Source organism: Desulfotomaculum sp. 1211_IL3151, from assembly GCF_036763075.1.
Lineage (GTDB): Bacteria > Bacillota > Desulfotomaculia > Desulfotomaculales > Desulfotomaculaceae > Desulfotomaculum.
The window spans coordinates 1-57,671 of record NZ_JBAIYV010000010.1 but is presented as its reverse complement, the minus strand read 5'-3'; the positions used below and the strand labels follow the sequence as shown (position 1 = coordinate 57,671).

Below are 57,671 nucleotides of genomic sequence, written 5' to 3'. Positions count from 1 at the left end.
GTACGCAGGGTGACGGAGTTGGCAGCAGCCAAGGGAATAGGCATTAAGATCGTGCCGGCCATGAGTTTTCTAGATGCTATGTGGTTGGCCCTTGGCCTAGATCCATCGAAGGGGATACATATTATTGACGCCTTGCGTTTGGAAGAACAAAAACCGGATCCCACAGTGGGTACCGTTGTGACACAAATTTACGACAGAATGATCGCCGGAGAAACCAAACTAAGCCTAATGGAATATTACCCAGATGAACATAGGATTGCCGTTGTGCGTGCGGCAGGAATACCCAAGGAGGAAAGAATACAACGGATCCCGCTGTATGAATTAGATCGTTTAGATTGGATTGATCATTTAACCAGTTTATATATTGAACCAACGAATGTGGCCGCGTCTGCTGCTGCTGCTGCTTGCCTATTTCCGTTGGACCCGCTGGTTGAAGTTATGCAAAACCTAAGGGGGGAACAAGGCTGCCCCTGGGATAGGGAGCAAAATCATGAAAGTCTGAAACCTTATCTAATTGAAGAAACCTATGAGGTATTAGAGGCCCTTGAGCAAGGGGAAATGTATAAAATTTGTGAAGAATTGGGAGACTTATTACTACAAATCGTTTTTCATGCACAAATTGCCAATGAAAAGGACCATTTTGATATCAATGATGTTATTCAATCGATAGTCGAAAAAATGGTGCGCAGACATCCCCATGTTTTTGGGTCAATCCATGTGAAAAACAGCGAAGAAGTATTGATCAATTGGGATAAAATTAAGTCCCAGGAGCAAGGGGGGACGGCCAAGGAACAGCCATATTTAGCTGGTATTCCCAGGGCATTACCAGCATTATTGCGAGCGAGCAAGGTGCAAGCAAAGGCTGCCCGCATCGGCTTTGACTGGCCGGATTATCATGGGGCGGTGGCGAAGGTAACGGAAGAATTACAGGAAGTGCTTCAGGCCAAAAAAGACTGCGAAACACAGGCTGTGGCCGAGGAACTAGGGGATCTGCTATTTGCTGTAGTAAACCTGGCAAGATTGCTTCAGGTTGATTCCGAAAACGCCCTTTCTTTAGCCACCAACAAATTTATAGATAGATTCCAGTTTATTGAGCAACAGGCAGCGCAAGCAGGGAAAAAATTATCAGAATTAACCCTAGAGCAAATGGATCTGTGGTGGGAAGAGGCAAAAATACATAAAAAACAAGAAAAAGAAGAGGAAAAATTTGCTTCCAGGGAGGAAAAGCTAATAAAATAGCGAAATAGCAAAGATAGTTTATTCTGAGTTCAAGGAGGGTCCTTATTTGAACAAGGCCGAACTAATTACTGCAGTTGCAGAGAAAACCGAATTAAGTAAAAAAGATGCCGAAAAAGCAGTTACCGCTGTTCTTGGTTGCATTGAAGAGTCTTTAGCGAAAGGGGATAAGATTCAGCTGGTGGGATTTGGTACCTTTGAGTCAAAGCCCCGCAAAGCCCGTGAAGGTCGTAATCCCCAAACGGGTGAAACCATTCAAATCCCCGCCACGAGAGTGCCAGTATTTAAAGCCGGCAAAACATTAAAGGATGCTGTGGCGGACCTCCCTGTAGAATAGTTTTGGAGGCTCAAAATTGAGATTAGACAAGTTCCTTAAGGTTTCTAGGGTTATTAAACGACGCACGCTGGCTAAAGAAGTATGTGATAGTGGTCATGTACAAGTAAACAACCGAGTGGTCAAGGCAAGCCTTGAGGTCAAGCCAGGAGATAAGGTAGAGATCAGTTTTGGTTCAAGAAAAACATGCTTTGAAATCTTAGAGATTAAAGAAACTGTTCCGGCAAAGGAAGCAGCCAGTCTTTATAAGATTATTGAGCAAGGATCATGTTAGGGAGTGTCGTAACCGACACTCCCTTTTTATATTGAATTGCAGGGACACAAGGGGACGGTTCTTCTGTGTTGTTTGTAAACAACACAGAAGAACCGTCCCCTTGTGTCCCTAGCATATTTTTGTTTCTGGCGGCAGAAAATATAGCAAACAGAAATGGAGGGATTCGTTTGCGAAAAAAAAGTTTGTTATTGCTGACCTTGCTTCTGCTGGTGAGTATAACTTTAGGCTGTCAGCAAGCCGCCAAAAAACCACAAGAAGAAACAGTACCACATCGTTTTAAGGAGGAGCCAACCATTAGTCTTTATAATAACGAGACCGGGCAAAAGCAACAAATCAAGCTGGAGGAGTATGTAACGGCGGTTGTGGCAGCAGAAATGGAGCCAGCCTGGCCCACCGATGCTTTGGCTGCTCAGGCTATCTTAGCCCGTACATTTACCATGGAGAATATTGAGTCCGGCCGAGTGAAGAAACTCCATGGCACGGATGTATCAACCAGTGTTGAGGAATCCCAGGCCTATGATCCTTCTAGGATTAATGAGAATGTTAAAAAGGCTGTGGCTAAAACCAGGGGACAAGTTATTACCCACCAAGGAAAATACATTAAGGCCTGGTTTTCTGCCAGCAATGGTGGCAAAACAGCCAGTGCAGCAGAGGGCTTGGCTTACTTTAAAACACCCACTCCCTACATTAAGGCCAATGTAGATGATCCCATGTCTATTCAGAACACTTTACCAGAAATTCAAAGCTGGACTGCCACCATCCCTGGATACAAGGTACAGCAAGCTGTCAAAAGTGCAGTTGGTTCAGACCCAGGGACGCTAACATCCGCCAGCATTGCAGAGAAGGGTCCCTCTGGCAGAACGGTTAAGCTGAAAATTAACCAGGCAGTTGTTGGGGGACCCGCTATGCGGTTAGGGATGGGCAGTACGGAGGTTCGATCGATGTTTCTAACCAATGTTGCAGTACAAAATGGAAATCTAGTTCTAACCGGAAAAGGCTACGGCCATGGCGTGGGCATGTCCCAATGGGGTGCTAAAAATATGGCGGAAAAAGGTACCTCACCCCAAGACATTATAAAGTTTTATTTTAAAGATATTAACATTGAAAAGTTATATAAATAATTCCTCTGTAAACAACCTACTGATGCCAGTGGGTTGTTTTAATTTGTAATAAGGGCCGTTGGCTGAGCATATATTTAATTAGTCATCAGCCTTTAGCCTTCAGCCAGACCCTATGAGGTTGACGAGGGGAACGACCCCTGTGTTGTTCCGTGACCCATGAACCAGCCCATCAAACACCCAAGGCTCAAGGCCCATGGCCGTATGGTAACGCACAGGCATGGTTATATCTAACACCAAAAGCTGAAGGTTGAAGGCTGATAGCTGAAAAGGTGAACGGGGGGGTACTATGGAGGAATATAAGAAACATGTTTTAACCATCGAGGGGCGTAAGACATTACAACTGGAAGGGGTACAGCATGTAGGCAGTTTTGATGAACAAGAGATAACGCTGGACACCAATATGGGCTTTTTGCAACTTAGGGGTGAAGGAATGCATATTACTCATCTCAATTTAGATGAGGGGAGTCTGGTGGTGGAAGGTTATATTAATGGTTTAGAATATATCGAGGGTAAATCCACCCGGGGGAATAAGTCCAGGGGTAAGGGTTTAATCAACCGAATACTTAAATAGTAAACGAATGAGACAGGTGGTGCAACGAGTGGTTCCCTTGCAGGATCAGTTTTTTTACTTTGTTTTGACAATAACCATTGGTATGGTGGCAGGGTTATGTTATGACCTGTACAAGGTAATCAGGGGCACGTTAGGGCTGCGCAAGATGGGAACTGCTCTGGGGGATATTTTATTCTGGCTTATCCTGACCGGTATTGTTTTTATATTGCTCTTACTGGGAAACTGGGGTGAAGTTCGTCTTTATGTTTTACTGGGGTTAGCCCTGGGGGCCATACTTTACATAAATATTTTTAGCCGTCGCACGACCAAGCTGATTCAATGGATATTTAAAGCAATTTATCAAATATGGCGAGGTCTTTTAAAAACGATCTCATTTATTTGGGGAATAATATGTTTACCCTTTAAAGGACTTTATTTAATTATAACCGTGCCTTTGGTTTTTCTTGTTAATATCATTGGCAAAGGATTATCAATGATTAAAAAAATCCTGGCAAGATTATTTAGAAAACCCTTAAGGTTAATAAAAGGCGGCATTTGGCATAGAATAACTTCGATATTCCCCATATTTGAGTACAAGAAGAAAGAATAGGGGTGACGGATCTCTCTAGCAAGAGAGAACTGTCACCTTTGTCGCATTCTTAATTAATTTGTTGCTATCTTTTTCCCAAATTGGTCTGGTAAAAATCTTTGTTTGTAGTAAAATTGTAATGAAACTGTAATAAGATTGTACACAACATGTGTATATCCTGTGGATAAATTGTGTATTTATGGTCGGGGGTCAGGCCGGGTGCAACTGGAAATACGAGGTGCAGAAAAACTAAGTTTCCGGGAACGTCAAGTAGTAACTCTAAAAGAAATGGGGCATTCTACTGATAAAATTGCAGCCAAGCTAAAGCTTAGCCCCAACACGGTTGCTACCTTATATAACCGGGCCAAATCAAAAGGGTATCAAGTAGTTATCGTTATTCCTGGGGATAGCTTGGGCTTATTTGGATCGGAGGAAGAGGAGGACATGAATGAATGATTTCCACTGGAAAAGGAAAGGTGACAGAACTTAAACTTCACAGTAACAATATCGAACAGGGGCAAAAGGGGCGTCGAGGAAAAAGAAGTGGTAAGGTAATGATGCTTCTTTCGGTGGCCTTTGTTAGTTATATGGCCTTTTCCCTATTTAATCAATTCACCCGTGTGGATAATATGCAAAGCAGTATGAAAACCTTACAAAGTCAGGTGGCAGAGTTACAGAGTCGTAATGAGGCCTTGCGGGATGAAATTAAACAAATTAAGTCAGACTCCTATATCGAACAGGCTGCCAGGGAACAGCTGGGGCTTGTTAAACCGGGAGAAACCTTAGTTATCCCGACTCAATCCGAACAGGGCAGTACCGCAGTTGAGCAGGGTAACGCTGCTGCAAATAACAATAATGCCGCTTTTGAAGTAAAGTATAAAAATATCTATGATTGATTTAAAGGTTTTCATGTATTGACACTTATAACACTCTTACAATATACTTTTACTAAGTAAAAGTTGGTTTGCCAATTAAGGAGGGCACTTGCAAGTAAATGGCTTTGGAACAAGGAAGTATTGTAGAGGGAGTCGTAACAGGGATTACTAATTTTGGTGCATTTGTTGAATTGCCCGGGGGCCAGACCGGGTTGGTGCACATTTCTGAAGTTGCTGAAGTCTATGTTAAGGACATTAATGAGTTCTTAAAGGTTAATGACAAGGTAAAGGTAAAGATCATATCTGTAGACCCAAAGGGGAAGATTGGTTTATCCATAAAACAAGTTACGGCTGCACCCAGAGGCAGCAGCCGTAAACCAAGATTCCAACCTTCCTTTGAAGATAAGCTGGCCAAATTTATGAAAGACAGTGACGAAAGGTTATCTGACCTTAAAAGGCAGACCGATTCTAAAAGAGGCGGACGAGGCTCAAAATTTTAAATGCATAGTGTATTTAATAAGCATTCCCTTTTTTAGGGAATGCTTATTTATTAAGGACGGGGGTAAAATTATGCGTCTTGCCAGTATCGACATCGGGACAAATTCCACCAGATTTTTGGTGGCGGAGGTAGAAAATGATGGCCTATCCTTGATTAAAAGTGGTCTCATGACCACTCGGCTGGGCCAGGGGATTAATCATGGAAAGTTGCTAATTGAGGCCATGGAAAGGACCGTGGAGGCCATTGAGGCTTTCTTGGGTGAAATAGCAACCCATAACCCGAGGGCTATTATTTTGGCTGCCACCAGTGCGGTGAGAGATGCCGGTAATAAAGATGAATTTTTGCAACTGGTTTTAGCCAGAACCGGTTTGCAAGTTAAGGTTTATTCCGGCGAAAAGGAGGCTGCAGCCAGCTATCATGGTGTCCTGAGCGGGTTGCCTCTGGTTGGGGAAAATACAGTGGTATTGGACGTAGGTGGCGGAAGTACGGAATTTATTTGGCAAAATGAGCAAGGGATTCGTTATGTCAGCTTGCCCCTGGGGGCAGTTCGCATGACAGAAGGAGCCTACTCAGAAGAAAACATGAGAGAAATTATGGCAACGACCCTCGGCAAGATAAAAGACCAGCTAAAGGGAAACGTCTCCCTGGTGGCTGTGGGAGGAACAGCAACGACTCTGGCTGCCATGTCTTTAGGTTCCGTCACATACCAACCGGAATTGGTACACGGTTATTTTCTAACAACAGAGGAGATTAAGCGCCTGCTAAAGCTGTTGCTAGAAACCAATTTAGAAGATAGGAAAAAGATTGTTGGCCTGCAACCCCAAAGAGCCGACATTATTCCGGCGGGAGTTACGATTGTTAAAAATGTTGTGGAAGGCCTGAGTTTAGCGGGTTTAACCGTTTCCGAAAGTGATATTTTGCAGGGGTTGATTTTAGAATTATATCAGGAATTGTCGCAATAAAAACTGGAATAACCTACCAATAATGACAGATATTTTCCACCTCCTATACTATAATGGAGCAAAAGTGACAAAGTAAGGGGTGGGCCTGTTGTTTGAACAAGTGGATATTTATACCTACCAGAGGAAGGGACAGGGTTCAAATAAAAGGAAAGAAGCCGATGTACAGCAAAGCATGGGCAAGGCTAAAAAAACAGAGAATAAGAGGAATCCTTTTTCTTTAGCATTTCTTGGACGAGCCTTAACCAAGGAAAGGTTCATCCTTTATATACTAGGATTCTTCTTAGGCCGGGCTGTTCTTTTGGGTGAACTTTCCCCCTTTGGTATTAGTTTTGTATGTGCTGCTGTGTGGGTGTTTGGCCCCCTGCCGCTGCTCCCCTTAGCTGTTATTGGCGGCTTAATGACAACTTCTCAGGGTATTGATTTTTGGCATAACTGTGCCATTATTGCCACGGGCTTTTTAGCGGTGTTATCTGTAAAGCCCCAGGTTAACCGTCCCTGGCTGGTGATACCGGGAGTTGTTGTGGTAACAATTGTTACCATAAAAAGTATTTTTATCAGTGTGCAGGCACCAGCCCTTTACCCTTACATTACCGCTGGTTTTGAGGCGGCCTTTGCGGGTGTTCTGACCTTTGTTTATCTGCAGGCCTTAACTCCCTTTGCCGGGGGAAATGTGCCACGAATAATGACGGGGGAAACCGTTTTTTGTTTTTTACTATTGTTAACAGGTGTAATCGCTGGTACGGGTGGTCTGGGATATGATTTTGTGTCCCTCAGGGGCATTCTCAGCCGGGTTGTTATTCTATTAGGAGCCTACTTGGGAGGCTTAGGAGTTGGGGCGGCCACAGGGGCGATTATGGGCGTTATTCCGGGCTTAGCCTTTATGGTAACCCCCATTATTATCGGTGCCTATTCCTTCGCCGGGGTATTGGCAGGAGCGGTCAGGGGTTTTGGTAAGTTTGCAGTGGCAATCGGTTTTTTGCTAGGCAATATTTTGTTGGCTGTTTATGTAGCTAATTATGGTGATCTCAGAGGGGTCTTAACTGAAACCGCAATTGCCAGCATGCTTTTCTTATTATTTCCTGCACGGTGGCAAGAAAAAATTATGCAGTACCTGCCCCAGAGCAAGAGGGAAACGATCACGGTGACACCGTCACAAGATATTCGATTAAGGGAACTTACGGTGGATCGTATCCGAAATTGGGCATCCATATTTACAGAGCTTTCAAGGAGCTTTGAACAGGTATCCAGTACCGTTCAGCAAAGCCAAGAGGAGCACGGCCTACAACAGTTATTTACAGAGGTAAGCAAAAAGGTGTGTGAGGGATGTGCCCTTTATCGAACCTGCTGGGAAAGGGACTTTTATCGGACCTATCAAAATATGTTGGATATGCTGTCTACCGTTGAGTTACAAGGTAAGATCGCCATTGAGGACCTTTCGGATGAACTAAAAAAGCGCTGTGCCAGGTTGAAGGAGATGTCCATAACAATTACCTGTCTCTATGAAACTTACAAGGTAAACAACTATTGGCATCAACGTCTACTGGAGAGCAGAGAACTGGTGTCAGAGCAGCTAAAGGGGATTTCCCATATTATGGAGAGCATGTCCAGTGAGTTGGAGTTTGACGTTGAATTGGATGGGGAAATCGATGAGGCATTGAAGAATCAATTTGCAAAAATGGGGATACCCGTACAGGAGGTTTATACACTCCACAAGGAAGATGGTTTGATGGAGGTTGGTATCGTAAAACAGGCCTGCCAAGGGGGCATGGAGTGCCGCTTTACCATCGCGCCGGTTGTTTCCAAAGTTGTGGGCAGGGGTTTTAATGTTGCCAGTACAACCTGCCAATTGAGGTCTGGTGAAGACTGCTGTGCTTTTAAACTTTACCCGGCCCTGAGGTATAGCTTGGATGTAGGCGTTGCCAAAACAGGCAAAGATGGTAATTCTGTGTGCGGTGATACGCATTCCATTCTTCAGCTCAAGGAAGGTCGCATGGCACTTGTTCTATCCGATGGCATGGGGACTGGGTTAAAAGCAGCCAAAGAAAGCGGCACCATTGTTTCTTTGCTTGAACATTTATTAGAATCTGGTTTTGGACAAGACTTAGCAGTGAAAACCGTAAATTCAATTATGATGCTGCGATCAACAGAAGAAACCTTTTCAACGGTGGATTTGGCTATCGTGGATTTATATAGTGGCAACGGAACCTTTTTGAAAATTGGTGCAGTCCCCAGTTACCTTGTCAGAGGGCAGCGGGTGGCGGTGATTAAAACCAGTGCCCTGCCGGTTGGGGTTGTGGAGAACTTACAATTTGTATCTGTCAGTAGGGTGCTGGAAGAGGGCGATCGGCTAGTCATGCTTAGCGATGGTGTGCTCGACTCTTATCGGGGGACGGACGAAGACCAAGATCAATGGATTGCCGGCATTCTTAAGAAGCTAGGCAAAATAGGGGCACAAGAAGCAGCAGACGTTATTCTGGAAGTGGCTCAAAATGCCGCCGGCGGACGAATAGCTGATGATATGACTGTCATTGTGGCCAGGGTATTGGCTTCGGGTGAATAATGGAGGGATTAGGTGAAGGCTGACCCAATCGGATAGGGGTCAGCCTTTTTAGTCGTTAGCCATTCATTATTCGCTGTTAGCCGGCGACAAGGGCGAACGGCTAATAAAAACTAAAGGCTAAAAGCTAAAAGCTAACAACCAAAAGGGAGGAGATTATTGGTAAATGTTGAACCTATACTATATAGCATAGAAAACTAAGGAGACAGGCAGTATGGAGGTGTTAGAAAGAGTATACACTGAAATTGCCCGGCATAAGATGGTAACAGAAGGGCAAAGGGTTATTGTGGGGGTTTCGGGTGGCCCGGATTCGGTAGTACTTTTACATATTTTATATTGTTTAGAAAAAAGACTTGGCATATCCCTTTATGCAGCTCATCTAAACCATATGTTTCGTGGGGAGGAAGCCAAAGGAGATGCTTTATTTGTTCAGGCAATATGCAGCCAATGGGGTATACCTTGTATTTCGGAAGAGAGAGATGTACCTGCCTATGCCAGGTGCAACGGACTTTCATCCCAGGTTGCAGCAAGGGAACTGAGGTATCAATTTTTTTGCGATGTATTACATAAAGCCCAAGGGCATAAAATAGCACTGGCACACCATGCCAACGATCAGGCTGAGTCGGTATTGATGAATATATTTCGTGGATCTGGCCTCAAGGGTTTAGGTGGCATTGCTCCGATGAGAGACAATCTTTATATTAGACCCCTTTTAAAAATACGTCGGGATGAAATTGAACAATATTGCCAACAGCATGGGTTATCTTACAGGATAGACAGCTCGAATCTAAAAACAAAGTACCGTAGAAATAAGCTAAGACATCACCTTATCCCTTTATTGGAAAAAGATTATGCACCCGGTATAGTGGCAATATTATCACGTATGGCTGACCAGATTCGTGAAGAGGACGAATTTCTGGAAGGCCTTGCTTATGAAATGTACCAAAAGGTATTGCTCGACATGAATGGTTCAGCACTGGTTTTGAATCGAAAAGAATTAATGAACCAGTCCACGGTTCTATTAAGAAGGATCATTCGAATTGCTTACCAGCAATTGCACGGAACGAAACAGGGGATAGCCTTTGAGCATGTGGATAATCTAATAAACCATTTGAAAAGAGGCGGTGCTGAAAGAATGATCGAAATGCCGGCGGGAATAAAAGTTAGGCTGGCTCTCGACAGAGTGGATTTCAGTAAAGACCTTATCGGATCACAGCCAACAAAGGCATCTTATCAATTGGAACTGCCGGGCAGCGTTACGATAGAGAACATGAAAGTCAGCACCCGGATTATGAACAAAGACGAAATGCCCTTGACACCTCAGAAACTTCCGCTAAATATGGCGGCTATCGACTACCATCGTGTTGCACAGCCATTGGAGGTAAGGTTTAGGCAAGCGGGAGATGTATTTATTCCCTTTGGTTTGGGTAGGAAAGTCAAGTTAAAAAAATTTATGATCGACCGTAAGATACCAAAACATTTACGTGACAAAATACCTCTAATAGTAGAGAAAGATTCGCAGCGGATAATTTGGGTGGCTGGTATTCGATTGGCGGATCACATTGGTTTAACAAGTTTAACGCAAAAGGTGATTCTACTTAGCTTAGAAAGTGGCAATAATAGTAACGGATAAAATTGATAACAAATAACTGGTGTGGTAAAATATTCATTATCTGCGGATTCTAGGGCCTTGCAGGGAGGAGTGACATTTTTGAATAAGGTTCTTAAAAACCTTAGCATTTACCTACTGATTGTACTGGTAATCATATTTTTAATTCAGTTTACTGGAGAAAAGAAAACGACCGTTGTTTCCTTGCGATATGACGAGTTTATTACACATTTGGAACAAAATAGGATTCAAAAGGTACAAATGACAACGGATAAGTCCACGAACATTATTGTTGGTAAATTGAAAGATGGGAGAGATTTTGAAACCAACGGCCCGATACTGGATCAAACCATCGTTCCGATGTTTAAGGACAAAAAGATTCAATATGAGCAAGCTTTACCCCCGGAACCTTCCTGGTGGGCAGGGCTGTTAACTACCATGTTGCCGATTCTTATATTTGTCCTGTTATTCTTCTTTATGATGCAGCAAAGCCAGGGTGGCGGCAACCGGGTGATGTCCTTTGGTAAGAGTAAGGCAAAATTACATACAGACGAAAAACAAAAAGTAACCTTTAAGGATGTTGCAGGGGCCGATGAGGTTAAAGAGGAATTGTCCGAGATTGTGGACTTCCTAAAAAGCCCCAAGAAGTTTAATGAAATTGGAGCTAAAATACCCAAGGGCGTTCTTTTGTTTGGCCCTCCCGGTACAGGAAAAACATTACTTGCCCGGGCTGTGGCCGGAGAGGCGGGAGTCCCCTTCTTCTCCATATCCGGCTCCGATTTTGTTGAAATGTTTGTGGGTGTCGGTGCTTCCCGTGTGCGGGATTTGTTTGAGCAGGCCAAGAAAAATGCCCCTTGTATTGTGTTTATTGACGAAATAGATGCTGTGGGTCGCCAGCGTGGTGCAGGTCTAGGCGGCGGCCATGATGAGCGCGAACAGACATTAAACCAATTGCTAGTAGAGATGGACGGCTTTAATCCCAATGAAGGCATTATCATTGTAGCGGCTACCAACCGCCCGGATATTCTTGACCCGGCACTATTACGTCCCGGTCGCTTTGACCGTCAGGTTGTGGTTGATTCACCGGATGTTAAAGGGCGGGAAGAAATATTAAAGGTTCACTCGAGAGGAAAGCCCCTTGAGGATGCCGTTGATTTAGAAGTATTAGCCCGTCGAACCCCTGGTTTTACCGGAGCAGATTTGGCAAACTTAATGAATGAAGCAGCGCTTTTAGCGGCTCGTTCAGGTAAAAAGAGCATTGGTATGCATGAATTAGAAGACTCCATTGAAAGAGTCATTGCGGGGCCGGAAAAGAAATCAAAGGTTATCTCCGAGAAGGAAAAACGGTTGGTTTCTTACCACGAAGCCGGACACGCCTTAGTAGGGTATCTGCTGCCTAACACGGACCCGGTGCATAAAGTATCGATTATACCCCGTGGCCGAGCCGGTGGATATACGCTTTTATTACCGAAAGAGGATCGCTACTATATGACCCGGTCAATGTTGCTGGATCAAGTAGTCATGTTGCTGGGGGGCCGGGTTGCCGAAGATGTAGTTCTTAGGGAAATTAGCACCGGTGCCCAAAACGATTTAGAACGGGCCACCAGCATTATTCGCCGCATGATTATGGAATATGGTATGAGTGATGAATTGGGCCCGCTTACCTTGGGACACAAACAAGATTCTCCCTTCTTAGGCAGAGATATTAATCGCGATCGGAACTATTCCGAAGAAGTGGCCTTTGCCATTGACCGTGAAGTTCGCAAAATGATCGATCGGTCCTATGGTAAAGCCAAGGCACTGCTGACAGAACATCAAGCTACTCTGGACAAAATCGCTATGGTTTTGATGGAGAAAGAAACGATCGGGGCGGAAGAATTTGCTGAACTAATGCAGGAAGCAGGTCTTAAGAAGCCGATTGTATTATAAGATTTGCACATAAAATTGACACTGGGACAGAGAAAGTGCTGCAAGTAAAGTACTTTAAAGGCAGAAAAGTAAAGTACTGTAAGTATGCAGGGTGCCTTTCTGGCACCCTGTCCCATTATTTGAGGAGGAGACAGCATGGAACGGACTTATTTAATGGTTAAGCCCGATGGCGTTCAAAGAGGTTTGGTAGGAAAAATCATTAGTAAATTCGAACAAAAGGGTTACAAAATTGTTGGTCTTAAAATGATGAAAATATCCCGTGCAGTTGCGGAAAAGCATTATGGGGAGCATCAAGGGAAACCCTTTTTCGCGGGATTAGTGGATTTTATTACATCCGGCCCAGTGGTGGCCATGGTGGTAGAGGGAAAAGAAGTGATTGCTACGGCTAGGGAAATGATGGGGGCCACAAATCCACTTAAGGCAGCCGATGGGAGCATTCGCGGCACCTACGGCGTGGATGTAGGCCGTAATATTATTCATGGCTCTGATTCTTTAGAGAGTGCTGCTAGGGAAATTGCAATTTTCTTTAAGCCTGAGGAACTGGTGGATTACGGACGCGCCATTGACACCTGGATCTATGAGTAAATGATTCTCCAGTTATAAAACTGGAGAATTTTATTTAATTTAAAGGGTTGGCCAAATTAGTAATAGAATGGAGAGAGTTGTTATGGAGTTGAAAACAGGTTTATTCCATGAAGTAAGTACGATGGTTGATGAGAATAATACAGCCATTGCTTACGGCAGTGGCGGGGTTAGGGTATTTGCTACTCCGGCCATGATTGGTTTGATGGAAAAAGCAGCTTTAGAATTGGCCGATCAACATTTGCCCGCTGGCGAAAGCACAGTGGGTACGCAGGTAAATGTGAAGCACACAGCGGCCACCCCCGTTGGTATGAAGGTGGTTGCCAGGGCTGAATTAATTGAAGTAGACGGCAAAAGGCTTGCCTTTATTGTTGAGGCCAAGGATGAAACCGGACCCATTGGCACAGGCACCCATGAAAGATTTATTATTAATCTGGACAAATTTATTAAGAGAGCGGAAAATAAGCTAGGGTAGGAGGTTCGCTAAATGAAAGTTGTTCCCAGTGATCTGGAGATTGCCCAAAATCATAAAATGACACCCATCAACGAAATAGCCAAAAACATTGGTTTAGATGAAGAGGATATCAACCTTTATGGCAAGTATAAGGCAAAAATCAACCTGGATGTTTTAAGAAAGCTAAGTGATCGCCCGCAAGGTAAGCTAATCGATATCACAGCCATTACGCCAACCCCCCTGGGAGAAGGAAAGACAGTTACCACCATTGGTTTATCACAGGGTTTGGGTAAGATTGGCAAAAAGGTGATCACAACCCTTAGGCAACCATCCATGGGCCCGGTGTTTGGCATCAAGGGAGGGGCTGCTGGCGGCGGCTATTCCCAAGTGGTACCCATGGAAGATATTAACATTCACTTCACCGGGGATATTCATGCCGTGGAAGCGGCCAACAACTTACTGGCTGCGATGATTGACACCTCCATTTTGTTAGGCAATCCCTTAAATATTGATCCGATGACAGTGATGTGGAATAGGGTGTTGGATACCAACGATCGTGCCCTAAGGGATATTGTAGTGGGACTGGGGGGCAAAGAGAACGGCTACCCCAGGCAAACCAGCTTTGATATGGCGGTAGCCTCCGAGGTAATGGCCATTTTAGCCCTGGCTGATAACCTGCATGACCTAAGAAGGCGTTTGGGTCGTATTGTTGTTGCTTATACCTACGAAGGGAAGCCTGTCACCGCTGAGGACCTTAAAGCAGCAGGCGCCATGACGGTCGTGATGAAGGAAGCTCTGCAGCCAAATCTAGTGCAAACGCTGGAAGGACAAGCTTGTATTATGCATGCGGGGCCCTTTGCTAATATTGCCCATGGCAATAACTCTGTTCTAGCAGACAAAATTGCCTTAAAATTGGCTGACTATGTTGTTACCGAGAGTGGTTTTGGCTCTGATTTGGGTATGGAAAAGTTTATGGATATCAAGTGCCGGCAATCTGGGTTACGCCCCAGTTGTGTGGTGATTACCTGCACCATCCGTGCTTTGAAGATGCATGGGGGGTTAGGTAATGTGGTGGCAGGTAAACCACTCCCTGCAGAAATGACCCGGGAAAACCTTGATGCACTGGCTAAGGGCTGCGCGAACCTAGCACACCATATTAAAGTAGCAAGTTATTTTGGTGTTCCGGTGGTTGTATCGGTTAATCGATTTACCACCGATACAGATGCAGAGGTGGAGTTGGTTCGTAAAAAGGCCCTGGAGGCAGGGGCCCTGGGTGCTTATCCCATCACCGTGTGGGCCGATGGCGGCGAAGGAGCCATTGCATTAGCGGAAGCTGTGGTGGCTGCCTGTGAAAAACCTGGTGATTTTCAATTGCTCTATCCGGATAACCTAAGTATTAAGGAAAAAATAGAAATACTGGCCACAAAAGTTTACAATGCGGATGGCGTGTTATATGAGCCCTTAGCCGAAAGAAAGATAAAACAATTTGAAGAACTAGGCCTGGGCCATTTACCCATTTGTATGGCTAAGACACACCTATCCATCAGTCACGACCCTGCCAGAAAAGGAGCCCCCGGCAATTATATCTTCCCCATCCGGGATATTCGAGCTTCGGTTGGTGCGGGCTTCCTCTACCCGCTGGCTGGTTCCATGCGGACAATGCCTGGGCTTGGCTCCAATCCGGCAGCCCATAAGGTGGATATTGATGAATACGGAAGAACAATCGGGTTATTCTAGATAATAAAACTCCCCTGTTAGGCTTGACCGCAGGGGGGTTTTTGTTTTTCACATAGCAGAATGCACAAGAAAGTTGTTTTTAATGAGTTAAAAAGGTATGATAAGGGTATGAGGTATGACTTTCTGGGTTTTACTAGAAATATGTTTTAGTGATAATTTTTTGTGGTAATGATTTTATGCGAAAATTAAGGCAATTTACTATCAGCTAGTTAGAGGTGGTCAAAGGGCACGAATATTCATAAAGGAGTCTAACATAATGTCTAAGCAACCTGATAAGGCGCACAAAATTGAGGATTTCTTTGACAGTGTACTAGATATCTTCTATGACGGAATATACATCACAGATGCCAATGGTCAAACGATAAAGGTTAATAGTATGTATGAGAAATTAACGGGTTTAAAAAAGGAAGATTTGCTTGGCCGGCTTGTTACGGACCTAGAGAATGAAGGGGTTTATACATCCCCGCTGAACCCTACTATTGTTAAAACTGGTAAACCCCAAACCTCTGTGCAGGTAAATAAGGAGGGGCGACGGGTTGTAGTAAATGGTTATCCGGTTTTTGATAAAGAGGGGAAGGTTGTTTATGTCGTTACCTATGTTCGGGATGTAACCGTACTTTCTCAATTAAAAGAACAAATCGCTAGCCAAGCTGATCTTATCGAGAAGTATCATCAAGAAGCCCGATACTTACGAAAAAGTAATTTTCAGGATAGCCAGACAATTGTCGAAAGTCCCAAAATGAAGAATTTGATGCAACTTCTTAAACGTATTGCCGCAACCGATACAACGGTTCTTTTATTGGGTGAAACAGGTGTCGGTAAAGATGTTTTTGCTAGGAAAATTCATGAATATAGTAGTCGCAAGGATCAGCCCTTTTTTAAAATTAATTGTGCTACAATCCCTGAAAATTTGATTGAATCGGAGTTGTTTGGCTATGACCCGGGAGCCTTTTCTGGGGCCAGTGCCAAAGGGAAACCCGGTTACTTTGAATTGGCGGATAAAGGAACACTCTTTTTGGATGAGATGGGTGAGCTGCCATTACCCATGCAGGCCAAACTGCTGAGGGTGTTACAGGATCAAGAAGTAATGCGTGTAGGATCCACAAGGATAAAAAGAGTGGATGTTCGATTTATTGCAGCCACCAACCGAAATTTAGAGGAAGCGATTAAGGATGGCAGCTTTAGAAGTGATTTGTATTATCGTTTGCGGGTTGCAGTTTTAGATATTCCGCCGCTCAGAGAACGCAAGGAAGAGATTATCCCATTAATCAATTACTTTTTAGATAAGTTTAATATAAAATACAAAAAACATATACATTTTTCCCCCAGTGTGAAAAACTACCTTTTACACTACAAATGGACTGGTAATGTCCGAGAGGTGGAAAATTTAATTCAAGGTTTGGTGGTTACTCAAGAAAAGGATATTTTGGATGTAACTGATTTACCCAGCTACTTTATTGCCGATGATAATCATAAGGATCAGTTATTTCAGCCAGAATCATTTAATATGGGGGACCGAACCCTAAGCGAAATGATGGATAGTTTTGAAAGGGAATTGTTAAAAAGGGCACTGGAGCTTCATGGTACGATTTCAAATGTTGCACAGGTCCTTGGCATGGATCGGTCAACGATATTTAGGAAGCTAAAAAAACACGCATTGATATAAGAACTGTGCATTTTTGCAAGGATACTGTGCAAGGGTGCACAGTTTTTTGTGTTTAATTGTAGGAACTTCTAGATAAATGTCTTGGGGGAGACATTTCAAAAAAGGCCGGTATAGTTTGAATTTTCTTTAATACGGAGGCCTTTCATATTTTAACAAGTCTGACTAATTAAATTGGTCAGCTTTATGACATTGCAATAATACAATACAGTCGCAGGTTGCGTAGTCAAAAATCTCGGAATTTACAGACTTTTGCCCTTTGGCATGGTCCTTGCTTATATAGTGTGAATAAAGAACTTCACTATCTTGACATAAAGGGGGTGACATAATTAACAATGATGGTCAGTTCTTTTACTACTCCCACAAAGATTATAAGTGGTGTAGATTCTAGAAAAACACTTGGCAAAGAAGTAAGGAAGTTGGGCGGTAATGTAGTATTTGTTTGCACAGACAGAGGAATTATTAATACTGGATTGCTGGTTGATATCCTTGATTCACTGAGTAAGGAAAATCTCGCCTATGTAATTTACGAAGAAGTGGAAAGCAACCCATCCATTGAAACGGTAGAAAGTGGTTTGAATATTTATCGCAATGAACAGTGTGATGTATTGGTGGCGGTGGGTGGTGGGAGTGTCATTGACACTGCCAAGGCCATTTGTGGATTGGTTAATAAACCAGCCCTAAGTGACTTTTGTCAAGGTATTGAAGAAAGGCACAGGGTGGGTAGCTGTTCGTCTGTTATTGCAGTGCCCACGGCAGCGGGTACTGGTTCGGAGGTTTTGGGTGGGGCGATTATTGCAGATAAGCAAAAAAACTGTAAAATTTGCATGATTTCCCCATGGCAAGCTCCCAGTGTGGCGATTCTTGACCCCATTATGCTGCAAACATTGCCTGCGAACATCGCTGCTGCCACAGGCATGGTAACCCTAACCCATGCAATAGAGGGCTATGTTTCCTTAGGGGCATCCATGCTGACGGATTTATTAAACCTTAGGGCAATTCAATTAGTGGCCAAATATTTGAGACGGTTTATTGCTAACCGTAAGGATCTGGAGGCGGGAGTGGGTATGCAGAATGCCTGTTTGTTTTCCGCCATGGGTTCATATAATTCTGGGTTGGGCAATGTCTATGCCATGGCTAATTCCTTATTGGGTCACTACAACATTCATCATGGTGTTGCCTGCGCTGTGATGCTGCCGGCAGTTATGAAATTTAACAGCATGGCATCTCCGGAAAAATTTATTGAGATTGCTAAAAGTTTTGGTGAACCAGTGGACAAGCTGCCCATGCATGAAGCATCCCTTAGGGCTGTACATGCTGTAAAAAGTTTAGCTCAGAGTATTGGGATACCAGAACGGCTACGGGATGTGGGTATAACAACTGACCAGATAGAGCAAATGGCACTTCAGGTTACTAAGAGTGAAATCCAGGCCACAAACCCAAGGGAAACAAATTTGCAAGATGTAATGATGTTGTATAGGGAAAGTATCTAGGCATTCATGGAGTTGTAAGCAAAATCAAATAAAGAAAAATAAAATTATTATGGGAGGTATGGGCATGAAAAAGATTACGTCATTATTTTTGGTCTTATTGGTTCCACTAATGTTTCTTCTAAGCGGCTGTGGCAATTCTGGCAAGGATCAAGCCGGCGCACCCAAAGAAGAAAAGATTATTATTAAGTATACCCATGGCGTGGGTACCGATCCTTCTGATCCGCACCAGTGGGTTGCCCTGAAGTTTAAGGAATTAGCCGAGCAGTATACGGACAATCGGGTTGAAGTTCAAATCTTTCCTGGCGGCCAGTTAGGCAGTGAACAACGGGGCTTCCAGGACGTACAAAACGGTGTTGTACAAGCTACCTCATTGGCCGGCAATAATGCTGCCGTTTTCACCCCCTCCGTTGGTATTTATGATCTACCCTATATGTTTATGAACCGTGAAGAGGCTTATAAAGTGATGGATGGTATCTGGGATGATTTAGACCAGAAGATGATTGAGCAGTCTGGTACCCGTGCTCTGATTTGGTTTGAACAAGGTTTCCGTGTTTTGACCAACTCCAAAAAACCGGTAACTAGCTTAGCCGACCTACAGGGTCTAAAGATTCGTGTGCCTCAGAACCCAATGATGATCGGGGCATTCTCATCTTGGGGCTGTGAGCCAACTCCGATTGCCTGGGATGAAACCTTCAGTGCGTTGCAGCAGGGCCTGGTAGATGGCCAAGAAAACCCCCATACTGTAAACAACTCCATGAAGTTTTACGAAGCGAAACAGAAATATATCACGGATATTCACTACAAAATGTGGATTGGACCTGTGGTGGTTCAAGAAAAATGGTTGCAGAGCTTGCCTGCTGACATCCGTGATGCTCTGATCAAAGCTGGTAGAGATACCGCTATTGCTGAACGTGATTTTATTGTCGAGTTAGAAACGAAGGCTTTGGAAAACCTGACCAATAACGGCATGGAGGAATTGGGAGCTCCTAAGGATGAAGCAGAGTGGCAGAAACGTGCCATGGCTACTTGGCCGCAATTCTACGACAAAGTTGGCGGCACAGAGCTTGTGGAAAAAGCAATGAACATCCTTGGCAAAGAGATGCCGAAATAAATTTAAAAGCATAATTTTCGTCGCATAACAAAATGGGTGCCTGATGTATGCAGGTACCCATTTCAATCTAGCTATTGTAATTCACCAAGTTCTTAAACTTTACCGAGGCTTGGTTAAGCCGAGTTTTTTAGGGGGGAAGTAAATGAAAGAACGTTTAAAATGGGTCATAGACAATTTGGAAGAAATTTTATGCGCTTTCTTTCTTGTTGCCACAGTAATTTTAATGTCATCTCAGGTTTTCTATCGATACTTTTTTGGTAAGTCTATTGCTTCCGCTGAGGAGCTGGCACGCATTGCGTTTTTAGTTATGGTTTACTTAGCCACTGCCCATGCTGCAAAACATGGACGCCATGTACGGGTAACTGCTCAGTTTAGGTTGTTTCCGTCTGCCTGGAGAAAGTACTTTATCATGTTTGCTGATATGATTTGGTTATTCTTTAATGGAGTGGTTATTTGGCAGGGAATCCTGTTGTACCAGTCTATGAACCAATTTCCACTTAAATCAGCAGTGCTAGATTTGAACTTAAAGTATGCCTTTGCGGTAATCCCAATAGCTTTTTTACTGCAATCTATCCGTATTCTGGAACGTTATTATAAATTGTACCGTGCCGGTCGGTTGGAACAATTAGCTACGGATGGGGAGGAATTCTAATGTCATTAGATCTAGGTATTTGGTTATTGCTCTTTCTATCCTTATTCCTGGGAGTCCCTATTTTTGTCTCCTTGGGCATGGCCACTTTCATCGCCTTAACAGCAACAAATATTCCTTTGTCTATTATCCCTCTGGACCTCTTTAAGGTCTCTGAAATGTTTCCCCTTATCGCTGTACCTGCCTTTATTCTAGCAGGGGCTTTGATGGAGCGGGGGGGTATTGCCCAACAAATTGTGGATGTATGTTCTCTTTTTGTGGGACGTATACGCGGTGGTCTGGGTTTAGTTACGATTCTTGGCTGTATGTTCTTTGCGGCCATGATTGGTTCAGGTCCCAGTACGGTTGCCGCCATGGGAGCCTTAATGATCCCCTCAATGATAAGGCGGGGCTACGACAAAGATTATGCAGCGGCCGTAACTGCCACTGGAGGCACATTGGGCATTTTGATTCCTCCCAGTAACCCCATGATTGTTTACGGTGTTATTGCGAACGTTTCTATCTCTGGGATGTTTATGGCGGGGTTTATCCCTGGGGCTATGGTGGGTACGGTTCTAATGGTCACAGCGTATCTTTTGGCCCGCAGACGCGGTTATAAGGGTGACGGAAAAAGATATACCGTTAGCGAAGCAATGCAGGTGATTCGCAAAAGTATTTGGGCCCTAATGGCACCGATTATTATTTTAGGTGGTATTTATACCGGTATTTTTACCCCGATAGAAGCTTCAATGATTGCTATCCTTTATTCTTTTTTTGTAGGGACTGTGATTACCAAAAAATTAAAGCCGTTAGAATTATGGGAATCTTTAAAATTAACCAGTATGACCACAGGGGTAGTATTAGTCGTGGTTAGTGTATCCATGTTGTTTGGTCGCTTTATCACCATGTATCAGGTACCCCAGCGGCTGACAGAAGTGATGCTTTCAATTAGTACAGAACCCACTGTCGTATTGTTACTGATTTTTGTCTTCCTGTTTTTCTTAGGAATGTTCATGGAGACGCTGGCTACCATCGCAATCGTTACCCCCATTGTTTTACCCTTGCTGGGTCAACTGGGTATTCACCCCATTCACTTTGGTATCTTTTTAATCATGACCAACGAAATTGCGATGCTGACGCCTCCCCTAGGGGTTAACTTGTTCGTGGCCATGGGAATAACCAAACTTTCATTAGAAAAGGTAGCCCTGGCAGCACTTCCCTATGTGGGGGCGTTGATCGTTTGCGTGCTGTTAGTTATCCAATTCCCCCAAATCGTTCTATGGTTACCGCAAATGTTGGGCATAAAGTAATGAGATAACCCAGTGGGTTAAACCAAAGTGTAATACAAAAGTAAATTATCAGTTTAGTAATACAATAAAGATTAGCAATAGGACAAAGAGCATTGCGACTTAGCAATGATATTGCAAAAACGCAATGCTCTTTTTTTGTATAATTAACCGATCTCCTCTTAAAACCGGAGATCTCATTAAGCAAACGTTGCAAATGTGCACAGGCGATCGATTGGATTCGTTAAAAAACCTTGCAACTAGCGCGTTTTTATGCTGGTATGCCATTTGCTATATAGTTAAACATATCAAAATTAATGACAGGGAAGGTGGATGTTATGAAATACGGTTATATTGGTTTAGGACTTATGGGAGGCCCCCTAGCCAGAAATTTAATCCGCGCGGGCAAAGATGTTAGTGTATTTGATTTAAGCCAAGAAGCCATTGATCGAACCCTTGCCGCAGGTACCACTGGGAAGGCTGTTAAAAGTGTTGATGAACTTGCGGGATGTGACGTTGTTTTCACTAGCTTGCCGCTTCCTAAGCATCTGGAAGGAACGATGTTGGGTGAAAACGGTCTTTTGAATAAAATGAAAGAGGGTTCCGTTTATATTGATGTTAGTACCATCGATCCCAAGACTGCCAGAAAGCTAGCTGACTTTGCTGCTGAAAGAGGCATTGGATGTTTGGCTTGTCCCCTAGGTAAAGGACCTGCCCAAGCAGAAAAAGCCGAACAACCCATTTTTGCCGGTGGCAAAAAAGAAGTCTATGAAAAAATGCTAGAAACCTTAAAGATTGTAGGTAGCCCGGTATATTATTTGGGTGATGTAGAGCAAGCATATGCATTTAAATTAATTAGCAATATGGTAGGAATGACGAACTTGGCTGTACTTGCGGAAGGCATCCGCATTGGTGAAAAGGCTGGCATTGATGCGAAATTGCTAACTGAATTATTAGCTGATACGGGAGCTAATTCCTTCCAGTTACAAGTCAGAGGCCCTTGGATTGTCAATAATGATTTTGCCAATCGTTTTGGTGTAAGCCTGGCCTTAAAAGATGTTCGTCTAGGCTGTGAAATGGCAGATGCATGGAACTATGATGCTAGATTTACTAAACTAGCTAAGAAGTTCTATGAAGATGCAGAGGCACAGGGATTGGGCTTTGAAGATTGTAACGCTGTTTATAAAGTGCTTTAAGTTTTTTCGAGAACACCCTTTCGTATAAGCCTGTACTTCTAAGTTTAAGGATAGTTGGACCATAGAATTTAGAATATCTGGTTACACTAAACCCATAAACTTTAGAAGGAGGCAGTAAAATGACCCTACACAGTAAAAAGCACACACTGCAATCAGGAGTGCCTCACGAGCAAATGGTCACCAGCCATAGTGAGTTAGTTAAGGGATCGACAGAGCCGGAAACCAGTCAGGTTGAAATGGCGCCTGGGGAAAAACAACTAAATAATAACCCTTTTAAAACGCCACCCAATAACATGACCAATAAAAGTGAAGACCATGTAGGTATGGGGGAAAAGGGTTAAGCATAAAGTTTTAATAAGTGCGAAAGACAATGTGTAGACTAAGGGGTTATTATGATGGAGACCCCTTAGTCTATCCTTTTTTAAGAAAAGCAACTCTGCGAAATTATTTTAAAAAATATAAGGGTGACAAATAAGGCGGAAAATTTAATCAAGTGTGACAAATAGCCGCAGCGAAATTGCCTGCCGATAGTAACTGCGAAAAATTATGGCAAAACAATTGAAAGGAATCGCCTTTTTAAAATATTCTAAAATAATTGACACTAGTTAGTAGAAACTATATACTAGCCATAGGGGTAAAAGTGTTGAAATTGCTGTATTTTTCAAGTTCTCTGTATACAAAGTAAGGATTAAAAAGGGGCCTGTCTGAGGACCAGCAAGGAAAGGTAATTTCACCATAAATAGTATTTACGTTACGCTGAAAATTGGCGGATGATGTGGTAAAATTATTTTATGATTTTGAATTAGGCTATTCATGGTGTAAACAATTAGAATGAAGGTCTAATTAAGATTGTTAAGTTTGGTACAAGCCCTACGAATTTTTAATAACTAGCTAAATCCTTACCTAATCTAGGGGGCTGATCCCTAGCTTTAACCCCGTAGGTCTAAAAATTATAATTTACCCTATTGTTGCAGCTTGGGTAAATGTTCTTTGTCAGGGTGGGAACACATCCCCCTGGAAAAGCTGAAATAGGAGGACGGTGTAATGCGAAGATGACTACAACCAATAAAGTAGGGGCCGTAATGGTAGTGGGCTCCGGAATAGCCGGTATCCAGGCATCCCTGGACCTAGCAGAATCCGGCTACTATGTGTATTTAGTAGAAAAGCAACCAGCCATAGGCGGCACCATGCCCATGCTGGACAAAACCTTCCCCACCAACGACTGCTCCATGTGTATCCTGTCACCAAAGCTGGTAGACTGTGGCCGCCACCTGAACGTAAACACCATGACCAATACAGAAGTGGTAGGCATCGAAGGAGAACCTGGGAACTTTAAAGTGACCTTGAGAACCAAAGCCCGTTACGTAGACCTGGATAAATGCACAGGCTGTGGCAGCTGCGCCGAGGTATGCCCGGTAAAAGTAGATGATGACTTTAACCAAGGTCTGGACAAGCGGAGAGCCATCTACAAACTGTATGCCCAAGCATTCCCCAATGCCTTTGCCATTGACGACAAAAAATGCTTAAAATTTAAAAACCTGGCCAACGAAAAACTTTGCGGCAAATGCCTCAAAGCATGCCAAGCCGGAGCCATCAACCACCACATGCAGGACGAAGAAACACAAATCGAAGTGGGCTCTGTACTGCTGGTACCAGGCTTTGAAATTTTTGATGCCAAGGAATTGGCACTGTATAAATACGGCGAACTGAAAAACGTCGTAACCTCCCTGGAATTTGAAAGAATCCTCAGCGCATCCGGTCCCTTTGGCGGCCATTTGGTACGGCCCAGCGACCACAAAGAACCAGCTAAAATAGCATGGATTCAATGCGTAGGCTCCCGTAACTGCAAGATTGGCCATGGCTACTGCTCCTCCGTGTGCTGTATGTATGCCATCAAACAATCCGTTATCGCCAAAGAGCACGCGCCTTACGACCTGAATGCCAGCATCTTCTACATGGACATGAGGACCTACGGCAAAGACTTTGAAAAATACTATGAGCGTTCCAAGGCACAATATGGAGTGAACTACGTTAGAAGCCGTGTCTATGGCATAGACCCGGGTGAAAACGACAACGTCATGATCCGCTATGCCCTGGAAGACGGCACCGTAATAAACGAAGAATACGATATGGTCGTACTATCCGTAGGCTTAGAGCCCAACAAATCCGCGGTAGAACTGGCCAAAACCTTAGGTGTAGAACTAAACCAATACAACTTCGCTGATGTACAACAACTAAGCGGCGTAGCCACCAACAAACCCGGCGTATACGTAGCCGGAGCCTTCAGCGGCCCGAGAGACATACCCGAAACCGTCATGCAGGCCAGTGCAGCAGCCGGAGAAATCCAAAAACTGCTGACCGAAGCCAAGGGAACCATGAGCAAAATTAAAGAATATCCAGCACCCAAAGATGTAGCTGGTGACTTAGTACGGACCGGCGTATTTGTCTGCCACTGTGGTATCAACATTGGCGGCATCGTAAACGTACCCTCGGTAGCAGAATATGCTAAAACCCTGCCTGGCGTAGCCTATGCCACCGACAAACTGTATGCCTGTTCCCAGGATGCCAGTGCCCAGATCAAAGAAGCCATCGAAGAAAATAACCTGAACCGGATCGTAGTGGCCTCCTGCAGCCCCCGGACCCACGAACCGATGTTCCAAGAGACCTTAAAAGAAGCAGGACTGAACCCGCACCTCTTTGAAATGGCCAACATCCGTGACCATTGCTCCTGGGTACACCAAAATGAACCGGAAGAGGCCACCGAAAAGGCCAAAGACCTGGTGAAAATGGCAGTTAAAAAAGCTGCTCTGCTGGAGCCGGTACAACCCGTAACCCTGCCCATGAACCATGACGCATTAGTGGTAGGCGGCGGCGTAGCGGGACTGACCGCAGCCCTGAACCTGGCAGACCAAGGCTACCAAGTATACCTGGTAGAAAAAGCCGAAGAACTGGGCGGCATCGCCAAACGCATCCACTATGGCATGGGTGGCGAAGACGTACAGGCCTACATGAGTGAACTAATTAATAACATAACGAGCCATGCCAAAATCAAAGTCTACACCGGAGTAACCATAGCCGATGTCCAAGGCTTTATGGGCAACTACGTAACCAACCTGAGCAACGGCGAAGAAATCAAGCACGGTGTGGCCATCATCGCTACCGGTGCTGCAGAATACAAGCCAACAGAATACCTCTACGGCCACAACACCAGAGTCCACACCCTGCTGGAAGTAGAAGGCCTGCTGGCAGGCAACAAACTGGGCAACTCCAACAACTACGTCTTCATCCAGTGCGTGGGCAGCCGTGACGACGAGCGACCCTACTGCAGCCGCATCTGCTGTACCAAGGCCGTCAAATTGGCCTTAAAAGTAAAAGAAGCCAAGCCCAGTGCCAACGTCTACATTCTGTATCGTGACATAAGAACCTACGGCTACTTTGAAGACCTCTACACCGAAGCCCGCCGTAAGGGAGTAATCTTCGTACGTTACAGCAACGACGCTAAACCAGTGGTAGAAGAAACAGCCACCGGCACCAAAGTAACCGTAATGGACCACGTACTAAATCGTCCCATCGAAATCTATGCGGACATCATCGGCTTGGCCAGTGCCATCGTACCAAACGACAACACCGCCCTGTCCAAACAATTCAAAGTACCCATCAACGCAGAAGGCTTCTTCCTGGAAGCCCACCTGAAACTGCGTCCGGTGGACTTTGGAACAGATGGCGTATTCATGTGCGGTCTAGCCCATGGACCGAAGAACCTGGAAGAAAACATCTCCCAGGGTAAAGCTGCAGCAGGACGCGCAGTGACCGCCCTGGCCAAAGAAAACATCCAGACCGATGGCAAGGCAGCCTTCGTGGATGTACGTAGATGTATGGCTTGCGGCGTATGCGTAGAAGTATGCCCAGCCAAAGCAGCCACCCTGGTTACCGACGAAAGAGGCAACACAGCAGCAAACATCAACCCAGCCCTGTGCAAAGGCTGCGGTGCCTGCTCCTCCTCTTGCCGCTGCGGTGCCATCAACGTTAAAGGCTGCAGCAATGAACAAATTATGGCCATGGTACAGGCTGTGGCTTGGTAATTGCTTAAGGGGTTAGGAAAAACCTTGGTGTGTTCCTAAACCACGAGAATAACAAATTAACAAGCCCGAGGTCAGCGGTGCTAAGCACCGCTTGACCGGAGGTTGAAAATAAATAAATTGAAATATACAAACTCAAACACAAAATCCACAGTCAGTAGCTACCCATCCTCAAAGTGCCATAAGCCAAGCGGATGGCGGAAGGGTGATGGCTAATGGCTGAAGGCTGGAACGGAGGTAAGTACATGGCCGAACGAGAGCCTAAAATTGTAGCGTTTCTATGCAACTGGTGCAGTTACGCCGGCGCAGACCTGGCAGGGGTAGGCCGCATGCAATACCCGCCGAATATCCGTGTGGTACGGGTACCCTGCTCGGGAAGAATCAACCCGCTATTTATCATTGGGGCACTGAGATCCGGTGCCGATGCAATCCTGACCTCTGGCTGACACCCTGGAGACTGCCACTATGTTAGTGGCAACCTGGTGGCCCGCCGTAAATTTGCGCTGATGAAAAACCTCCTTAACTACATGGGAGTAGACCAAGACCGGGTGAACTTTACCTGGGTATCAGCGTCTGAAGGTGCAAGATTTGCCGAAGTAATAACCGACCTAACCGGAAAAGTAAAAGAAATGGGTCCCAATAACGGGCTATTTCGTAAAGCGGAGTGAGGTGAGAGGGAATGAACAAAACCGAAAGCATTAGAGAAATTGCCAAAAAACTGTTAGAAGAAAAGAAAGTGGATTTGGTCGTAGGATTTGCCCAAGGTAGCCTGCCCCTCCGCAGCACACCATACTTTGCCAGAACACCGGAACAAGCAGACAACCTAATCTGGGGAGCCACCTGCGAAAACAACCTGGCCAACTTCGTACGCAAGCGCAGCGAAAAAGTAGCCGTAATCGCCAAGGGCTGTGACGTCAGAGCCATTGTGGCACTAATCAAAGAAGGCCAAGTCAACAGAGAAAACCTAACCATCATCGGCATACCCTGCGAAGGCATGGTAGACCGTAAACAAATCTGCCAAGCTGTGGGCTGCAAAGAAATCCTGGAAGCAACCGACAACGGAGCAGACCTGGTAGTAAAGGGCAAAGGCTTTGAACAAACCCTGGCCAAAGCCGACGTCATGTTTGGCTCCTGCAAAACCTGCCAATACAACACCCCCGTAATCTTTGACGAATTAGTTGGCGAAAAAGTAGAAGCCAAAGAAGCAGACTATGCAGATATTGAAGCCTTCGAAGCCCTAAGCCCGGCAGAGAGAAGTGCCTTCATCGCCAAAGAAATGGAAAAATGCATCCGCTGCTACGCCTGCCGTCAGGCCTGTCCGATGTGCTACTGCAGTGAATGCTTTGTAGATTGTGGTGCTCCTGCCTGGATTGGCAAAGGAGCCGATAAAGTAGACGACAACGCCCTGTTCCAGACCGTACGTGTACTGCACCTGGCTGGACGCTGTGTAGACTGCGGAGCCTGCGAAAGAGCTTGCCCCGTGGGAATCAAACTATCCATACTAAACCGCAAGATGGTAAAAGACGTCAAAGAACTGTTTGGTGCAGAAGCCGGAGTCAACCTCGAAGATCCCCCGGCCCTAAACACCCATCAGTTTGACGACAAAGAAGACTTCATGTTATAGGAGTGAGGTGAAAAAGGATGATTCTAAACAAAAGCGAAGTAACAAACATACTAGACAAACTGGCCAGTGAATACCGTGTGATCGCACCAGTGGAAAAGAACGGCATGGTTGAATTCGCAGCCATCCAAAAGGGAGAAGAAGCAAAACTAGACTATGCTAACAGCAAAAAGCCAGGTAAAGAAATCCTTTTCCCTCAGTCCGAAGAACTATTCAACTACACCGTAGACGCTGAAGGATTAAGGATGGAAGACAAAGTTGACAGCCAAGCAAGCATCATATTTGGTATGCGGCCCTGCGATGTAAAATCCTGGGTACTGCTGGACAACGTATTTAAAAACGACCAATACACAGACGTATACTACCTGACACGCCGGGCCAACAGCCTGGTGGTTGGCTTAGGCTGTAATGAGCCAGCCAGCACCTGCTTCTGCAGCAGCGTAGCCTGTGGCCCCTTTGCCAAAGAAGGAAGCGACATCTTCTTGACCGACATAGGAGAAGCCTATGTAGTGGAAGGCATCAGCGAAAAAGGGAAAGAACTGCTGGCTAAACTTGGTTTAAGTGAAGCCGGAGCAGAAGCCACCGCAGCAGCAGCTAAACTGCAAGCAGAAGTGAAGGCCGATGGGACCATTAACATCGAGGGAATGGCCGAAAAACTAAGCGGCATGTTTGAACATCCCTACTGGGACAGCCTGCATGAAAAATGCATAGGCTGCGGCGCCTGCACCTACCTGTGCCCCACCTGCCACTGTTTTGACATAGCCGATGAAGCTACCGATTGCGACGGCTGTCGGGTACGGAACTGGGATGCCTGCATGTTCCCGCTGTTTACCCTGCATGGTTCCGGACATAACCCCAGACCAACAGGCAAAGCCCGTTGGAGACAAAGACTCATGCACAAATTCAACTACTTTGTAGAAAGATACAATGCCACCGCCTGCGTTGGTTGCGGTAGGTGCATCAAAAACTGTCCTGTGAACCTGGATATACGTCAAGCACTAGCTGACATCCAGGCACTGGACTAGCGGAAGCGAGGTTGGAAAAGAGATGAGAAACCCTTATCTACCGCTGCCGATGAAATTGGTGAAAAACTTCACCGAGACATCAGACAAATTAATTCATACCTTTACTCTGGAATATCAAAACGAACAGGATGCAGAGAACTTCAAATATGAGCCTGGTCAATTTGCCGAACTGATGGTATATGGCAAAGGAGAGGCACCCTTTGGTATAGCCTCCTCCCCCACCGAGAAAGGCATACTGAAATTCTCCGTGGCCAAAGTGGGCGTGGTCTCCACCGCCCTGCACATGCTGCAAGAGGGAACCACCGTGGGAGTACGCGGTCCCTTAGGAAACAGCTATCCTTTGGAGCAACTGAAAGGCAAGAGCCTGACCATCATAGGCGGCGGCTTTGCATTCACGACCCTGCGTTCCACCATCCAATACATTTTGGATCCTGCCAATCGTGGGGATTACGGCGACCTGACCGTAATCTATGGTGCCAGGAACCCCGGCCTGCTGCTGTACAAAGATGAGTTAGCAGCTTGGGATGCCAGAAGTGACATCAACCTGATCACCACCATTGACCGGGAAGTAGAAGGCTGGAACGGTCGTGTGGGCTTCATCCCCACCGTAACCAAAGAAGTGGCACCCAAGACAGACTATGCCATTATCTGCGGACCGCCGGTAATGATTAAATTTACCATGCCGGTACTAGTAGAATGCGGTTTTACCCCAGAGCGTATCATCATGAGCCTAGAGAACAGGATGAAGTGTGGTATTGGTATGTGCGGTCGTTGCAACGTAGGCAGCAAATATGTTTGCAAGGATGGCCCCGTATTTACCAAGGAGCAGTTGGATAAGCTGCCCAACGAGTACTAAAGTGGAAAGGTAAACCGACTGAAAAGGGGGAGAAAACGACTATGTCTTCTGAGAATGCTAAGGTTGAAGTGCCGGAAGTTATTGATTTTGCTAAAATGGATCCCAAATTTAGAGAAGAAGTTATGGAAAAACTTAAAAATATAGACTGGACCCAATGTCTGGCCTGTGGTATGTGTACTGCTGGGTGCCCCTATTCCGACGTTATTAACGATAATGACCCCCGCAAATTCCTGCGTAAGCTTATTCTTGGTATGAGGGAAGAGGCCTTAAAAGACCCCTTTATCTGGAATTGCAATGTTTGTGAACGCTGCACGGTAGAATGCCCCATGGGTATTAACTTTGGTGTTATTACCAGGGGTATGAGGGGTCAATTTGGCATTCCCACACCTGGCTTTATGGACAAGGTAGTTAACGAGCACATTCACTCCGGTAACCAGATGGATGTACCGGCAGATGAATATATGGAAACCATTGAGTGGATTGAGGAAGAACTGCAGGAAGAATTGGGCGATCCCAATTATAAAGTTAACGTTGGCAAAGAGGGCGCCGAATTTATCTTCGGTATGAACGCCCGTGAAATCAAATACTACTCCCACGAACTGCAAGAAATCCTGAAAGTATTCTACTATGCCAAGGCAGACTATACCCTTGGTTTGCACCGTTGGGACTCCACCAACCTGGCTCTGTTCAGTGGTAAAAACGATGATTTCTGTGAAATTCAGCGTCCTTTCTTTGAGGAAGCAGTTCGTCTGGGTGTCAAGAAAATCGTTATTACCGAGTGCGGTCACGCCTATAAATCCACCCGTTTATTCTATGAAAAATTCTGGGATGGTCCGGAATTCCCAATTCTCAGCATACTGGAAGTATACGATGAGTGGATTAAGGATGGCACGATTAAGGTTGACCCAACCAAGAACGCTGACGCCTGTACCGTACACGATCCCTGTAACCTAGTGCGTAAGTCCGGCGTGTTGGATGCCAATCGTAACGTCATGAAGGCCATTAGCACGGACTTCCGTGAAATGTATCCTAATCGCCAGTATAACTACTGCTGTGGTGCAGGCGGCGGCGGCATGGCTATGCCGGAATTCAAGGCTGAGCGTATGGCGAAGGCTATCCGTAAAATTGAGCAGATTGACAGAACAGGTGCCAAGCTTGTGGCCGTTCCCTGTCACAACTGCATAGACCAATTCAATGACATGAACAAAGAGTACAAAAAGGGTTGGAAGTGCACACACATTACTCCCCTTTTGGTAAATGCTTTAGTTATTCCGGATTGGGCTAAAAAAGAAGAAGAAGAGTAAACCCTTAACAATTCAATAAACTAAAGTGACCCTGGCCACGGGTTCACTCCCGTGGCTTCAGGGTTTCCTTTATAATATCGAGAAAATTATGAAAATAATGAATAAAAATTTCGCTACAGATGTGAGGTGCGAAGATGACTACAACCAATAAAGTAGGGGCCGTAATGGTAGTGGGCTCCGGAATAGCCGGTATCCAGGCATCCCTGGACCTAGCAGAATCCGGCTACTATGTGTATTTAGTAGAAAAGCAACCAGCCATAGGCGGCACCATGCCCATGCTGGACAAAACCTTCCCCACCAACGACTGCTCCATGTGTATCCTGTCACCAAAGCTGGTAGACTGTGGCCGCCACCTGAACGTAAACACCATGACCAATACAGAAGTGGTAGGCATCGAAGGAGAACCTGGGAACTTTAAAGTGACCTTGAGAACCAAAGCCCGTTACGTAGACCTGGATAAATGCACAGGCTGTGGCAGCTGCGCCGAGGTATGCCCGGTAAAAGTAGATGATGACTTTAACCAAGGTCTGGACAAGCGGAGAGCCATCTACAAACTGTATGCCCAAGCATTCCCCAATGCCTTTGCCATTGACGACAAAAAATGCTTAAAATTTAAAAACCTGGCCAACGAAAAACTTTGCGGCAAATGCCTCAAAGCATGCCAAGCCGGAGCCATCAACCACCACATGCAGGACGAAGAAACACAAATCGAAGTGGGCTCTGTACTGCTGGTACCAGGCTTTGAAATTTTTGATGCCAAGGAATTGGCACTGTATAAATACGGCGAACTGAAAAACGTCGTAACCTCCCTGGAATTTGAAAGAATCCTCAGCGCATCCGGTCCCTTTGGCGGCCATTTGGTACGGCCCAGCGACCACAAAGAACCAGCTAAAATAGCATGGATTCAATGCGTAGGCTCCCGTAACTGCAAGATTGGCCATGGCTACTGCTCCTCCGTGTGCTGTATGTATGCCATCAAACAATCCGTTATCGCCAAAGAGCACGCGCCTTACGACCTGAATGCCAGCATCTTCTACATGGACATGAGGACCTACGGCAAAGACTTTGAAAAATACTATGAGCGTTCCAAGGCACAATATGGAGTGAACTACGTTAGAAGCCGTGTCTATGGCATAGACCCGGGTGAAAACGACAACGTCATGATCCGCTATGCCCTGGAAGACGGCACCGTAATAAACGAAGAATACGATATGGTCGTACTATCCGTAGGCTTAGAGCCCAACAAATCCGCGGTAGAACTGGCCAAAACCTTAGGTGTAGAACTAAACCAATACAACTTCGCTGATGTACAACAACTAAGCGGCGTAGCCACCAACAAACCCGGCGTATACGTAGCCGGAGCCTTCAGCGGCCCGAGAGACATACCCGAAACCGTCATGCAGGCCAGTGCAGCAGCCGGAGAAATCCAAAAACTGCTGACCGAAGCCAAGGGAACCATGAGCAAAATTAAAGAATATCCAGCACCCAAAGATGTAGCTGGTGACTTAGTACGGACCGGCGTATTTGTCTGCCACTGTGGTATCAACATTGGCGGCATCGTAAACGTACCCTCGGTAGCAGAATATGCTAAAACCCTGCCTGGCGTAGCCTATGCCACCGACAAACTGTATGCCTGTTCCCAGGATGCCAGTGCCCAGATCAAAGAAGCCATCGAAGAAAATAACCTGAACCGGATCGTAGTGGCCTCCTGCAGCCCCCGGACCCACGAACCGATGTTCCAAGAGACCTTAAAAGAAGCAGGACTGAACCCGCACCTCTTTGAAATGGCCAACATCCGTGACCATTGCTCCTGGGTACACCAAAATGAACCGGAAGAGGCCACCGAAAAGGCCAAAGACCTGGTGAAAATGGCAGTTAAAAAAGCTGCTCTGCTGGAGCCGGTACAACCCGTAACCCTGCCCATGAACCATGACGCATTAGTGGTAGGCGGCGGCGTAGCGGGACTGACCGCAGCCCTGAACCTGGCAGACCAAGGCTACCAAGTATACCTGGTAGAAAAAGCCGAAGAACTGGGCGGCATCGCCAAACGCATCCACTATGGCATGGGTGGCGAAGACGTACAGGCCTACATGAGTGAACTAATTAATAACATAACGAGCCATGCCAAAATCAAAGTCTACACCGGAGTAACCATAGCCGATGTCCAAGGCTTTATGGGCAACTACGTAACCAACCTGAGCAACGGCGAAGAAATCAAGCACGGTGTGGCCATCATCGCTACCGGTGCTGCAGAATACAAGCCAACAGAATACCTCTACGGCCACAACACCAGAGTCCACACCCTGCTGGAAGTAGAAGGCCTGCTGGCAGGCAACAAACTGGGCAACTCCAACAACTACGTCTTCATCCAGTGCGTGGGCAGCCGTGACGACGAGCGACCCTACTGCAGCCGCATCTGCTGTACCAAGGCCGTCAAATTGGCCTTAAAAGTAAAAGAAGCCAAGCCCAGTGCCAACGTCTACATTCTGTATCGTGACATAAGAACCTACGGCTACTTTGAAGACCTCTACACCGAAGCCCGCCGTAAGGGAGTAATCTTCGTACGTTACAGCAACGACGCTAAACCAGTGGTAGAAGAAACAGCCACCGGCACCAAAGTAACCGTAATGGACCACGTACTAAATCGTCCCATCGAAATCTATGCGGACATCATCGGCTTGGCCAGTGCCATCGTACCAAACGACAACACCGCCCTGTCCAAACAATTCAAAGTACCCATCAACGCAGAAGGCTTCTTCCTGGAAGCCCACCTGAAACTGCGTCCGGTGGACTTTGGAACAGATGGCGTATTCATGTGCGGTCTAGCCCATGGACCGAAGAACCTGGAAGAAAACATCTCCCAGGGTAAAGCTGCAGCAGGACGCGCAGTGACCGCCCTGGCCAAAGAAAACATCCAGACCGATGGCAAGGCAGCCTTCGTGGATGTACGTAGATGTATGGCTTGCGGCGTATGCGTAGAAGTATGCCCAGCCAAAGCAGCCACCCTGGTTACCGACGAAAGAGGCAACACAGCAGCAAACATCAACCCAGCCCTGTGCAAAGGCTGCGGTGCCTGCTCCTCCTCTTGCCGCTGCGGTGCCATCAACGTTAAAGGCTGCAGCAATGAACAAATTATGGCCATGGTACAGGCTGTGGCTTGGTAATTGCTTAAGGGGTTAGGAAAAACCTTGGTGTGTTCCTAAACCACGAGAATAACAAATTAACAAGCCCGAGGTCAGCGGTGCTAAGCACCGCTTGACCGGAGGTTGAAAATAAATAAATTGAAATATACAAACTCAAACACAAAATCCACAGTCAGTAGCTACCCATCCTCAAAGTGCCATAAGCCAAGCGGATGGCGGAAGGGTGATGGCTAATGGCTGAAGGCTGGAACGGAGGTAAGTACATGGCCGAACGAGAGCCTAAAATTGTAGCGTTTCTATGCAACTGGTGCAGTTACGCCGGCGCAGACCTGGCAGGGGTAGGCCGCATGCAATACCCGCCGAATATCCGTGTGGTACGGGTACCCTGCTCGGGAAGAATCAACCCGCTATTTATCATTGGGGCACTGAGATCCGGTGCCGATGCAATCCTGACCTCTGGCTGACACCCTGGAGACTGCCACTATGTTAGTGGCAACCTGGTGGCCCGCCGTAAATTTGCGCTGATGAAAAACCTCCTTAACTACATGGGAGTAGACCAAGACCGGGTGAACTTTACCTGGGTATCAGCGTCTGAAGGTGCAAGATTTGCCGAAGTAATAACCGACCTAACCGGAAAAGTAAAAGAAATGGGTCCCAATAACGGGCTATTTCGTAAAGCGGAGTGAGGTGAGAGGGAATGAACAAAACCGAAAGCATTAGAGAAATTGCCAAAAAACTGTTAGAAGAAAAGAAAGTGGATTTGGTCGTAGGATTTGCCCAAGGTAGCCTGCCCCTCCGCAGCACACCATACTTTGCCAGAACACCGGAACAAGCAGACAACCTAATCTGGGGAGCCACCTGCGAAAACAACCTGGCCAACTTCGTACGCAAGCGCAGCGAAAAAGTAGCCGTAATCGCCAAGGGCTGTGACGTCAGAGCCATTGTGGCACTAATCAAAGAAGGCCAAGTCAACAGAGAAAACCTAACCATCATCGGCATACCCTGCGAAGGCATGGTAGACCGTAAACAAATCTGCCAAGCTGTGGGCTGCAAAGAAATCCTGGAAGCAACCGACAACGGAGCAGACCTGGTAGTAAAGGGCAAAGGCTTTGAACAAACCCTGGCCAAAGCCGACGTCATGTTTGGCTCCTGCAAAACCTGCCAATACAACACCCCCGTAATCTTTGACGAATTAGTTGGCGAAAAAGTAGAAGCCAAAGAAGCAGACTATGCAGATATTGAAGCCTTCGAAGCCCTAAGCCCGGCAGAGAGAAGTGCCTTCATCGCCAAAGAAATGGAAAAATGCATCCGCTGCTACGCCTGCCGTCAGGCCTGTCCGATGTGCTACTGCAGTGAATGCTTTGTAGATTGTGGTGCTCCTGCCTGGATTGGCAAAGGAGCCGATAAAGTAGACGACAACGCCCTGTTCCAGACCGTACGTGTACTGCACCTGGCTGGACGCTGTGTAGACTGCGGAGCCTGCGAAAGAGCTTGCCCCGTGGGAATCAAACTATCCATACTAAACCGCAAGATGGTAAAAGACGTCAAAGAACTGTTTGGTGCAGAAGCCGGAGTCAACCTCGAAGATCCCCCGGCCCTAAACACCCATCAGTTTGACGACAAAGAAGACTTCATGTTATAGGAGTGAGGTGAAAAAGGATGATTCTAAACAAAAGCGAAGTAACAAACATACTAGACAAACTGGCCAGTGAATACCGTGTGATCGCACCAGTGGAAAAGAACGGCATGGTTGAATTCGCAGCCATCCAAAAGGGAGAAGAAGCAAAACTAGACTATGCTAACAGCAAAAAGCCAGGTAAAGAAATCCTTTTCCCTCAGTCCGAAGAACTATTCAACTACACCGTAGACGCTGAAGGATTAAGGATGGAAGACAAAGTTGACAGCCAAGCAAGCATCATATTTGGTATGCGGCCCTGCGATGTAAAATCCTGGGTACTGCTGGACAACGTATTTAAAAACGACCAATACACAGACGTATACTACCTGACACGCCGGGCCAACAGCCTGGTGGTTGGCTTAGGCTGTAATGAGCCAGCCAGCACCTGCTTCTGCAGCAGCGTAGCCTGTGGCCCCTTTGCCAAAGAAGGAAGCGACATCTTCTTGACCGACATAGGAGAAGCCTATGTAGTGGAAGGCATCAGCGAAAAAGGGAAAGAACTGCTGGCTAAACTTGGTTTAAGTGAAGCCGGAGCAGAAGCCACCGCAGCAGCAGCTAAACTGCAAGCAGAAGTGAAGGCCGATGGGACCATTAACATCGAGGGAATGGCCGAAAAACTAAGCGGCATGTTTGAACATCCCTACTGGGACAGCCTGCATGAAAAATGCATAGGCTGCGGCGCCTGCACCTACCTGTGCCCCACCTGCCACTGTTTTGACATAGCCGATGAAGCTACCGATTGCGACGGCTGTCGGGTACGGAACTGGGATGCCTGCATGTTCCCGCTGTTTACCCTGCATGGTTCCGGACATAACCCCAGACCAACAGGCAAAGCCCGTTGGAGACAAAGACTCATGCACAAATTCAACTACTTTGTAGAAAGATACAATGCCACCGCCTGCGTTGGTTGCGGTAGGTGCATCAAAAACTGTCCTGTGAACCTGGATATACGTCAAGCACTAGCTGACATCCAGGCACTGGACTAGCGGAAGCGAGGTTGGAAAAGAGATGAGAAACCCTTATCTACCGCTGCCGATGAAATTGGTGAAAAACTTCACCGAGACATCAGACAAATTAATTCATACCTTTACTCTGGAATATCAAAACGAACAGGATGCAGAGAACTTCAAATATGAGCCTGGTCAATTTGCCGAACTGATGGTATATGGCAAAGGAGAGGCACCCTTTGGTATAGCCTCCTCCCCCACCGAGAAAGGCATACTGAAATTCTCCGTGGCCAAAGTGGGCGTGGTCTCCACCGCCCTGCACATGCTGCAAGAGGGAACCACCGTGGGAGTACGCGGTCCCTTAGGAAACAGCTATCCTTTGGAGCAACTGAAAGGCAAGAGCCTGACCATCATAGGCGGCGGCTTTGCATTCACGACCCTGCGTTCCACCATCCAATACATTTTGGATCCTGCCAATCGTGGGGATTACGGCGACCTGACCGTAATCTATGGTGCCAGGAACCCCGGCCTGCTGCTGTACAAAGATGAGTTAGCAGCTTGGGATGCCAGAAGTGACATCAACCTGATCACCACCATTGACCGGGAAGTAGAAGGCTGGAACGGTCGTGTGGGCTTCATCCCCACCGTAACCAAAGAAGTGGCACCCAAGACAGACTATGCCATTATCTGCGGACCGCCGGTAATGATTAAATTTACCATGCCGGTACTAGTAGAATGCGGTTTTACCCCAGAGCGTATCATCATGAGCCTAGAGAACAGGATGAAGTGTGGTATTGGTATGTGCGGTCGTTGCAACGTAGGCAGCAAATATGTTTGCAAGGATGGCCCCGTATTTACCAAGGAGCAGTTGGATAAGCTGCCCAACGAGTACTAATCAATAAAAGCAATTAAAGGGAGTGTCGCAGCCTACGTTTAGTAGTGAGCGACACTCCTTCGTTACTACGCATTAGCCATTAGCTGTTAGCCATTAGCCCAAAAACTAAAAGCTAAGAGCTAAGAGCTAAAGGCCAAAGAAACCAAGGTGCTTGGCACCATCGAATGGTTATCATTTTTTTGGATAGGATAACAAAGGGCTAAAAGCTAAAAGGAGAAACCGTGGTGGAGCCAAAAATTCAGGAAATGATTAATGCTGTCAATGAAAATCCCTTTGGCAAGATGTTGAATATTGAGCTGACGGAGCTAAACACAGGTGAATCCTCTGTTGAAATTACGGTGCTGCCGCATCATCTGAATCCTCATGGGACACTGCATGGTGGAGTGATGGCTACGATGGCTGATATTGCCATGGGAGTTGCTGTGCGTACCCTTGGCAAGGTAGGTATGACCATAAATTTAAACACGAATTTCATAGCCACTGCCCTCCTAGGTGAGCGCGTGATTGCCCGGGGGAAAGTGGTTCATGATGGTAACTCGATCGCTTCCGTGGAATGCACGGTATCGAGGGGGGAAGATATCCTTGCACGGTCCACCGGAGTATGGTATCTACTCAAAAACAAATAATCAGACAGCGTGGATGAACTAGCAATAAAAACAAAGCCTAAAAATAAGGGAGTGTCGAGGCTACTGCGGTAGCTTGTGACACTTCTTTTTTTGTTTGAATAAAGGGGCCTTAAAAAGTACAAAAAGATAGTGTCACGGAAGGAATCTTAAAAAAAAAATCGAATTAATAAATAAACGGGATAACATCCCGCAATACGGGATGTCCTTGCCAAAATAGAATATAAGGGGTATGTAATGAGTAACGAAATATATGTCAAAGCCGTCCTGAAGGCCTTGGATATACTGGAGCATCTCGGAAAAGGCAATCAGGAAAGGGGCTGCTTAGAAATTGGCAGACAATTGAACATGCCAAGCAGTACAGCTCATAGACTCCTGGCTACTTTGGAAATGAGGGGCTATGTCCGACAGAATACTGCCACCGGAGGCTATCGGTTAGGGTCAAGGGTTCTTGACTTGCAGGAACGAGTAGCCAAAGACCTTGACATTAAGCAGATTGCACAGCCCTATTTACTTGAATTGGCTCAGCTAACGAGGGAAGGTTGTAATTTAGGAATATTAGATGACAAAGAGGTTGTACACATAAAAAGGGTTGAAAGCCCGGAAGTGATTAGGGCCAGTATTAGGACCTTACGCTTTAGTGCATTTACATCTGCCATTGGGCAACTTCTATTGGCTTATCTGCCCGAGGGACAGTTGGCAGGGCTGCTCCCCGAAGAATTGCCGGCTCAAACCCCAAACTCAATCACGGATAAGAAAGCCTTTTTAGACCGCATTCAACAAATCAAGAAACAGGGATTTAGCGTAGATAATGAGGAAGGTTTTATCGGGGTGAGGGCAGTGGCAGTACCCATTTTAAATCATAGAGGGAAGGTGATAGCTGGTTTAGGAGTAATCGGACCCACTGAAAGAATGGATTTGGAGAAAATAGAAGAATGCAGGTTATTATTGTCTGAAGCTGCTGCCAACATATCCAGAGAACTGGGTTATGACGAAGGTAATGATTATTAGCAATACGATAGAGAGAGATAACAAAATGAGGAGTGTTCAATATGAAAGTTTTAGCAGCAGACCCCAACAAATGTTTAGGATGCAGGATTTGTGAGCAATGGTGCAGCATGTTCCACTTTCGGGTGAATAACCCCAAAAAGTCCAGGATATCTGTGGTTAGAAGCCATGAGACCTATATGGACTACCCCTTTTCTTGCCAGCAATGTGCAGATACCCCTTGTATTAAGGCTTGCCCTGTAAAGATTCAGGCCCTTAGTGTTGATGAAAATACGGGTGCCATCAAAGTAGACGAAGAAAAATGTATTGCCTGTGGCTTATGCGTTAAGGCCTGCCCCAATCAAGCCATCAAAAAGCACCCCACGGAAAAGCACATGTTAATTTGTGACCTTTGTGGCGGAGACCCCCAGTGTGTAAAACACTGTCCGGGAGATGCACTTTTCTATAATTAAAAAGAGGAAAGCAGATCGGCTTGATCATCAAAAGGAGGCAAACGGGATGAGTAAAAAACAAGGTATCGCAGGGCAACTACTACGTGTTGATTTAACAACTAAGACAGTTACCAAAGAAGAACTTTCTATCGAATTATACCTGGAGTATATTGGTGGTCGGGGCATGGCTGCTTATTTTCTAAATAAAGAAGTGGATTCCAAAACCGATGCATTAGGCCCCGACAACAAGTTGATCTTCTTTAACGGACCTTTTTCGGGGACAATGGTGCCAGGCAACAATAAAATAAATGTGGCCTTTAAATCTCCCCTAACGGAGACTTACTCCTATGCACTGGCCGGCGGCCACTTTGGTCCCGAAATAAGATTTGCTGGCTACGACGGGATTATTATTGAAGGCAAATCGGAAGAACCTGTCTACCTGTGGATTAACGATGACAATGTGGAGATTCGCCCGGCGGCTAATCTGTGGGGCAAAACCATTGCAGAAACAGATCACCTTCTGAAAGAAGAATTAGCCAAAGGCAAAGATCCCCATATCCATGTAGCTTGCATCGGCCGTGGTGGAGAAAATCAAGTGAAGCTGGCTTGTATTACTGCCGATGTCTTCCGTGAATTTGGTCGTGGCGGCTGCGGTGCGGTAATGGGTTCTAAGAACTTAAAAGCCATTGCTGTAAAAGGGACCAAGGATGTTGAAGTGGCAGATCCCCAGGGGCTGATGAATCTCGTAGAAAAGGTTCAGCCCAATTTCTCTGTTGTACCAAAAGCGGTTGTCCGTAGGAAACAAGGTACGAACGAACTAGTTGAACATATTAACGGTGCCGGTTTTATGTGTACCAAGAATTTTAGTGAGGGCTATGCAGAGGCCAATAAATTATTTGAAGGGGCTAAATTTAGAGAAGCGGTGGTGTTTAATGATGCTGCTTGCTATTCTTGTGCCATTGCTTGCAGCAAGAATGTAGCCATTGTCTCCACGAAATATGGTGAGGTTAAACTGGAGGGACCGGAATTTGAAACCTTGGGCCTCTTAGGAACCAACTGTGGGTTAACGACCTGGGATGACGTACTAAAGGTGTCTGCTGTCTGTGACGAGGTTGGTTTAGATTCCATTACTGCCGGCGGTTGTGTAGCCCTGGCAATGGAGTGTTTTGAAAAAGGTATTTTAACACGAAAAGAGACCAATGGTTTGGAATTAAAATTTGGCAATGGCGAAGCGATGGTCAAACTGCTATATATGATAGCAAACCGTGAAGGTATTGGGGCTGATTTGGCTGAGGGCCCAGTCTATGCGGCGAACAAATGGGGTGCCCCGGAATTGGCCATCCATTCTAAGGGTATGACCCCCGCGGTATATGATCCCCGGGGTGCCAAGGGTATGGCACTAACCTATGCTACTTCACCAAAGGGAGCTCACCATATGGTTGCCCCTGTTTTTGGTGGTGAAATGGCTGCCGGAAATCGATTTGAAGAAGCAGGCAAAGAGACACTGGTTCGCAATACCCAGTTAAATTTCTGTATTGTTGACTCCCTGGGTATTTGTGCAACGATCCAAAATGGCTTTTCCCGGGATGATCAAATAGAAGCCTTTAAATTAGTAACGGGCCAAGAGATTACCCAGGCAAAATTGCTGCTATTTGCAGAAAAGCTCTTTAATATGGAAAGAATGTTTAACGTAAAAAACGGTTTCTCTCGCAAGGACGATACCTTGCCTAAGAGATTTACCGAAGAACCGATGCCCAACGGAGAAAGCAAAGGACAAACTGTTAATTTGGAGATCATGTTAGATAGCTATTATGCCCTGATGCAATGGGATAACAATGGTATCCCCAAAGCGGAAAAATTAAAGGAATTGGGGATAGTCTAAGCTAATTTGGAGGAATTATGATAACCGTTACATTGGAATTTCGGCTCTTAGAAAATAAGATAAAAACGGGTGACCGATCCGTAGCCGAAGGGACAACCATATCCGAGTTACTTCTAAGTAATGGGCTTAAGTGGGAGCAGATTCCCCATCTAACCGTATTGGTGGATGGAAAATATGTTGATTTGGGTCATCAACTAAAGGATGGTAATTTTGTCCGTGTTTTGCCACTGTTAGAAGGGGGCTAAAAGAGCAAAGGATGGTATCAAAAATGGAGTGTTGCCTACTGCTAAAAGTAGTTGGCGCACTCCATTTTTATGCCTGACCCTCATGGAGACGGGACATATTTATTTGTGATATACTGAAAAATACGGTATAAATGAACAGAGATCAAGAGGTGATCCTTTGATATGGAAATAGGAGTAAAATATATTGACAATATAGAGCAGGCTAGGCATGAGATTCAGGCTGTGGGCAGTGATCCTGGTGGTTGGCAGCGCATGGCACCTAAAGCGGTACATCGGGTATTAAAAATAACAGGAGCAAGTCCTACCCAGGCAAATATTATTAAGCAGGAGATGTTGGCAAGGGGAGGAGAGGCGGCGGTGGCCCGTGGGGTGGTCAATCATTCTGTTGAAAAAACAGATGTATTACTCATGGCAACCCTTGGCCAGTACAAAGGTTTTATAAAAAAGCTAAGATTACAGCCCTTTGGCTTAGCAACATTGGCAGCTAGATTGGAAGAAATCCTGCACATATTAGAAGGAAATAAAGTTAGAAAAATGGATTGCCGTGGTAAAGTATTGGAATTTGGTCAAAGGACACTGATCATGGGGATTTTAAATAGTACTCCGGATTCCTTTTCTGATGGCGGACGTTATCTGGAAGTAGAAGCAGCTTTGTCACATGCACTTACCATGGAAGAAGAAGGGGCAGATATTATTGACCTGGGGGGCGTATCTACCAGGCCAGGCTTTTCTGAAATTAGTGAGGATGAAGAAAAGCGCAGAATCATCCCTGTATTGGAAAAAATCCTCCCCAGGGTAGCCGTGCCGATTAGTGTGGATACCTGGCGTGCCAGTGTAGCTAGGGAAGTGTTAGAGGTTGGTGCACATATGATTAATGATCAATGGGCCCTTAGGGGTGACCCAGCCTTGGCCGGGGTTGCTGCCCAGTATCAAGTACCCATCATGCTGATGCATAATGGTACAAGCACAGACTACCATGACCTGATGTTGGATATTGTTTCCTTCCTTGGCCGGGGGATTGAAATGGCAGAAGCAGCAGGTATACGAAGGGAAAACATTATTGTTGATCCCGGTATTGGTTTTGCCAAGACCCATGAGCAGAATCTTGAAACCCTTCGGCGTCTAAAGGAACTAACCGTTTTAGGTTGTCCCATTTTATTAGGAACCTCCCGCAAATCGGTTATTGCCAAAACCCTTAACCTGCCAGTGGACCAACGGGTGGAAGGTACTGGTGCCACGGTGGCTTTGGGTATTGCCTGTGGGGCAGATATTGTAAGGGTACATGATGTAAAGGAAATGGTACGGGTCGTTAGAATGAGTGATGCTATCGTCAGGGGGTGTGTTTTTGCGGGATAAAATAATCCTTAAAGGTATGAGATTCTTTGGAAATCATGGTGTTTTTGCGGAAGAGACTAAATTGGGGCAGCGTTTTGAGGTTGATTTGGAGCTGTCATTGAATTTGCAACCGGCAGGTCAAGGGGATGATCTAAGTTTAAGTGTCAGTTATGCTGAAATATATGATATTGTAGAAAAAATTCTAACCGGGCCACCCTTTAAGCTATTAGAAGCGGTGGCTGAGGTAATTGCCCAAAATATCCTGAAGCAGTATGAAAAGATAGAAGAAATTAAGGTTACCCTAAAGAAACCGGAAGCACCGATCAAAGGGATCTTTCAATACATGGCTGTGGAGATTACCAGGAGAAGGGGTTCATGACGATGAGAGTTGCCTATATTGGCCTGGGCAGTAACATGGGTGATAAAAAGGCATATATTCAAAACGCCTTGGAGCAGTTGAGCAAGTACCCCGGGATTCATCTGCTAAGGGCAGCTTCACGTTACGAAAGTGCCCCTTGGGGCTATCCGGACCAAGCGTGGTTTATCAATACAGTGGCCGAAGTGGAAACAAATTTAAGCCCAGAAGAGCTTCTCCAAGTGCTGTTAGACATCGAGAAAAAATTAGATAGAACCAGGGAGATCAAATGGGGACCAAGAACGGTCGATTTGGATATTTTGCTTTATGGTCAAGAAACAATGAATTTCCCTCAATTGCAAATTCCTCATCCCCGCATGCATGAAAGAGCCTTTGTACTGGTTCCCTTGGCAGAGCTATGTCCGGAACTGCGATTGCCCCAGGGTCTGGTTAAGGAACTAGCTGTAAAGGCCTTAGGGGGGCAAGAGGTGAGGAAGGTAGATTATTAGCCGTCAGCTATGTCAGCCTGAGCGACAGAGAAGGATACTGGCTCTAGCCTCTTAATGTTAGAAAATCCTTTGCTATCGCACGCAAAGGGTGACAAAGATGTATGGAAATAAGATTATGCTTTAGGATACAATTATTAAAGGTTAAAGCCCCACAGCGCCTAAAGCTGAGGGCTATTTTTTTTTACCCACCGCAGGGCGGATTCCTTGTCGACAACAGAACCTGAAGCCTGCTCCTCACATAATTTCTCCAATAGCAATCCCACCTTTGGACCCTCGGGGATGCCCAGCTTAACCAGGTCGTGGCCCGAAAGGTACGGTTTTGGATTAAAGATCGCTTGGTCTTTCAGATATTTTTCAATTAGATCAATGATAAAGCGACGATAGGGTACCAATTCACTGATTCTTTCACTTGAAACGAGGGTGGCAGTTAAATCAGCTAAAGATAGTATAAGGATATCTAAGATATGGTCAGCCAGTGAACGAAATAAACGATATATATTTAAGTTGGAAAAGTCTCTTGAGGTGTATAGGTCAAGGGGCAGCATATGATGAAGTATCAAATTTAGCAGTAATTTTCTCTCAGGCCGAGATAATCGAAGTCGTTCTGCCAAAACCTCGGCATAGGGAATACCTGCTTCTGGATGGCCGTGAAAAGAAATGCGTCCATTCTTTTGGGTAAAAGCAGTATCTGGCTTTCCCACATCATGAATAAGTGCAGACAACTTTAAAATTTCAATACGGCTTCTCCCACCGGATAATTCCTGGTTGAAATAAGAAATCAGCGTATGCCCTTCGGGAAAATTGCCGGATAATTCTTTCAAAATCACCTCAAGACACTGATAGGTCCGTAGACAGTGCCGCCAGACATTCTCGGAATGATAGTAATTTTGCTTGGTTTCGGCCATACGACGCTGTCCTGGTAATAAGTACTGCCAAAGGTGCAATTCACGATCCATAAAATCTACCCAGGAAAAGGTCACTGGCAGGCAAAACAGAGCGGATAACTCATGCCAGACCCGTTCACCGGCAACCTGTTCAATTTGTCGCGCACCCTGTCTAAGCAGTACCATGGTCTCTGGAATAATCAGCAGATTAAGTTTGGCAGAGAACCTTAGCCCACGCAGAACCCGTAAAGGGTCCTGTCGAATGGATGTACTGGCGGTTGCCCTTAATAATCCATTTATTAAATCCTGGCTGCCCCGGGTTGGATCAAATATTTTCTTTTTACAATCTGTCCCGTTCACACCTTTATGGATTGGTAAGGCCATGGCATTGATGGTGAAATCCCGAGCCAACAGATCCTGCTGGAGGGTTTTATTGTTAAGAGGACTAAAGTCAAGTTGCCACCGCTTAGTTACCACCCTGATCATTTCGCGATGTTCGTCCAATATAACGAGACTGCCACTATATTGCTCAGCTACTAGCTGGGACAACTGCAACGTTTTTTCCGTGACAATGAAATCCAAGTCTAGAGGTGCCCGATCCAATAGTAGATCCCTCACTGCACCACCAACCAGATAGGTAGTGATGTTTAACTGACTTGAAGTTTCAGCGATGAAGTCCAGCAAATGCTGCATATAAGAATCACCATCCTGAACAAAACCATCAATCATTTAATTATTTACCCATTTTATAAACTTATACGAATATCTCCTGTACCTATTATATTGCAAACCACGGTGGCGAATCCCAACTAGTTGACAAATTTTTACCGGATAGGTAGAATTTTTAAAGGGATAGAATAAATTTCTAACTCGGCAGAAAGTATAATTGTAATTGTATGGGGTTTGCCAAATAAAATTGCCAAGATTTACCTTGGCAAGGAGTTGAGTAAATGTCGATTGAGGATAAAATCAGTCAGCTTACAGAGGATATTAAAAAACTGAAAAAAGAACGCAATGCGATTATTTTAGCCCATGTTTACCAACGACCCGAGGTGCAAGAGGTTGCCGATATTATTGGGGATTCCCTGGAATTATCCCGGCGGGCAGCCGCCACCGATGCAGAGGTAATTGTTTTCTGCGGTGTTCATTTTATGGCGGAGAGTGCGGCTATTCTTTCGCCCGATAAGATTGTCCTATTGCCGGAGGAAAATGCAGGTTGTCCCATGGCAGATATGGTTACTGCTGAAGAATTACGAGCCAAAAAGAAAGAAATGCCAGAGGCATTGGTGGTTGCCTATGTGAACACCTCCGCTGAGGTTAAAGCCGAGAGTGATATTTGCTGTACTTCTGCCAATGCTGTTAAAATTGTTCAATCAATCCCTGAGGACAAGCCCATTATCTTTATCCCAGATAAAAACTTAGGCGCCTATGTGGCCAATCAAACGGGTCGGCCAATGACCCTGTGGGAAGGTTGGTGCAATACCCATGACTGGGTTACTACGGAGGAAGTAACCAAGGCCAAGCAAGAGCACCCGGAAGCGCTGGTATTAATTCATCCAGAATGTCGGCCGGAGGTAGTGGCCATGGCAGACTATGTTTCAAGTACAACGGGATTAATTCGATTTGCCAAAGAAAGCACGGCGAAAGAATTTATTATCGGCACAGAGGCAGGTATTCTACATCAACTATACAAGCAGTGCCCAGGTAAAGAATTTTTCTTGGCCACCAAAAGACTGGTTTGCCCAAATATGAAGGCGACCACTTTAGCAAAGGTTAAGGAGGCATTAGTAACGATGCAGCCCCAGATTACTGTGCCGCCAGAAATTCGTGAAAAATCCCTGAGGTGCCTAGAGAGAATGTTGCATGTTTAAAAAGTAAATGGTTATGGTAAAGGATAATATTGGGGGGAGTTGTTTTCCGTGTCTAATCGATACCTGGTTAATTTTGATTCCAGGGATTTACCCCAACAAAAAGCAGAGTATTTGATCATTGGCGGAGGTATTGCAGGTCTTTTTACCGCCTGGGCAGCTGCCCAAACAGGTGCACAAGTAACCCTTTTGACCAAGCGCACGGTTGCTGAAAGCAACACGGACAGAGCCCAGGGAGGTATTGCTGCTGCTTTAGGACAACACGACTCTCCTGAATTACATATGAAAGATACATTAATTGCCGGAGCCGGTCTATGCAGTGCGGATGCTGTAAGAATATTGGTAAATGAAGGACCCAAGAGAGTGAAAGAATTAATTAACATGGGGGCATGCTTTGATCGAACGGGTGATGACCTATGTTTTACCAGGGAAGGTTGCCATAGTCAAGATCGTATACTCCATGCCCAGGGTGATGCCACAGGGGCAGAAATTTTACGCGCCCTTAGCCTGAATGTGGCCTCTTTATCCCGTGTCGAAATTCATGAAAACCAATATGTTGTTGATCTGTTGGTTGAGGATAATATTTGTTATGGTGCCTTGGCGATGGATCAGGTCACTGGGGAATTCCGTATTTTTAGAGGGAAGGCAATTGTTTTAGCAACAGGCGGTTCAGGACGCTTGTATAACTATACCACCAACCCCGAGGTTGCCACTGCCGATGGCATAGCCCTCGCTTATCGGGCTGGTGCTGAGGTTATGGATATGGAATTTATTCAGTTTCATCCAACCTCGTTGGTCCTACCCGATGCACCCCGCTTCTTAATTTCCGAAGCTGTACGGGGAGAAGGGGCTCTATTGCGGGATGCAAGGGGAGAGAGGTTCATGCCTCAGTACCATGGCATGGCTGAACTTGCCCCCCGAGACATTGTGTCCCGTGCGATTTTAAGCGAAATGGCTAAGACGGAAGCCAATTCCGTTTTTCTTGACCTGACCCATTTGGAGGCTGACAGAATAAAGGAACGCTTTCCTACGATAACATTAACTTGTTCGAAGTATGGTTTAGATATTACCAAGGATTTTATACCCGTTGCACCGGCGGCCCATTACATGATGGGTGGCGTGAAAACAGATCTTTGGGGTGAAACAAGTATTCAACGCTTATTCGCCTGTGGTGAGGCTAGCTGTATGGCTGTACATGGTGCCAATCGTTTGGCCAGCAACTCTTTGCTCGATGGTTTGGTTTGGGGTGGTCGAATCGTTCAACGGACAAAGTGTATTTTGGAAGAAGACCTACCCGATGAGCCGGAGTTTTCTTGCCACGATTTATTAGCGACTCCCGAAGTAAATTATTTAAGTTTAAGAAAGAAGTTGCAGCAAATTATGGGTGAAAAAGTAGGTCCGTTACGGACTGCCCAACGCTTAGCCCAGGCATTGGCTTTCTTTGACTCCTGCTCATACCTGGCCCAGTATGAAGTGACTGATACAGCTAAAATGGAAGTCCGCAACATGTTAGAGGTGGGGGCACTGATAACAGAGGCTGCCATGATGCGTTCTGAAAGTAGGGGAGGCCATTTTCGGTTAGACTATCCAGAAACATCGGATCGGTGGCGAAAGCATATTATTCTTAAGTGCAATTAATGGAGGTTCCCCATGAATCTAAATATGATGGATATTAAAAAAATAATTGAAACTTCCCTGGCTGAGGATGTTGGCACCGGGGATATCACAACCAACAGCACGATACCCACTGATTATCAGACCAAGGCGATTATCTTTGTGAAAGAACCAGGGGTGGTTGCTGGCATACCAGTGGCGGAAGCTGTTTTCCGCCATCTAGCCCCGGAGATCACGTTTACTCCTCAGGTTGAGGATGGTGCCAAATTGGCCGCTGGTGACGTTATTGCAGAGGTGGCAGGAAATGCCCGGGCTATTTTAACGGGTGAACGCTTGGCCTTGAATTTTTTACAAAGAATGAGCGGCATAGCCAGTCGTACGGCATCCTTAGTGGAAAAAATAAAACTTTACCCCGTACGGGTTGTGGATACCCGCAAGACAACCCCTGGCTTACGGATGCTGGAAAAATACGCTGTTCAGGTTGGTGGTGGCTTTAATCACCGTTATGGACTTTATGATGCAGTTTTAATTAAAGATAACCACATTAAAGTTGCCGGGGGTATAACCAAGGCCATTTTAGCAGCCAGGCATAATGTACCCCATACAATTAAAATTGAGGTCGAAGTAGAAAGCCTGGAAGGTGTCACGGAGGCATTGGAAGCCAGGGCGGATATTATTATGCTCGATAATATGGATCATGCTACCATGAGGGAGGCAGTAAAAATGATCGACGGGCGTGCCTTGGTGGAAGCTTCGGGCAGCATAAACGAGGAAACGATCGTTTCAGTTGCCAAGACCGGCGTGGATTTGATATCTGTGGGTGCCCTTACCCATTCTATCAAGTCCTTGGATATTAGTTTGGATATTGGAGAAATAAAGGCGAAAAGTAACCCATAAGTTCTTAAATAAAGTGACAATCCCTCCCCTTGAACTGCGAGATTTTTAGGGGAGGGGTTATTTTGTTTTTTTTTTGCCCCGAACGTTAACCTGAAAATAAAGGGTGGTTGACAAATGAGGAGATGTAGGATAATATTTAGCCATTCGTCTTGGCTATAACCATGTACAAAAGAATGTAAGTGTTAATACGTAAAAAGGTGAGATAAATGAATTCCAAACAAAAAATTCTCCGATTACTTAGGGAGGAAGAGCCGGGGTATGTTTCCGGTGAATATATTTGTCAGCAGCTTCAGGTATCCAGAACAGCTATCTGGAAAACCATTGAATCATTGCGCAGCGATGGCTATGACATAGAGGCCAGGCCAAGGGTGGGTTATCGTTTGTTGGCCTCCCCTGAGCTCCTTGACCCGGCAGAATGGTCTGCGTCGATCAAGACACAAATTATCGGGCAGGCGATAAGCTATCACAAAGCAACCACCTCCACCAATGATGTGGCCAAAGATTTAGCCCGCCGGGGGGCGGTAGAGGGAACCGTTGTAGTTACTGAGGAACAAACCAAAGGTCGCGGTAGACTAGGCCGTACCTGGCAGTCCCTGCCCCAGGCTGGACTTTGTTTTTCCGTGATCTTATATCCCAAAGCCAATCCAATGGAAGTGCCGCAATTTACCATGTTAGCAGCAGTGGCAGTGGTCAAGGCCTTAGAGCGCACAGTAGGCCTTAAGGCGAAGGTAAAATGGCCCAATGACGTTTATATTAAGGGTCAAAAGATAGGCGGCATCCTGGCAGAAATGGTAGCGGAGGCTGACAGAGTAAAGTATGTGGTGCTGGGAATCGGCCTGAATGTCAATCAAAGGCAGGAGGAACTGGCAATGATCGGTCAAGGGGCAACTTCTCTGAGGGTCCAGTTAGGAAAACCATTCATTCGCTCTCAGGTATTCGTACCCCTCTTAGAGGAACTGGATGTGCTCTATAACCTCTGGCAACAACAGGGCTTTTTACCCCTAAAAAAAATGTGGCAAGAAGTTGCCTTGTGGGTAGGAGACACCGTACAGGTACTCGACCTACATAACCACTGGCAGGGGGTAATGGAAGGAATCGATGAAAGTGGCGCATTGCTTCTCAGATTACCCAATGGTAACAGCAAGACCTTCTTTTCAGGGGAAGTTTCATTAAGAACGATTAATTAGTGGAGCGAAGTAGGGAGCAGTTTGCTAAAAAGATTAGAAACTTTGTGTCATCCTGGGGGATAGAGCGGACCGTGGATTTAACCCTTCAATGATCGAAAGATCCTTCGCCTTCGCTCAGGATGACATTGCGGAGGCCAGCTCTTTTTTAGCCTAAATGTCAACCTACTAAAATAAAATAGTTAACGAGGGAGAGTGTTTCATTTGCGAATTTCCAGCAGGGAAATAACTTTAGCAGGTTTGATGGCAGCAATCATGGTGATCGTAACAATCATCACCCGAATACCCTTTGTATTGGCAGTGGTGCCCTTTAGTTTGCAACCTTTAATAGCGATACTAGCCGGTTTGCTGTTGGGTGCGCGAATGGGAGCCCTAAGTGTCATTGTTTACTTACTACTAGGTCTAATGGGTCTGCCAGTGTTTGCCACAGAGCCATTTGGCGGTCCTGCCTATGTACTTAAGCCCACCTTTGGTTTTCTTTTGGGTCAAGTGCTGGCTGCCTATACAGCCGGAAAGATTTTTGAAGGCCAGCAAAATAAGGAAATAAAGAATTATTTATTGGCTGCCATGGTTGGCATGGCTGTAATCTATGTGGTTGGCTTACCCTATCTCTATGCCGTGTTAAATTTATATCTTGGAAAACCTGTATCGCTAATGGGAGCCTTAAAAATTGGTTTTCTGCCCTTTGTTGTTTGGGACTTAGTAAAAGCAGTAATTATTGCAGTGCTGGCAAGGTCCATTCATCAACGATTGCCCCGAAATTAGCTAGCAATGCGGAACGACCGCTGTGTCGTTCCGCATTGCTAGCTTTTGCTGTTTGTGTACGGGTAATTGCACTTTGAGTATTAAACTGGTAGAATGTTTCATGAATTCTATAAAAAAAGATATTTCTCAACGGTTTGATCTGAGAACGGCTAGGAGTCTTTGCCAAGGTTATTTAGCCCATGGCTCATGGCCTAAGGCATATGGACATGAGAAAGGTAGGGAACAGTTTGATACTGGCAATTGACGTTGGTAACACGAATATTGTATTTGGCGTTTTTAAAGATAAAGACCTGATGGCTAACTGGCGTTTAGCCACGGACCGCAACCGGACAACGGACGAATATGGAGTCTTGATGAAAGAACTGTTTACCTTAGCCAAAATAAATATAAACTTAATTGAAGGAGTTATTATTTCTTCGGTGGTTCCGCCAGTAAACGGACTGATTGAGTCAATGGTAAAAAAATACTTTAAATTAGATCCTATTATGGTGGGGCCTGGAATTAAAACTGGCATATCCATAAAAACGGAGAACCCTAGGGAAGTAGGGGCCGATCGGATTGTTAATGCGGTGGCCGCCTATGCCCTTTACGGCGGACCTTTAATATTAGTTGACTTTGGGACAGCCACCACCCTTTGCTATGTAACAGCTACGGGAGAATACTTAGGTGGGGTCATTGCCCCGGGCATAGGCATTTCCACGGAGGCCCTCTTTGCTAGGGCTGCGAAATTACCCCGGGTAGAATTAACAAAACCTGCCTCGGTTATCGGTAAAAATACGGTAAGTGCCATGCAAGCCGGGATCATCTTTGGATTTGCAGGGCAAATTGAAATGATTGTTAAGAAGATGAAACAAGAGATGGGATCGGATGCGCAAGTAATAGCAACGGGCGGGTTGGCAGAGATAATTGCCAGGGAGACTCCCGTTATTACTAAAGTTAATCCGACATTAACTTTGACTGGACTTTGTCTTCTTTACGAGAACAACAGGGGAACAAATGGGGGACTGGCCTCGTGAACATAGGTTCCGTAAAACTTGCTAATCATGTCATTGCTGCTCCAATGGCGGGGGTAACCGATAGGGCTTATCGGATAATTGCCAGGGAACAGGGGTGTGGCTTGGCTGTTACTGAAATGGTAAGCGATTTGGCACTGCTTTTTGCTAATCCCAGGACGTACCGCATGTTGGACTTCCGGGGGGAAATAGAACCCCTAAGTGTCCAGATTTTTGGTTCAAATCCTGAAACAATGGCTAAGGCGGCCGCCATTGTTGTGGAAAGAGGGGCAAATATTGTTGATATTAACATGGGCTGTCCCACCCCTAAAATTGTCAAAAATAACGAGGGCAGTGCGCTAATGAGGGAGCCTCAATTGGCTGCTAAAATTACAGAGTCGGTGGTAAAAGCAGTTCCATCGGTTCCTGTGACAGTAAAGTTTCGTAAAGGTTGGGATGAACATTCGGTAAATGCCGTTGAGTTTGCTCGACGGATGGAAGAGTCAGGGGCTGCCGCCGTAGCTGTCCATGGACGTACCAGAAGTCAATTTTATAGCGGCAAGGCAGACTGGGAGATTATAAAAAAGGTTAAAGAAGCCTTACGGATACCTGTTATTGGCAACGGGGATATCTGGTCAGCCCAGGATGCTGCAAGGATGTTAGGGGTTACTGGTTGTGATGGCATCATGGTGGGTCGCGGAGCCATGGGAAATCCTTGGCTATTTCGGGAACTTGTTCATTTCTTAAATACGGGAGAAGTGTTGCCTGGCCCAAATCCCGAGGAAAGAATTAAAACCGCCATCCGCCACTTGGCATTAATGGTGGAATCTAAGGGGGAACAAGTGGCCGTTTTTGAAATGAGAAAACATGCTGCCTGGTATACAAAGGGGATGAGGGGAGCCGCCCGTATACGAGAAATGATCAACAAGGCCCAAAGTAGAAAGGAAATTGAGGAGATTCTTAAAAGTCTACTTTGCGAAGTGTAAAGCTGGGACGGGTTGTTATCCTATGACGAACATGATATAGAGGTAATTAAAGAAGTGCCGCGAAATTACATAATAAAGTAGTTTGTTACGGCACCCCCTTTTTACCATTTTTATTAATGATTGAGGGTTTGTAGGCATATGATTGTAAAGAAATACCCATAATACAGGAACGGGGGGAGCAAAGATGAAAAACTTTGCATTTATTATACACCCATTGGATTGCAGCGATGTTGCCAGGAAGTTTTATTTTACGCGCTATATGCCCGATGCCTTAATTGAAAGGACTTTAAAGCTGCTCCCCCCCATTAAGATTTCGGCCATTACTGGTATTCGTTCCTCAGAGGCGGAGATTGAAGGGTCCTTTATATCTTGCCTGCTTACCGCTAAACAAATGAAAGAATTGCCCCAAGCCTTTGTCCTAAAAAAAATTATTCAAGCGGGGCAATTGGCAGAAAAAATGGGGGCAGATGTAGTGGGTTTGGGGGCTTTTACTAAAGTGGTGGGCGATGCTGGGATCACGGTTGCAAAAAGTTTAAACATACCGGTAACTACCGGCAACAGTTATACGGTTGCCATAGCTCTTGAAGGGGCCAAAAAAGCGGCTCAATTAATGGGTCATGATTTGAAAAAGGCAAGGGTTACCGTAGTAGGTGCCACCGGTTCAATCGGTAGTGTATGTGCCTTATCGCTAGCAAGGGATGTAAATAATTTAACACTGGTAGGCAGGAATGAGCCGAAGCTGCATTTATTGGCGGATCGTATTATGTATGAGACGGGGTTAGCGGCGGAGGTTAGTTCCAATATGAAAGCTGCTTTAACGAAGTCCGATTTGGTAATTACAGTGACCAGTTCAATGGACAACATCATTCAGCCAGAGGACCTAAAGCCAGGAGCGGTGGTTTGTGATGTGGCTAGGCCAAGGGATGTTTCTCGACGAGTGATTGAGGAACGGGATGATGTATTAGTTATTGAGGGGGGTATTGTGGAGGTACCAGGGGATGTGAATTTTAATTTTAATTTTGGTTTTCCCCCAAAAACGGCCTACGCCTGTATGGCAGAAACCATGATTCTTGCACTGGAAGGAAAAATGGAGAGCTATACCCTGGGGAGAGACCTCACCCTTAAACAAGTTGAAGATATCTTCCGACTGGGGCAAAAACATGGCTTTAAATTAGCCGGTTTTAGAAGTTTTGAAAAACCCATATCCGAAGAAGAAATTAATTTAATAAAACGGCGGGCCATCATAAAGGTGTCCTAACAATTTTAATGGTTTCTCTAATGAATCCTTGACAAATAATTAGTGGTGTTTTTATAATGTACAGGAACAAGACCCAGAAAGGAAGCACTGCAATTGGCATCACCTTTTGCAGTGCTTTAACTGTAGATAGGCTTATTGCTAAGAATTGCTAATAAAAAAGAGATAAAATAGTTATGGAGAGACAAGGAGAATCGGAATGAAAGAAAAAGATGTAATGCTTACAGTAACTGGTTTAAAGCAGTTGGAGGATGAGTTAAACCAACTAAAGACTGTAAAAAGACGCCAAGTTGCGGAGCGGATTAAACAAGCCATTGAATTTGGAGATATCAGTGAGAACTCGGAATATGAAGATGCCAAAAATGAGCAGGCCTTTATTGAAGGTCGTATCTTAACGCTTGAAAAGATGTTGCGTAATGCCAAATTAATTGATGATGAAAACCTAGATAATGATGTTGTGTCCCTAGGGTCCAAAGTCGTTTTAAAGGATCTTGAATTTGGTGATAGGTTAGAATACACCCTGGTGGGATCTGTTGAAGCAGACCCGGATGCAAATAAAATATCCAATGAATCTCCGGTAGGTAAGGCTATTTTAGGACAACCCAAGGGGAACATTGTGGAAGTAAATGTTCCGGCAGGCGTTTTAAAATACGAAATTGTTGACATTTTGAGGTAGCGTTTGGGGGTTTTTGTTAATGGCAGATATTAATAATAAAAATTTAGATCCGTCGGCTCCGGGTGAACCGGAGGCCGGCCAAACCACTGTAGAAGATCTCAATGAACTTATGAAAGTTCGCAGGGATAAACTGCAGGAACTTATCGCCCAAGGGGTGGAGCCCTTTGGACAAAAATATGAGCAGACCCACTATACCGCTGATATTATTGATCAGTTTGATGCGATGGATGGACATGCTGTGGTCATAGCTGGTCGTATTATGGCTAAACGGGTAATGGGCAAAGCTAGCTTTGCTAACGTACAGGACAGCAAGGGCAATATTCAGGTATATGCCAGATTGGACGATCTAGGGGCAGATGATTACGCCCGTTTTGAAAAGCTTGATATCGGGGATATGATTGGTTGTTCAGGAAAAGTCTTTAAAACCCGTAAGGGAGAAATCACTGTACATATTGACAATTACAAAATTTTGGCTAAGTCCTTACGTCCCCTGCCGGAAAAATGGCATGGTCTAAAGGATGTTGATTTGCGGTATCGCCAACGGTATGTGGATCTGATTGTTAATCCAGAAGTAAAACAAACCTTTATTACCCGTAGCAAAGTGGTAAGGGGCATTCGTAACTATTTAGATCAAAAGGGATTCCTAGAAGTAGAAACTCCCATGATGCATCCCATAGCAGGCGGGGCCAGTGCACGTCCTTTTATTACACATCATAACACCTTAGATATGAACCTCTTTATGCGGATTGCTCCAGAACTTTACCTTAAACGTTTATTGGTAGGTGGATTTGATAAGGTTTACGAAATCAATCGAAATTTTCGTAATGAAGGTATTTCCACCAGACACAATCCCGAATTTACGATGATTGAATTGTATCAAGCCTATGCAGATTATAAGGACATGATGGATCTTACAGAGGATCTGATTTCCCAGGTTGCACAGGAGGTACTTGGTACAGCAACAATAGAATATGAGGGCACGGAAATAAGTCTGGCCAAACCCTGGCGGCGGGTTCCCATGTTAGAAATCGTTAAGGAACATTCGGGATTGGATTTTACCCAGCTAAAGACTGCCCAGGAGGCTTATGAGGCTGCCAAGGGTTTAGGTTTGGCGATCGAATCAGGTGCCTCTTGGGGGGATATTCTCAATACTGTGTTTGAGGAAAAGGTAGAGGACAAGCTAATCCAACCGACCTTTGTAATTGATTATCCCGTTGATATATCACCCCTAGCCAAACGGCAGCAGGAAAACCCAGAATTAACCTACCGCTTTGAATTATTTATTTATGGCAGGGAATTGGCCAATGCCTTCTCCGAGCTTAACGATCCCATTGATCAAAAGGGTAGATTTATGAAACAAGTAGAAAAAAGACAAGCCGGTGATGAAGAGGCCCAGATGTATGATGAAGATTACATTCACGCCTTGGAGTATGGGATGCCACCTGCCGGGGGCTTAGGCATCGGAATTGACCGTCTGGTGATGCTTTTAACCAATTCATCATCTATTCGGGACGTTATTTTATTCCCCCTGATGAGACCCAGGGAATCCTAAAACTCGATTAAATATAAGCTTTGACATTAACTGCCGGGAGTGATAATATATATTTTGTCTCCCGGCAGACAAAGTCGGACAAAGACAGGAAAAAACTGTCACTGGACAAAGGACAACGATAAGTGTATAATAAAAAACTGTGATCAAGACGACAGCATTGTTGTTAAAAAACATTATGAAATAAATCTTGACACGGAATCTTCAATATGGTAACATTTCAAATCGAGGGCAAGCAATGCCTCGGCAAAACCGGTCTTTGAAAACTAAACAGCAGATGATGGATGAAAAACAGGTCAAGTCAAAAGTCATCGTTAAGATGAAACTAAGACGACCACAAAAAACATCCTCGTCAAGCGTTATGAAAAGACGCTAGCGAG

At 45.5% G+C, this 57,671-nt stretch carries 53 protein-coding genes (1 of these 53 running past the window's edge); 52 read left to right on the top strand and 1 reads right to left on the bottom strand.

Annotated elements, in window-relative coordinates; translation table 11 throughout:
• From mazG to folK, 42 genes are all read left to right on the top strand, one after another.
• On the top strand, nt 1-1,239 hold the 3' portion of the coding sequence (mazG, locus tag V6C11_RS01605) for a nucleoside triphosphate pyrophosphohydrolase (protein ID WP_333529329.1). 297 nt of this gene lie to the left of the window's left edge; 1,239 of the gene's 1,536 nt are visible here — the last part of the coding sequence; the start codon falls outside the window, past its left edge; it ends in the stop codon at nt 1,237-1,239.
• 13 nt (nt 1,240-1,252) lie between these two features.
• Nucleotides 1,253-1,573, top strand: coding sequence for an HU family DNA-binding protein (locus V6C11_RS01600; protein ID WP_333529341.1), 321 nt, complete (start codon nt 1,253-1,255; stop codon nt 1,571-1,573).
• Nucleotides 1,574-1,589: 16 nt separating this feature from the next.
• Complete coding sequence (locus tag V6C11_RS01595) at nt 1,590-1,844, top strand: RNA-binding S4 domain-containing protein (protein WP_333529328.1); 255 nt, start codon at nt 1,590-1,592, stop codon at nt 1,842-1,844.
• A 167-nt stretch (nt 1,845-2,011) separates the two neighbouring features.
• Nucleotides 2,012-2,965 carry a SpoIID/LytB domain-containing protein gene (locus V6C11_RS01590; RefSeq protein WP_333529327.1) on the top strand — a complete coding sequence of 318 codons (954 nt, stop codon included), beginning with the start codon at nt 2,012-2,014 and terminating at the stop codon, nt 2,963-2,965.
• Between the two features lie 286 nt (nt 2,966-3,251).
• Nucleotides 3,252-3,536 carry a sporulation protein YabP gene (gene yabP / locus V6C11_RS01585; RefSeq protein ID WP_333529326.1) on the top strand — a complete coding sequence of 95 codons (285 nt, stop codon included), beginning with the start codon at nt 3,252-3,254 and terminating at the stop codon, nt 3,534-3,536.
• A 28-nt stretch (nt 3,537-3,564) separates the two neighbouring features.
• The gene (gene yabQ, locus V6C11_RS01580) at nt 3,565-4,125 is read left to right on the top strand and encodes a spore cortex biosynthesis protein YabQ (protein ID WP_333529325.1); all 561 of its coding nucleotides are present in this window, start codon (nt 3,565-3,567) and stop codon (nt 4,123-4,125) included.
• A 198-nt stretch (nt 4,126-4,323) separates the two neighbouring features.
• Complete coding sequence (locus V6C11_RS01575) at nt 4,324-4,560, top strand: helix-turn-helix transcriptional regulator (RefSeq protein WP_333529324.1); 237 nt, start codon at nt 4,324-4,326, stop codon at nt 4,558-4,560.
• Nucleotides 4,557-5,000 carry an FtsB family cell division protein gene (locus V6C11_RS01570; RefSeq protein ID WP_333529323.1) on the top strand — a complete coding sequence of 148 codons (444 nt, stop codon included), beginning with the start codon at nt 4,557-4,559 and terminating at the stop codon, nt 4,998-5,000. The genes V6C11_RS01575 and V6C11_RS01570 overlap by 4 nt, the downstream gene beginning before the upstream one ends.
• 98 nt (nt 5,001-5,098) lie before the next feature.
• The gene (locus V6C11_RS01565; protein WP_333529322.1) at nt 5,099-5,479 is read left to right on the top strand and encodes a S1 RNA-binding domain-containing protein; all 381 of its coding nucleotides are present in this window, start codon (nt 5,099-5,101) and stop codon (nt 5,477-5,479) included.
• A 70-nt stretch (nt 5,480-5,549) separates the two neighbouring features.
• A complete protein-coding gene (locus V6C11_RS01560; RefSeq protein ID WP_333529321.1) occupies nt 5,550-6,440 on the top strand; it encodes a Ppx/GppA phosphatase family protein in 891 nt (296 codons plus the stop codon).
• An 88-nt stretch (nt 6,441-6,528) separates the two neighbouring features.
• Nucleotides 6,529-9,000 (top strand): stage II sporulation protein E, encoded by a 2,472-nt coding sequence (gene spoIIE / locus V6C11_RS01555; protein ID WP_442886015.1) that lies wholly within the window; start codon nt 6,529-6,531, stop codon nt 8,998-9,000.
• A 211-nt stretch (nt 9,001-9,211) separates the two neighbouring features.
• Nucleotides 9,212-10,630, top strand: a complete 1,419-nt coding sequence (gene tilS / locus V6C11_RS01550; RefSeq protein WP_333529319.1) for a tRNA lysidine(34) synthetase TilS — start codon at nt 9,212-9,214, stop codon at nt 10,628-10,630.
• A gap of 78 nt (nt 10,631-10,708) precedes the next feature.
• Nucleotides 10,709-12,535, top strand: coding sequence for an ATP-dependent zinc metalloprotease FtsH (ftsH, locus tag V6C11_RS01545; protein WP_333529318.1), 1,827 nt, complete (start codon nt 10,709-10,711; stop codon nt 12,533-12,535).
• 135 nt (nt 12,536-12,670) lie between these two features.
• Nucleotides 12,671-13,120: a nucleoside-diphosphate kinase gene (gene ndk, locus V6C11_RS01540; RefSeq protein WP_333529317.1), complete on the top strand. Its 450-nt coding sequence runs from the start codon at nt 12,671-12,673 to the stop codon at nt 13,118-13,120.
• A gap of 82 nt (nt 13,121-13,202) precedes the next feature.
• On the top strand, nt 13,203-13,592 hold the full coding sequence (locus tag V6C11_RS01535) for a thioesterase family protein (protein ID WP_333529316.1): 390 nt from the start codon (nt 13,203-13,205) through the stop codon (nt 13,590-13,592).
• A 12-nt stretch (nt 13,593-13,604) separates the two neighbouring features.
• Nucleotides 13,605-15,308: a formate--tetrahydrofolate ligase gene (locus V6C11_RS01530; RefSeq protein WP_333529315.1), complete on the top strand. Its 1,704-nt coding sequence runs from the start codon at nt 13,605-13,607 to the stop codon at nt 15,306-15,308.
• A 256-nt stretch (nt 15,309-15,564) separates the two neighbouring features.
• Nucleotides 15,565-16,974, top strand: a complete 1,410-nt coding sequence (locus tag V6C11_RS01525; RefSeq protein WP_333529314.1) for a sigma-54 interaction domain-containing protein — start codon at nt 15,565-15,567, stop codon at nt 16,972-16,974.
• A gap of 332 nt (nt 16,975-17,306) precedes the next feature.
• Nucleotides 17,307-18,464, top strand: coding sequence for an iron-containing alcohol dehydrogenase (locus V6C11_RS01520; protein ID WP_333529313.1), 1,158 nt, complete (start codon nt 17,307-17,309; stop codon nt 18,462-18,464).
• Nucleotides 18,465-18,528: 64 nt separating this feature from the next.
• Nucleotides 18,529-19,575 (top strand): TRAP transporter substrate-binding protein, encoded by a 1,047-nt coding sequence (gene dctP, locus V6C11_RS01515; protein WP_333529312.1) that lies wholly within the window; start codon nt 18,529-18,531, stop codon nt 19,573-19,575.
• Nucleotides 19,576-19,717: 142 nt separating this feature from the next.
• The gene (locus V6C11_RS01510; protein WP_333529311.1) at nt 19,718-20,227 is read left to right on the top strand and encodes a TRAP transporter small permease; all 510 of its coding nucleotides are present in this window, start codon (nt 19,718-19,720) and stop codon (nt 20,225-20,227) included.
• Nucleotides 20,227-21,513 carry a TRAP transporter large permease gene (locus V6C11_RS01505; protein WP_333529310.1) on the top strand — a complete coding sequence of 429 codons (1,287 nt, stop codon included), beginning with the start codon at nt 20,227-20,229 and terminating at the stop codon, nt 21,511-21,513. The genes V6C11_RS01510 and V6C11_RS01505 overlap by 1 nt, the downstream gene beginning before the upstream one ends.
• A gap of 314 nt (nt 21,514-21,827) precedes the next feature.
• Nucleotides 21,828-22,685, top strand: coding sequence for an NAD(P)-dependent oxidoreductase (locus V6C11_RS01500; protein ID WP_333529309.1), 858 nt, complete (start codon nt 21,828-21,830; stop codon nt 22,683-22,685).
• 119 nt (nt 22,686-22,804) lie between these two features.
• The gene (locus V6C11_RS01495; RefSeq protein WP_333529308.1) at nt 22,805-23,026 is read left to right on the top strand and encodes a hypothetical protein; all 222 of its coding nucleotides are present in this window, start codon (nt 22,805-22,807) and stop codon (nt 23,024-23,026) included.
• 711 nt (nt 23,027-23,737) lie between these two features.
• Nucleotides 23,738-26,767: an FAD-dependent oxidoreductase gene (locus tag V6C11_RS01490; protein ID WP_333529306.1), complete on the top strand. Its 3,030-nt coding sequence runs from the start codon at nt 23,738-23,740 to the stop codon at nt 26,765-26,767.
• Nucleotides 26,768-27,009: 242 nt separating this feature from the next.
• Complete coding sequence (locus V6C11_RS01485; RefSeq protein ID WP_333529305.1) at nt 27,010-27,432, top strand: hydrogenase iron-sulfur subunit; 423 nt, start codon at nt 27,010-27,012, stop codon at nt 27,430-27,432.
• Nucleotides 27,433-27,443: 11 nt separating this feature from the next.
• Nucleotides 27,444-28,388 (top strand): 4Fe-4S dicluster domain-containing protein, encoded by a 945-nt coding sequence (locus V6C11_RS01480; RefSeq protein ID WP_333529304.1) that lies wholly within the window; start codon nt 27,444-27,446, stop codon nt 28,386-28,388.
• Between the two features lie 17 nt (nt 28,389-28,405).
• Nucleotides 28,406-29,410 (top strand): 4Fe-4S dicluster domain-containing protein, encoded by a 1,005-nt coding sequence (locus V6C11_RS01475; RefSeq protein ID WP_333529303.1) that lies wholly within the window; start codon nt 28,406-28,408, stop codon nt 29,408-29,410.
• 22 nt (nt 29,411-29,432) lie between these two features.
• Nucleotides 29,433-30,266, top strand: a complete 834-nt coding sequence (locus V6C11_RS01470) for an FAD/NAD(P)-binding protein (RefSeq protein ID WP_333529302.1) — start codon at nt 29,433-29,435, stop codon at nt 30,264-30,266.
• Between the two features lie 41 nt (nt 30,267-30,307).
• A complete protein-coding gene (locus V6C11_RS01465; RefSeq protein ID WP_333529307.1) occupies nt 30,308-31,570 on the top strand; it encodes a (Fe-S)-binding protein in 1,263 nt (420 codons plus the stop codon).
• A gap of 134 nt (nt 31,571-31,704) precedes the next feature.
• Entirely contained in the window at nt 31,705-34,734 is a 3,030-nt protein-coding gene (locus V6C11_RS01460) for an FAD-dependent oxidoreductase (RefSeq protein WP_333529306.1), read from the top strand.
• A 242-nt stretch (nt 34,735-34,976) separates the two neighbouring features.
• Nucleotides 34,977-35,399, top strand: coding sequence for a hydrogenase iron-sulfur subunit (locus tag V6C11_RS01455; RefSeq protein WP_333529305.1), 423 nt, complete (start codon nt 34,977-34,979; stop codon nt 35,397-35,399).
• Nucleotides 35,400-35,410: 11 nt separating this feature from the next.
• Complete coding sequence (locus V6C11_RS01450; RefSeq protein ID WP_333529304.1) at nt 35,411-36,355, top strand: 4Fe-4S dicluster domain-containing protein; 945 nt, start codon at nt 35,411-35,413, stop codon at nt 36,353-36,355.
• Between the two features lie 17 nt (nt 36,356-36,372).
• Complete coding sequence (locus V6C11_RS01445; protein WP_333529303.1) at nt 36,373-37,377, top strand: 4Fe-4S dicluster domain-containing protein; 1,005 nt, start codon at nt 36,373-36,375, stop codon at nt 37,375-37,377.
• A 22-nt stretch (nt 37,378-37,399) separates the two neighbouring features.
• Nucleotides 37,400-38,233, top strand: a complete 834-nt coding sequence (locus V6C11_RS01440; protein ID WP_333529302.1) for an FAD/NAD(P)-binding protein — start codon at nt 37,400-37,402, stop codon at nt 38,231-38,233.
• A 224-nt stretch (nt 38,234-38,457) separates the two neighbouring features.
• Nucleotides 38,458-38,859 carry a PaaI family thioesterase gene (locus tag V6C11_RS01435; protein WP_333529301.1) on the top strand — a complete coding sequence of 134 codons (402 nt, stop codon included), beginning with the start codon at nt 38,458-38,460 and terminating at the stop codon, nt 38,857-38,859.
• Between the two features lie 234 nt (nt 38,860-39,093).
• Nucleotides 39,094-39,867 carry an IclR family transcriptional regulator gene (locus V6C11_RS01430; RefSeq protein ID WP_333529300.1) on the top strand — a complete coding sequence of 258 codons (774 nt, stop codon included), beginning with the start codon at nt 39,094-39,096 and terminating at the stop codon, nt 39,865-39,867.
• A 41-nt stretch (nt 39,868-39,908) separates the two neighbouring features.
• A complete protein-coding gene (locus V6C11_RS01425) occupies nt 39,909-40,316 on the top strand; it encodes a 4Fe-4S dicluster domain-containing protein (RefSeq protein ID WP_333529299.1) in 408 nt (135 codons plus the stop codon).
• Between the two features lie 46 nt (nt 40,317-40,362).
• Nucleotides 40,363-42,177 carry an aldehyde ferredoxin oxidoreductase family protein gene (locus tag V6C11_RS01420; RefSeq protein WP_333529298.1) on the top strand — a complete coding sequence of 605 codons (1,815 nt, stop codon included), beginning with the start codon at nt 40,363-40,365 and terminating at the stop codon, nt 42,175-42,177.
• 17 nt (nt 42,178-42,194) lie between these two features.
• Entirely contained in the window at nt 42,195-42,422 is a 228-nt protein-coding gene (locus tag V6C11_RS01415) for a MoaD/ThiS family protein (RefSeq protein ID WP_333529297.1), read from the top strand.
• A gap of 162 nt (nt 42,423-42,584) precedes the next feature.
• Nucleotides 42,585-43,778 (top strand): dihydropteroate synthase, encoded by a 1,194-nt coding sequence (gene folP / locus V6C11_RS01410; RefSeq protein WP_333529296.1) that lies wholly within the window; start codon nt 42,585-42,587, stop codon nt 43,776-43,778.
• Nucleotides 43,768-44,136: a dihydroneopterin aldolase gene (folB, locus tag V6C11_RS01405; RefSeq protein WP_442886014.1), complete on the top strand. Its 369-nt coding sequence runs from the start codon at nt 43,768-43,770 to the stop codon at nt 44,134-44,136. The genes folP and folB overlap by 11 nt, the downstream gene beginning before the upstream one ends.
• Nucleotides 44,133-44,621, top strand: coding sequence for a 2-amino-4-hydroxy-6-hydroxymethyldihydropteridine diphosphokinase (gene folK / locus V6C11_RS01400; protein WP_333529294.1), 489 nt, complete (start codon nt 44,133-44,135; stop codon nt 44,619-44,621). Before folB ends, folK begins: the two co-directional genes overlap by 4 nt.
• A gap of 158 nt (nt 44,622-44,779) precedes the next feature.
• On the opposite strand, the gene V6C11_RS01395 is transcribed toward folK, so the two are convergent.
• On the bottom strand, nt 44,780-46,234 hold the full coding sequence (locus tag V6C11_RS01395; protein ID WP_333529293.1) for a CCA tRNA nucleotidyltransferase: 1,455 nt from the start codon (nt 46,232-46,234) through the stop codon (nt 44,780-44,782).
• A gap of 221 nt (nt 46,235-46,455) precedes the next feature.
• Here V6C11_RS01395 and nadA point away from each other — a divergent pair, with 221 nt between their 5' ends.
• The 10 genes from nadA to lysS all read left to right on the top strand — a co-directional run bounded on the left by nadA (nt 46,456) and on the right by lysS (nt 57,294).
• Nucleotides 46,456-47,376, top strand: a complete 921-nt coding sequence (gene nadA, locus V6C11_RS01390; protein WP_333529292.1) for a quinolinate synthase NadA — start codon at nt 46,456-46,458, stop codon at nt 47,374-47,376.
• Between the two features lie 48 nt (nt 47,377-47,424).
• Nucleotides 47,425-49,011: an L-aspartate oxidase gene (gene nadB / locus V6C11_RS01385; RefSeq protein WP_333529291.1), complete on the top strand. Its 1,587-nt coding sequence runs from the start codon at nt 47,425-47,427 to the stop codon at nt 49,009-49,011.
• 12 nt (nt 49,012-49,023) lie between these two features.
• Entirely contained in the window at nt 49,024-49,884 is an 861-nt protein-coding gene (gene nadC / locus V6C11_RS01380) for a carboxylating nicotinate-nucleotide diphosphorylase (RefSeq protein ID WP_333529290.1), read from the top strand.
• A gap of 206 nt (nt 49,885-50,090) precedes the next feature.
• Nucleotides 50,091-51,071, top strand: coding sequence for a biotin--[acetyl-CoA-carboxylase] ligase (locus V6C11_RS01375; protein ID WP_333529289.1), 981 nt, complete (start codon nt 50,091-50,093; stop codon nt 51,069-51,071).
• 201 nt (nt 51,072-51,272) lie between these two features.
• Nucleotides 51,273-51,833, top strand: a complete 561-nt coding sequence (locus V6C11_RS01370; RefSeq protein ID WP_333529288.1) for a biotin transporter BioY — start codon at nt 51,273-51,275, stop codon at nt 51,831-51,833.
• 227 nt (nt 51,834-52,060) lie between these two features.
• The gene (locus tag V6C11_RS01365; protein WP_333529287.1) at nt 52,061-52,849 is read left to right on the top strand and encodes a type III pantothenate kinase; all 789 of its coding nucleotides are present in this window, start codon (nt 52,061-52,063) and stop codon (nt 52,847-52,849) included.
• Complete coding sequence (gene dusB / locus V6C11_RS01360) at nt 52,846-53,811, top strand: tRNA dihydrouridine synthase DusB (protein WP_333529286.1); 966 nt, start codon at nt 52,846-52,848, stop codon at nt 53,809-53,811. The genes V6C11_RS01365 and dusB overlap by 4 nt, the downstream gene beginning before the upstream one ends.
• Before the next feature lie 184 nt (nt 53,812-53,995).
• Complete coding sequence (locus V6C11_RS01355; RefSeq protein WP_333529285.1) at nt 53,996-55,069, top strand: shikimate dehydrogenase; 1,074 nt, start codon at nt 53,996-53,998, stop codon at nt 55,067-55,069.
• A 196-nt stretch (nt 55,070-55,265) separates the two neighbouring features.
• Nucleotides 55,266-55,742: a transcription elongation factor GreA gene (gene greA / locus V6C11_RS01350; RefSeq protein ID WP_333529284.1), complete on the top strand. Its 477-nt coding sequence runs from the start codon at nt 55,266-55,268 to the stop codon at nt 55,740-55,742.
• A gap of 19 nt (nt 55,743-55,761) precedes the next feature.
• Nucleotides 55,762-57,294, top strand: coding sequence for a lysine--tRNA ligase (lysS, locus tag V6C11_RS01345; protein ID WP_333529283.1), 1,533 nt, complete (start codon nt 55,762-55,764; stop codon nt 57,292-57,294).
• Nucleotides 57,295-57,671: the final 377 nt, after the last annotated feature.

What these genes read in the sequence shown, in the direction of transcription:
- yabP (WP_333529326.1), top strand. Translation starts at nt 3,252, where the DNA reads ATGGAGGAATATAAGAAACATGTTTTAACCATCGAGGGGCGTAAGACA.
- V6C11_RS01570 (WP_333529323.1), top strand. Translation starts at nt 4,557, where the DNA reads ATGATTTCCACTGGAAAAGGAAAGGTGACAGAACTTAAACTTCACAGT.
- V6C11_RS01565 (WP_333529322.1), top strand. Translation starts at nt 5,099, where the DNA reads ATGGCTTTGGAACAAGGAAGTATTGTAGAGGGAGTCGTAACAGGGATT.
- V6C11_RS01560 (WP_333529321.1), top strand. Translation starts at nt 5,550, where the DNA reads ATGCGTCTTGCCAGTATCGACATCGGGACAAATTCCACCAGATTTTTG.
- tilS (WP_333529319.1), top strand. Translation starts at nt 9,212, where the DNA reads ATGGAGGTGTTAGAAAGAGTATACACTGAAATTGCCCGGCATAAGATG.
- ndk (WP_333529317.1), top strand. Translation starts at nt 12,671, where the DNA reads ATGGAACGGACTTATTTAATGGTTAAGCCCGATGGCGTTCAAAGAGGT.
- V6C11_RS01535 (WP_333529316.1), top strand. Translation starts at nt 13,203, where the DNA reads ATGGAGTTGAAAACAGGTTTATTCCATGAAGTAAGTACGATGGTTGAT.
- V6C11_RS01530 (WP_333529315.1), top strand. Translation starts at nt 13,605, where the DNA reads ATGAAAGTTGTTCCCAGTGATCTGGAGATTGCCCAAAATCATAAAATG.
- V6C11_RS01525 (WP_333529314.1), top strand. Translation starts at nt 15,565, where the DNA reads ATGTCTAAGCAACCTGATAAGGCGCACAAAATTGAGGATTTCTTTGAC.
- V6C11_RS01520 (WP_333529313.1), top strand. Translation starts at nt 17,307, where the DNA reads ATGATGGTCAGTTCTTTTACTACTCCCACAAAGATTATAAGTGGTGTA.
- dctP (WP_333529312.1), top strand. Translation starts at nt 18,529, where the DNA reads ATGAAAAAGATTACGTCATTATTTTTGGTCTTATTGGTTCCACTAATG.
- V6C11_RS01510 (WP_333529311.1), top strand. Translation starts at nt 19,718, where the DNA reads ATGAAAGAACGTTTAAAATGGGTCATAGACAATTTGGAAGAAATTTTA.
- V6C11_RS01505 (WP_333529310.1), top strand. Translation starts at nt 20,227, where the DNA reads ATGTCATTAGATCTAGGTATTTGGTTATTGCTCTTTCTATCCTTATTC.
- V6C11_RS01500 (WP_333529309.1), top strand. Translation starts at nt 21,828, where the DNA reads ATGAAATACGGTTATATTGGTTTAGGACTTATGGGAGGCCCCCTAGCC.
- V6C11_RS01495 (WP_333529308.1), top strand. Translation starts at nt 22,805, where the DNA reads ATGACCCTACACAGTAAAAAGCACACACTGCAATCAGGAGTGCCTCAC.
- V6C11_RS01490 (WP_333529306.1), top strand. Translation starts at nt 23,738, where the DNA reads ATGACTACAACCAATAAAGTAGGGGCCGTAATGGTAGTGGGCTCCGGA.
- V6C11_RS01480 (WP_333529304.1), top strand. Translation starts at nt 27,444, where the DNA reads ATGAACAAAACCGAAAGCATTAGAGAAATTGCCAAAAAACTGTTAGAA.
- V6C11_RS01475 (WP_333529303.1), top strand. Translation starts at nt 28,406, where the DNA reads ATGATTCTAAACAAAAGCGAAGTAACAAACATACTAGACAAACTGGCC.
- V6C11_RS01470 (WP_333529302.1), top strand. Translation starts at nt 29,433, where the DNA reads ATGAGAAACCCTTATCTACCGCTGCCGATGAAATTGGTGAAAAACTTC.
- V6C11_RS01465 (WP_333529307.1), top strand. Translation starts at nt 30,308, where the DNA reads ATGTCTTCTGAGAATGCTAAGGTTGAAGTGCCGGAAGTTATTGATTTT.
- V6C11_RS01460 (WP_333529306.1), top strand. Translation starts at nt 31,705, where the DNA reads ATGACTACAACCAATAAAGTAGGGGCCGTAATGGTAGTGGGCTCCGGA.
- V6C11_RS01450 (WP_333529304.1), top strand. Translation starts at nt 35,411, where the DNA reads ATGAACAAAACCGAAAGCATTAGAGAAATTGCCAAAAAACTGTTAGAA.
- V6C11_RS01445 (WP_333529303.1), top strand. Translation starts at nt 36,373, where the DNA reads ATGATTCTAAACAAAAGCGAAGTAACAAACATACTAGACAAACTGGCC.
- V6C11_RS01440 (WP_333529302.1), top strand. Translation starts at nt 37,400, where the DNA reads ATGAGAAACCCTTATCTACCGCTGCCGATGAAATTGGTGAAAAACTTC.
- V6C11_RS01430 (WP_333529300.1), top strand. Translation starts at nt 39,094, where the DNA reads ATGAGTAACGAAATATATGTCAAAGCCGTCCTGAAGGCCTTGGATATA.
- V6C11_RS01425 (WP_333529299.1), top strand. Translation starts at nt 39,909, where the DNA reads ATGAAAGTTTTAGCAGCAGACCCCAACAAATGTTTAGGATGCAGGATT.
- V6C11_RS01420 (WP_333529298.1), top strand. Translation starts at nt 40,363, where the DNA reads ATGAGTAAAAAACAAGGTATCGCAGGGCAACTACTACGTGTTGATTTA.
- V6C11_RS01415 (WP_333529297.1), top strand. Translation starts at nt 42,195, where the DNA reads ATGATAACCGTTACATTGGAATTTCGGCTCTTAGAAAATAAGATAAAA.
- folP (WP_333529296.1), top strand. Translation starts at nt 42,585, where the DNA reads ATGGAAATAGGAGTAAAATATATTGACAATATAGAGCAGGCTAGGCAT.
- folK (WP_333529294.1), top strand. Translation starts at nt 44,133, where the DNA reads ATGACGATGAGAGTTGCCTATATTGGCCTGGGCAGTAACATGGGTGAT.
- V6C11_RS01395 (WP_333529293.1), bottom strand. Translation starts at nt 46,234, where the DNA reads ATGATTGATGGTTTTGTTCAGGATGGTGATTCTTATATGCAGCATTTG.
- nadA (WP_333529292.1), top strand. Translation starts at nt 46,456, where the DNA reads ATGTCGATTGAGGATAAAATCAGTCAGCTTACAGAGGATATTAAAAAA.
- nadC (WP_333529290.1), top strand. Translation starts at nt 49,024, where the DNA reads ATGAATCTAAATATGATGGATATTAAAAAAATAATTGAAACTTCCCTG.
- V6C11_RS01375 (WP_333529289.1), top strand. Translation starts at nt 50,091, where the DNA reads ATGAATTCCAAACAAAAAATTCTCCGATTACTTAGGGAGGAAGAGCCG.
- V6C11_RS01355 (WP_333529285.1), top strand. Translation starts at nt 53,996, where the DNA reads ATGAAAAACTTTGCATTTATTATACACCCATTGGATTGCAGCGATGTT.
- greA (WP_333529284.1), top strand. Translation starts at nt 55,266, where the DNA reads ATGAAAGAAAAAGATGTAATGCTTACAGTAACTGGTTTAAAGCAGTTG.
- lysS (WP_333529283.1), top strand. Translation starts at nt 55,762, where the DNA reads ATGGCAGATATTAATAATAAAAATTTAGATCCGTCGGCTCCGGGTGAA.